Genomic DNA, 54998 nt, shown 5'->3' on the forward strand with positions numbered 1-54998 from the left:
GCGCTGGACAAGTTTGGCCACGACCCGCGTTATCCCGTCACCAGCAACTGGCCCCATCTGGTGCACCAACTGGCCGACTTCGCCGGCCCCGAGATTGAGAAGCACCGGGGCCCGGCGTTTCTTGTGGGTCATTCGCTGGGCGGGTTTGTGAGCGTGATGTGCGCTGCCCAACACCCGCAGCTGGGTGGCAAAGGTGTGCAAGGGGTATTGCTGCTTGACTCACCGCTGCTGGGCGGCTGGCGTGCGCGAACGCTGGCCTTGATCAAGGGCGCGCAGCTGGTGGGCTCGGTCTCACCCGGCAAAATCAGCCGCCGCCGCCGCCACCAGTGGCCCAGCCTGGACGATGCCCTGGCCCACTTTCAACACAAGCGAGCCTTTGCGCGCTGGCACCCGCAGGTGCTGCGCGACTACGTGACCCACTGCACCCACGACCAGCCCACCGCCGACGGCGTGCGCCGGGTGCTGGACTTCGACCGCGACATCGAAACGGCGATCTACAACACCCTGCCCCACCACCTCGACCGCCTGCTGCGCCGCCACCCCTTGCCATGCCCTGTGGCCTTCATTGGTGGCACGCACTCGCAAGAGATGCAACAGGTGGGCATGGCGATGACACACAAAGTGGTGGGCAAACAGCACCCCGAACGCTTCCGCATGCTGGAAGGCAGCCACCTGTTCCCCATGGAGCAACCGCAGGAAACCGCCGCCTTGATCGAAGACGTGCTCTCCGGCCTGAGCGCAACACCGGCCCAAGCGGCGTAACATATTGTGAACAAAAGGTAAATGTGAAATAGTTGGTCACAATTGCGCCTACCTCGCTGCTTCGAGCAAGAAGAGCTTTGCTGACACCATGACCCAAAACCGGCGCACCAGCGCCACGCCCCGGGCCACCCCACCGGTGGAGCCCACCGCAACGGATACCACCGCCGAACTGGCACGACTGAACAACGCGCTCGACTGCACGCAGGCCGGCCTGTGGGACTGGCATTCCAGCACCCAGCGTCTCGTGCTGGACACACGCTCGGGCACGCTGATTGGCCTGAAAGACACCGGCACCGCCGGCCACAGCAGCCTCGCGGCCACGGAGCTGCTTCTGCACCCTCAGGATCTCGACCCATGGCGCAGTGCCTGGCGGGATGCGCTAGCGGGCAAAAGTGATCACCTCGATTGCGAGGTGCGCTTCGCCCGGGGGCCTGCCAGCTGGAACTGGCTGTTGTGGCGCGGGCGCGTGTTGTCGCGCGACGCCCACGGCCAGGCCGACACCCTGGCCGGCGTGGTGATGGACATCCAGCCGCTCAAACAGGCGCAGTCGCAACTGGGGGTGATGGCCCAGCGCGATCCGCTGACCGATCTGCCCAACCGCGCGCTGCTGGCCGATCGGCTGTCGCATGCGCTGGCCTCAGCGCGACGCAACCGCAGCGCTTTTGTGCTCATGGAGGTGTTGCTCGAAGGTGTGGCGCCCATCAATGAGGCGCTGGGTGTCGAGATGGGCAACCACGTGATCCGCCAGGCCGCGCGCCGCATGGCCACCTGCACCCGGGCGTCGGACTCGGTGGCCCGCACCGGCAACGACGAATTTGTGCTGCTGCTGGAAAACGTCGAGGGCACCGAAGACGCCCTGGCCGTGGCCGACAAACTGCGCCACCACATCAACGAACCGCTGGTGGTGGACGGCCACTGGCTTCAGGTCTCGGCCAGCATCGGGATGGCCATGTACCCGGCCCACGGGGACGACCTGGCCGATCTGCAGGCACATGCCGCACAGGCCCGCCAGCAGGCCTCGCACAGCGGCGGCGACCGGGTGGCGGTGTTCACGCCGTCCAGCGAATCCAGCCTGCCCAAGCCGACAGCAGAATGAAGCCGCCAAACGCGATGCGGTACCAGGCAAACGGCACGAAGGTGTGGCTGGCCACAAATCGCAGCAGCCAGCGCACACAGGCCCAGGCCGACACATAAGACGTCAGCAGCCCCACGGCAAACAGCGGCAGGTCGGCGGTGCTCAGCAGCCCGGCGTGTTTGTACAGGTCGTACGCTGCTGCGCCAAACAACATGGGAATGGCGAGGAAAAAGCTGAATTCGGTGGCCGTCTTGCGCGACAAGCCGATCAGCATGCCCCCGATGATGGTGGCACCCGAGCGACTGACACCAGGCACCAGCGCAACACACTGGATTAGGCCCACCTTGAGGGCGTCGCGCCAGCGCAGTTCGTCCACGTTGTCCACCCGCGCCAACACGCCCACCTGGCGGCGCTCTGCCCAGAGAATAACCACACCGCCCACGATGAAGCCCAAGGCCACCACGATGGGGCTGAACAACACCTGCTTGATGAAGCCAATGAACATCACGCCGGCCACGGCCGCGGGCAAAAAGCCGATCAGCACATTGGCGGTGAAGCGCTGGGCCTCGCGTTCGGTGGCCAGGCCTTTGGCGGTTTGCCACAGCCGCTGAAAGTACAGCGAGACGATGGCCATGATGGCCCCGGTCTGGATGACGATTTCAAACAGCTTGATCTTGTCCCCGTGCAGATCGAGCAGCGCCGCCGCAAGAATCAGGTGGCCGGTGGATGAAATGGGCAAAAACTCGGTCAGCCCCTCGACCACCCCCATAACGGCGGCCTTGAGCAACAAAACTGGGTCCATGAATCAGTGGGAATGGGGAGTGAGTTCGAGTTGCAGCCCACCCGGCACCACCTTCAGCACACCGGGGCGCAAGCCCAGGCGTTGCGCGGACTGGAGGTCCTCGGGTTTGAAGCGGTGCAGGCTGAAATCGTTGAGCAGGTGCTCGGCCACCAGCGCACCCAAACGCTGCGCCTGGTTGGCCATGGGGCCGCTCAGGCGCGGCACGTCAAAGGCCTCCACGCGCACATCGGTCATGCGCACACTGGCATCGGAAGGTTCAAAGCGCAGCCCGTAGCTCAGGGACAGCGCCCCGTCAAAGCGTCGTGAGCCGCCCCAGAAGTCGCCCAGCGCAAAGTCCATGCGGGTGCCCACGCGGTTCTCGGCCGGAATGAGGCGAACACGCGGCGCCGACAGGGTGAGGTCAAACAGTTCCAGGTAACGGCGACGCACCGGAAACTGCTCGGCAATGCGCTGCGCAAGCTGCGCCTCCGACACCGAAACCACACGCGGCCCGGTGAGCGCGACACAGCCTCCCAACACCAGCACCAAGCCCGCCAGCAGCAGGGCAAGCAGCGCGTGCCAACGGGCCAATGGAGCGGCAGCAAAACGCAGGGGGAGGGGCAGAACGCGCATGGGTGGAGGAAACCGGAAGCCTGGAGTCTACTCGTGCCGCAGGGCCTCAATGGGCAACAAACGTGAAGCCTTGTGCGCCGGGTAGTAACCAAAAAACACGCCCACAAACGCGGCAAAACCGGCGGCAAGCAACACGGAGTCCAGGGTCATGCTCACCTTCCAGCCAGCAAACTCGCCCACAGCCCAGGTGGCTGCCGCCCCCAGCAGCACGCCCACGGCACCGCCCACCAGGCTCAGCGTCACCGCTTCGATGAGGAACTGAGAAAGGATGTCGCGCCCACGCGCGCCCACCGCCATGCGCAGGCCAATCTCGCGGGTGCGCTCGGTCACGCTCACCAGCATGATGTTCATGATGCCAATGCCACCAATCACCAGGCTGATGCCCGCCACGGCCGACAGCAGCATGGTCATGGTGCGGCTGGACGCCTCCTGCGTCTGCAGCATTTCGGTGAGGTTGCGGATGCGGAAGGGCTCGTCGGCCCCCGGTTGCACCCGAAAACGTTGGCGCAGCAATTCGGTGATGTTTTCTTCGGCCACCTTCATGTCGGCACCGTCGCGCACCTTGACGGAGATGGTGGCCACCCGCTTGATGCGCCCCGCCGTGCCGCCCTGCAGCCGGTTGCGGAAGGTGCTGATGGGCACGATCATGATGTCGTCCTGGTCCGATCCCCAGGAGTTCTGCCCTTTGGACGACAACACGCCCACGATGGTGACCGGCACCGAACGCAAGCGCACCACTTGGTCAATCGGGTCCTGGTCGCCAAACAGCTCACGCGCCACCGTCGAACCGATCAACGCCACCTTGGCCGCGCCCTGCTGCTCGGCGGCCTCGAACAGGCGACCGCTCTCCAGCGGCCAGTCGCGCGCTTCCAGGTAGTCGTTGGTGGCGCCAAACACGGGCGTGCTCCAGTTGCTGTTGCCATACACCGCCTGCACGGTGGCGCGCGAGCTGGGCGCGGCCACCTGCACCTCGGGCACCTCCAGCGCGATGGCGGTGGCGTCGTCTTCGGTCAGGCCCTGTGCGGTCTGCGCGCCCTGGCGCACACCGCCGGTGTTGGCGCCACCGGGCAAAACCAGCATGATGTTGGAGCCCAGCACCTTCATGTATTCCTGCACACGGTCGGTGGCGCCCTGCCCCACCGCAATCATGGTGATGACGGCGGCCACACCGATGATGATGCCCAGCATGGTGAGCAGGCTGCGCAGCAGGTTGGCGCGCAGGGCACGCCAGGCGCTTCGAACGGCGGCCAGCGTGTTCATGCGGTCTCCTGGGCTGAAGCAGCCGCAACGCGCCCGGGCTGGCGCGCGTCTTCCACCAGTTGGCCATCACGAAACACCAGCCGCCGCCGCGCCCAGGCCGCCACGTCGTGCTCATGGGTCACCAGCACCACCGTCATGCCCTGGGCGTTGAGCTGGGCCAGCAGTTGCATGATGTCGTCACTGGTGCGCGAGTCGAGCGCGCCGGTGGGTTCATCGGCCAGGATGAGCTGCGGCTGGTTGACCAGCGCGCGGGCAATCGCCACCCGCTGCTGCTGCCCGCCCGAGAGCTCGGCTGGCGTGTGGCCGGTGCGTTCGCCCAGGCCCACGCGCTGCAGCGCCGCCAGGGCGCGCTGGTGGCGGTCGCCAGCCTTCACGCCGGCATACACCATGGGCAACTCCACGTTTTCCAGTGCCGAGGTGCGGGGCAACAAATTGAACTGCTGGAACACAAAACCGATGCGCCGGTTGCGCACCGCCGCCAGCGCGTCTTTGCCCATGGCCTGCACCGGCTCGCCGGCCAAACGGTAGCTGCCGCTGTCGGGCCTGTCCAGGCAGCCCAGCATGTTCATCAGGGTGGACTTGCCAGACCCCGAAGCGCCCATGATGGCGACAAACTCGCCTTCGTCGATGGACAGGCTCACGTCGTCCAGCGCCCGGACCGTCTGCCCGCCCAACGTGTAGCTTTTGCGCAGGTGCTCGACCTCGATCAGTGCCATGGGTGTGCGCCGATCAGAACGAGAAACGCGGGCCCGACGCCGCGCGCGGTGCGGCGGACTGGGTGCCCACAATGACTTCGGCGCCCACCTTGAGCGTGTCGGCCAAGGGCGAGTTGGCGGGCATCATCAATTCGGTCATGCTGCCATCGCTGATGCCCAGGCGCACATCAAACGCTTGTGGCTTGCCATCGGCACCCAGCACAAACACACGCCCGCGTGTGCTCTGCCGCCCCGACTGTTCGGCCACCAAGGCCGCGTACAGCGGCTTTTGCTCGGGGCTCAACACATCGGTAATGCGCGCACGCACCTCGACCATGATGCGTTCGCGCGCCTTGGGGCGGTCTTTTTCAGGCAATTCGCGCAGCGCCGCAAACTGGGGGCGGGCACTGGCAAAAATCCCATCGACCTTGCCAATCTGGTCTTCCGTCAACTTGAGTTGCTGGACCAGGCGGTCGCGCAACTCGGTCATGGGGTTGCGTCCGCCAGCACCGCTGCCCGCTGCTGCAGCGACGGGCGCCGCTGCGTCAGCCGGCGCCGCACCGGCCGGCTCCACGCCCGGCAGGCGCACGCGCAGGGCGGCGTTGGGCACCTTGAGCACGTTTTCGCGCGCGTCGGTGAGGATGCGCACGTTGGCCGTCATGCCCGGCAACAAGCGCCCTGCCGCATTCGAAAAACGCACCACCGCGATGTAGGTGACCACGTTGGCCACGTTTTGCGCGGCCTTGCGCACCTGCAGCACCTCGCCGTCAAAGCTCTGCCCCGGAAACGCATCCACCGTGAACGTGGCTTTGAGGCCGGTGCGGATGCGCCCCACGTCGGCCTCGTCGATGCTGGCATCCACCTGCATGTCCGACAGGTTTTGCGCGATCACAAACAGCTCGGGCGACTGCAGGCTGGCAGCCACCGTCTGGCCACGCTCCACCGCGCGTTTGATGACGATGCCGTCCACCGGCGACTTGATGCGGGTGCGCCCCAGGTCCACACCGGCCTGGGCCAGCACCGCTTCACGCTGCGCCACCGTGGCCTGGGCCGATTTGATTTGCGCCTCGCTCACGCCCAGCTGCGCCTGGGCCGATTTGATGGTTTCACTGGCCGATGCCACCAGGGCGCGGGTGCGGTCGGCCTCGCTCTGGGTGATGAAACCCTGGGCCACGAGGTTGAGGTTGCGGTCGTGGCTGCGCTGCGCTTCGGCCAGATCGGTCTGCGCGCGCGACAGGTTGGCGCGGCTGGCGGCGGCGTTGGCCTGGGCGGTCAGCACGTTGGCGCGTGCGGCGTCCAAGTCGGCCTGGGCAGAGCGCACGCGGTACTCAAAGGTTTCGGGGTCGATCTGCGCGATCAACTGCCCGGCCTTGACCTCGGCGTTGTAGTCCACATACAGGTCGCGAATCTGACCGCTGACCTGGGTGCCCACCGACACCTGGGTGACCGGGTTGACCGCACCGCTGGCCGACACCGTGGCTTGCAGCCCCCCGCGCTCGATCTTGGCGGTGCGGTAGCTCACGGCGGGCGCGTCACCGCGCTGCATCCACCACCAGCCCGCGCCTGCCGCCGCCACCAACACCAGCGCCGTGGCGCTCCACTTCTTGAGGTTCATGCCCAAATTGTAGAAACCCCGGGTCGCTGTTCATGCCGCAGGGGTTTCAGCGGTGTGAAGGCGGCGCAAAGTGCGAGCGGAAACGAAAAAACCCGCTGCACTTGCGCACAGCGGGAGCCTTGGAAAACCAACGAGAAAAAATCAACGCCAACGACGGTGGTCGTCGTCACGCTCCCAGCGTTCGTTTCCATGGCGATGCCCATGGCGGTGCTTGTGTTTGTGACCGTGGCCGGGCGGGCCGTACACCACCACCGGCGGGTAAGGGTGCACCACCACCGGCTGCACATAGCCCGGCATGGGCCGCACCTGGTAGACAGGCTGCGGGTGCACGTAGACGGGCTGGCCATAGACTGGTTGGCCGTACACCGGCTGCGGGTACACCACCACCGGGCGGTGGTTGGACACACCCACCGACACGCCGGGCGAGGCGATGCCGATGGACCAGTTCACATCGCGAGCCTGCGCCACGCTGGCGGCTCCCAGGGCGCACAGGCCGGCCACCCAGGCCAGGCCACGGCCCAGCCATGGTCGGTATGCGGTTGAAGGTCGGTCAGAAGTCATGAGGGTCTCCGGTTGAAGCAGGGCTGTAGCCCGTTGCCGTATTGCACCTCAGCCCGGTCTTGACAATCCACCTCCAAGTGTCAAGACCGTGAGCAAACGTAACGGCTTCAGCCCAGGCGCCGCAGCCGGTGCTCCACCTGGTGGTGGAACAGCGCGCCCGCCAGATTGCAAGCCAGCCACGCCAGCAGCACCCCCACCGTTTGCACCACGGGGTCGGGTGGGGCAAAGCGGGTGAAGGCCGCGTTCACCACCAGCCCAATCGGGAAGTTGAGCAAAAACACCGAGTACGAGATTTGGCCCAGGTAAGCCAGCACCCGGCTGCGCGGGTAGCTGGCCAGCCAGCCGCCCCACTGCGCCACACCCAGCAGCAGGGCCACCACCAGGGCCAGCGCAATACGCTCGCGGAAGTCCACCGCCAGCGCCAGCACCGTGGCCAGCACCAGCACCGCCGCCAACCAGCGCCACGCCCGGTGCTGGCCTGGCAGGCTGGCCCAGCAGGTGATGGCGCCCAGGGTGTAGGCACCCATGAAGTACAAGGCCCAGTTGTCCCAATCCGAGTCGCGGTTGAAGACGAACAAGGAGGCCAGCGCCAGCGCCGCCATCAACAACATGACGGCCCATGCGGTGGCACGCGCCGCACCGTTGGCCAGGCTGCGTGCCAGCCACAACACGGCCACAAAGAGGGTGAAGAGCTGGAAGTCGATGGCCACGTACCACACGCCGGCCGAGAGCGCATCCATGCCCAGCACGCTGTGCAGCAGCAGCGCGTGCGCCAAAAACTGCAGCAGCTCCGGTGTGTCGGGGATGGAGTCGTGCGCCATCCAGCGCCGGGCCACCTCGGTGCAGACCATGGCCACCAGCAGCGCCGCCAGGTAGGGCAGGCTGATCTTGATGTAACGCGACATCACCAGCCGCAGTGGGTGCTGCCCACGCAACACGCCGTGCGGCGCCAAGGCGCGGGCCGACAAAAACCCGCTGATGACCAGAAACACCTGCACCGCCATGCGCGCGTCCTGGCTCAGCCAGGTGATGAGGCCGGGCCACAACTTGTGCGTGAAGTCGGACATGGGCCCATAAAACGCCAGGTGGTGCAGCACGATGAACTGCGAGGCCACGGCCTTGAGGGCGTCGATGAGGGCCAGGCGGGAAGGGGCGTTGGACATGGTGGGCGGCGTGACAGAGCGCGGCGGATGTTACACGCCACTTCTAGAATGCCGTGATGCTCTTTGTTGAACACGCTGCCATGACCACCTTACCCCCCGCCGCCGCCCAGGTTCTGCACTTCTGGCTGGGCGACGACCTGCTGACCGACTGGCCCCAACCCCACCGGGGCGACCTGTGGTTCAAAGGCGGCGCCGAAGTGGACGCCAACATCCGCGCCCAATTTGGCCCGCTGGTGGAAGAGGCCATGGCCGGCGGCTTGGCCGATTGGGAGGCCGACCCGATGGCCCGCCTGGCGCTCATCCTGCTGCTGGACCAATTCAGCCGCAACGTCTACCGAGGCCAGGCCCACGCCTTTGCCGGCGACGCCCGAGCCCAGGCGCTGAGCCAGCGCACGCTGGACGCGGGTGAAGACGCGGCCCTGCCCCGCGCCGGCCGCCTGTTTGTGTACATGCCACTGATGCACGCCGAAACACTGGCGCAGCAAAACGCCTGCGTGGCCTGTTTTGAGCGCCTGCACGCGGGCGCGCCCGAAGGTTTGAAAGACATCTTGGCCAACAACCTGCAGTACGCGATCCTGCACCGCGACATCGTGGCCCGCTTTGGCCGCTTTCCGCACCGCAACGCCGTGTTGGGCCGCAACAGCACGCCGGAAGAGCTTGAATTCTTGAAGGACGGGCCGCGCTTCGGTCAATAGGGCGAGCCCCAAGAGTAAGCAGGGCCGCCCCCTAGAATCTGGGGATGAGCTCCAATGCGCACCCCACTCCCGCCGACACCGAAACCAAGGCCAGCAACTTCCTGCGCCAGATCATTGAAAAAGACCTGACCCAGGGCACCTACGCCACCCGCCAATGGGGCGGCAGCCCTGGCGACGCCGCCCACCACCAGGCCGGCCAGCCCGACCCCGCCAAAATCCGCACCCGCTTTCCGCCCGAGCCCAACGGCTACCTGCACGTGGGCCACGCCAAAAGCATCTGCCTGAACTTTGGCCTGGCGCGCGACTACGGCGGCGTGTGCCACCTGCGCTTTGACGACACCAACCCCGAGAAAGAAGAGCAGGAGTACGTGGACGCCATCGTGGACGCCGTGCACTGGCTGGGCTTTGGCTGGGCGTCTGACTTTGGTGGCAAAAAGGAAGACCACCTCTACTATGCCAGCAACTACTTCGACTTCATGTACCGCGCGGCGGAGCACCTGATTGAAGCCGGCCACGCCTACGTGGACGAGCAAACCGCCGAAGAAATGCGCGTGAATCGGGGTGACTTTGGCAAGCCCGGCGTGGACAGCCCCTTCCGCACCCGCACGCCCGCCGAGAACCTGGCCCGCTTCCGCGAAATGCGCGACGGCAAGCTGGCCGACGGCGCCGCCGTGCTGCGCGCCAAGATCGACATGGCCTCGCCCAACATCAACCTGCGCGACCCGGCCATCTACCGCATCCGCCGCGCCACCCACCACAACACCGGCGACAAGTGGTGCATCTACCCGATGTACACCTTTGCCCACCCCATTGAAGACGCGCTGGAGCAGATCACCCACAGCATCTGCACGCTGGAGTTTGAAGACCAGCGCCCCTTCTACGATTGGCTGCTGGAAAGGTTGGCAGAAGGCGGCCTGCTCAAAGCCCCGCCGCCGCGCCAGTACGAATTCGCGCGCCTCAACCTCACCTACGTCATCACCAGCAAACGCAAGCTGGCCCAACTGGTGAACGAAGGCAAGGTGAGCGGCTGGGACGACCCCCGCATGCCCACCATCGTGGGCCTGCGCCGCCGGGGCTACACGCCCGAGAGCCTGCAACTGTTTGCCGAACGCATTGGCGTGACCAAGAGCGACAGCTGGATCGACTACAGCACGCTGGAAGGCTGCCTGCGCGAAGACCTGGAAAACAAGGCCCACCGCGGCATGGCCGTGCTGGACCCGGTGAAACTGGTGCTGACCAACTGGGCAGAGGCCTTCGGCTCTGACGACTACACCGAAGACTGCACCCAGCCCGCCCTGCCCCACAACGCGATTGCCGAAGGCCAGACCCCACCGCCCGACCGCGTGTTCAAGATCGGCAAAGCCGTGTGGATTGAGCGCGAAGACTTTGAAGAAGTGCCGCCCAAGGGCTACAAGCGCCTCTTCCCGGGCAACGTGGTGCGCCTCAAAGGCGGCTACGTCATCGAATGCACCGGCTGCGCCAAAGACGCTGACGGCCAAGTGACCGAAGTGCATGCCAAAGTGATTGCCGGCACCAAGAGCGGCACGCCCGGCGCCGACAGCGTGAAAGCCAAAGCCGCCATCACCTGGGTGAGCGTGGCCAGCGGCGTGAGCGCCGAAGTGCGCCTGTACGACCGCCTGTTCAGCGACCCGCACCCCGACGCGGGCGGCAAGAACTTTCTGGACGCCCTCAACCCCGACAGCCTGAAGGTGGTGACGGCCTACGTGGAGCCGTCACTGGCCGCTGCGAAGCCGGATCAGAAATTCCAGTTTGAACGGTTTGGATACTTTGTAGCGGACCGCAAAGACCACACTGCCAACAACCCGGTGTTCAACCGGGTGACAGGGTTGAAGGACTCTTGGGCAAAGTAGTGCTGCCTTAAATCGCTCAATTTTCAAGAACCCAGCGCAACTATCAGTTGCGCTGGGTTTTTTATTGATTGACGGCTTTAGTTAAGGCTTGTGTGACACCTGCCCAGTCGCACAGGCGGTCGAGCACCTGTACTGCTGTCGGGCAGGTGTTGCATAAGCCTCGAGGGAGGAAACCGCGGCGACCGCCACGGTAGATGTCGAGCGCGGTGACTATGGCGATTGCTCTACGCGCGGGTCGCGAGTTGGCAGCCTGTGACTGAGCATCGACACCTCATCGATGACCGCAGGCAACCATCCGTGTGCCGCTTCGATACGGCAGGCGCTCTTGGCCGAGCCTGCGCAGACGCTGACCAGGCGACACACGCAGCAGCCCACCGGACGCCATGTCCAGCGTCGAGTTGATCGGCGGTTTTCGAACGTAGTCATGGTGCAGGCGGCGCCCGAATCGAGCATTCGCGCAAGAAGACCTGCAGCACCGTCATCGCGTGGCCGCAGTGCGCGCAGACGAAGGTCGGACGTGGTGAGTCCGACCCATTGTCGGCCGCCGCTTCAGGCGGTGGCGGTGTCACCTGCAACAACTGGCGCGCCAGCGCCAGGTTGTCCCGCCGATTGCTGTTGGCCAGCAGGCCGTAGTGCCGGATCCGGTGGAAGCCGCCTGGGAGGACATGCAGCAGGAAACGGCGCATGAACTCCTGCGGGCTCAGCGTCATCACCTTGTGACGCGTCTTGCCCTTGGCGCCGCCCTTGGCTCGATAGTCCTTCCAGCGGAAGGTGACGCCGCGCTCATCCATCGCGAGCAGCCGGCTGTTGGAGATGGCCACGCGGTGTGTGTAGCGCGATAGGTACGCCAGCACAGCCTGCGGTCCGGCAAACGGCCGCTTGGCGTAGACCACCCACTCGCATCTGCGCAGCGGCGCAAGCCAGGCCTTGAATGCAGCGGCTTCGGCCAGTGCTGCGTGCTCGCCGAAGAAGCGAAGCCTGCTGCCAGCGTGCAAGCGCTGCAGTTCCTCCAGGAAGCGGCGCCTGAAGAGCCGGGACAGCACGCGCACAGGCAGGAAGAACCCCGGCCGGCAGGCGACCCAGCGGGTGCCGTCGGTCGCCAACCCGCCGCCTGGCACGATGCCGTGCACGTGTGGGTGATGAGTCAGGGCCGAGCCCCAGGTGTGAAGTACCAGCGTGGCGCCGATGTGGGCGCCCAGGTGCTTGGGATCGGCAGCGATCCGCAGCAGCGTCTCGGCGGCGATGTCGAACAGCAAGCCGTACAGCGCCGCCTTGTTCTGGTACGCGATGTCGGCAATGGGCGCCGGCAGCGTGAAGACCACGTGGTAGTACTCCACCGGCAGCAGATCGGCCTGACGCGCATCCAGCCACCGCTTGGCCGCGCTGCTCTGGCACTTCGGGCAGTGCCGGTTGCGGCACGAGTTGTAGGAGACCTCGTCTTGGCCGCACCCGTCGCAGCGCAGGACATGGCCGCCCAGTGCCGCCGTGCGGCACTGGGTGATGGCCGACATCACCTTGAGCTGCGCCAGGCTCAGGTGGCCGCGCTGGGCGTCACGCCAGGTGCTTCCATGGGCACGGAAGATGTCGGCGACCTCCAAGGCGGGTCGCGCCTGCACGATGGCGTACCACTACAGGGCTGGCGGCTGCGGTGCAGGTTCGGGCGCTGGTTCGCCTGCGGGCTTGGCGGACGTGTGATCCAGAGGGCTGATGACCCGGCGCAGCAGGTCGGTGGCCACGGCGGCGTACAGGGTCGTGGTGTCCAGCCGTTTGTGCCCGAGCAGCACCTGGATGACACGGATGTCGACCTTCTGCTCCAACAGGTGGGTGGCAAAGGCATGGCGCAGGCCGTGTGGCGTGATGCGCTTGTCGATGCCGGCCGTGGCGGCGGCCAGGTGCACGGCGCGGTTGAGCTGGCGCCCGGTCACGTGATCTGTGGGGTCCAGGCCCGGGAACAGCCAACCACCGTGGCGGATCTTGCCCTGGGCGTGACCCAGCCTCCACCAGGCACGCAGCCGCTCCAGCAGCACGGGGCTGAGCATGGCGTAGCGGTCCTTGCGGCCCTTGCCCTGCTCCACGCGCAGGGTCATGCGCTCACCGTCGATGTCGCCGACCTTGAGCGAGACGACCTCGCTGACGCGCAGGCCCGCGCCGTAGGCCACCGACATGGCGGCCTGGTGTTTGAGGTTGGGCGCGGCGGCGATCAGGCGGCCGACTTCCTCGGGGCTCAGGATCACGGGCAGCTTGCGAGGCACAGCCACATGCGTCATCTTGAGCATGAGCTCCGGCCGGCCCAGCGTGATGTCGAAGAAGAACTTCAGCCCGGTAATGGTGGCGTTGATGGTGACTGGGCCGGTGCCGGTGTCCACCAGATGCAGCTGGAAACGGCGCAGGTCCTCCGCGCTGGCGGTGTGCGGCGAGCGGCCGAGGAAGGTGGCGAGCTTGCGCACGGCGCGGATGTAGCCGTCCTGCGTGTGCTCGGCGAACTGGCGCATGCGCATGTCGTCGAGCATGCGTTGGCGCAGCGGCGAGACGGCCGCGGATGGGGTCGGGGTGGAAACGTCCATGATCCTGCTCCTGTCGGTGACCGAGGCGGATTGCCTCGACCGCCAACATCGCAGAATCACTGGCGCAACGAAACGCCACCAACGTAGCCGGAGCGTCTACCGCGCGAGCGGTTTAGTCCGTCGCTGCAAAACGGTCCTCCGCCATCGACCATACCGCCTGCGCCACTGCATCGATCAATTTCGCTGTTCCAGCAAGCGCAGGCTGGTAATCATGACCATTCACCACGGACACTGCCGATATGACTTGAAGCGCTGGTGATGTAGAGCGTTACTGCGACCCGTGCCGCTTTTGGCACGGGAGCACAAGATGAAACGCACACCACTCACTACCAAAACATCCAAGTCCACGGCGCAAGCCAAGCCTGCGGCGAAGTCAGCAGCCAAGCCCGCTGCCGCAGCAAAAAAATCCCTCGCAAAGAAACCTGTAGCCCCCAAGCTGCTGCCCCGCCCTCAGACAGTTTCTGTTGCTCCGGCCACGCCGCCTGCGAGCAAGCAATCCCAGCTGATCACCCTGCTGGGATCGTCTTCGGGTGCGACTCTGGCCCAGATGATGACGTTGACCGGCTGGCAAGCCCACACGGTGCGCGGCATGCTCAGCGGCTCCCTGCGCAAACGCCTGGGTCTGAATGTCCAGTCGCGGGTGGAGGAGAGCAACCGTGTCTACCGCATCGTGGCGGGTTCTGCCAAATGAAAACGTTGGCCGAGATCACCACTGCGGACCGCGATTCGCTGTCCAAACGCTGGGAATTGCTGTTCGAACACGAACCCCCACCCCAGATCCACACCGCGCTGATGCGCCGTGTCCTGGCCTGGAATGTTCAGATGCAACAGGCCGGTCTGGATCCCTTGAGTGTTTCAACTTCTGGCACGCCGATGACTTCCCGTCCCCCGGTCGCCCTTCGCCCGGGCACTCGCCTGCTACGCGAGTGGCAAGGCACCACCCACGAGGTCCGTGTGCTGGATGCGGGCTTTGACTACGCCGGCCAGACCTACAAGAGCCTGAGCGCCATTGCGCGAGCGATCACCGGCACCCCCTGGTCCGGCCCCTTGTTCTTCGGAATCAAACGCTGATGGCAACCAAGTCGTTCAATTTTTCGACCGCCGGAGCCGCTCAGGTACCGGCCATGTCCTGCGCCATCTACACCCGCAAGTCCTCCGAAGAAGGACTGGAGCAGGATTTCAATTCCCTGCACGCCCAGCGCGAAGCATGCGAGGCATTCGTCCTGAGCCAAAAGAGCCTGGGCTGGAGCCTGAACCCCACCACCTACGACGACGGCGGCTTCTCCGGGGGAAACACCGAGCGCCCAGCCCTCAAACGCCTGATCGCCGACATCGAGGCCGGCAAGATCAAGGTGATCGTGGTCTACAAGGTGGATCGCCTGACCCGTTCTCTTGCCGACTTCGCCAAGCTGGTCGAACTCTTCGACGCCAAGGGTGTTTCATTCGTCTCGGTCACCCAGCAGTTCAACACCACCACCTCCATGGGACGGCTGACCTTGAATGTGCTTCTGTCGTTCGCCCAGTTCGAGCGGGAAGTCACGGGCGAACGTATCCGAGACAAGATCGCCGCATCCAAGCGCAAGGGCCTGTGGATGGGCGGCGTGGCCCCCGTGGGCTATGTTCCCCATGGCCGCACCCTGATCCCGGAGGAAATCCATGCCGATCGGGTCCGGGAAATCTACGAGCTGTATTTGGAGAAAAACTGCGTGCGCAAGCTTAGCGAGGAACTGCAAAAGCGCCAGTGGCTCACCCCCGAACGCATAACGAAACGGGCAGGGGGCGGTGGCAACAAACCTTTCAGCCGTGGCCACCTGTATCGCATCCTGAGCAACCCGATCTACGTGGGACGAGTCCCCCACAAGGACGATGCCCACCCAGGCCAACACCCGGCCATCGTGAGCGAGGAACTCTGGCACCAAGTCCAGCAGCGCCTGGAGCAGAACAAACAAGGCACCAAGACCAAAGCCCACGCAGCCAACCCCAGTCTGCTGGCCGGGAAACTGCAAGATGAGCTGGGCAGGCGACTGATTCCGTCCCACGCCAGAAAGGGGCACAAACGCTACCGGTACTACATCACAGCAGCCGATGAGCCAGGGGACCCGATCCGCCTGCCGGCCAATGATCTGGAGGAGCTGGTGATCGCGGCAGTCACCCGGTGGGCCGGAGACAAGAAGCAGGTCGTCGACGCCATTGGCTGGAATGACGCCAAGAAAGCCAGCGATGCGATCGAATCAGGGAAGCATCTGGCCCAAAACCTGAAGCTCAGCGCCCGTGACCACATTGGCAACTGTGTGGAAGCGGTCGAGGTTGGGCCAAGCACTGTCCGTATCGCGATCGATCTGGTCGGATCCGGACTGGTCAAACGGGACAAGGGCACAGACAGCAGTTCATGGGAGCAGCCTGTGCTCGAAGTACCGGCTGAACGCAAGCGGACGGGTCTGGCAGTCAGGCTGATCATTGGAGAGCCCGGCCCTGGCCAAATCGATGCCCGTCAGCACAAAGGTGCGAAGGAACCCGATCCGACGATGTTGACCATGCTGGCCAAGGCGCGCGACTGGTACGAGAAACTCACCCTGCGTGGCCTCTCCCTGGCCCAAATCTCTCAGGCCGACCAGATCTCGGTCAAGTACGTGGGCCGCATCCTGCAATTGGCCCTGCTGGCACCCGACATCGTGCAGGCCTTGGAGCAGGGCGATTACCCCATGGAGCTGACCGCCACCAAGCTCAGCCGGATGGTGCCGTTGCCGATGGATTGGGATGAGCAGAGGCAGTTGTTGGGTATGACCTGATCGGGCAGCAGCTCAAGAAAAAACGGGGTGTTCAGCACCCCGTTTTGCATAGAGCCTTCAAGCGGCGAAAACCCACAATGTCACCGCCCCGGAGGGTCCACAGAGAAAGGGCCGAAAAAACCAGCGCGGAATTGGGCAGAGAGAGCCCGCAGAGAAACCCGAATCGGCCTGGAGCCCGCATGAACTGGGGCTGTGCCAAAAGAAAAGGCCCCCGCGCTGCGGGGGCCTTGACGTACTGGCGGAGAGGGTGGGATTCGAACCCACGGTGATGTTGCCACCACGCCTGATTTCGAGTCAGGTACATTCGACCACTCTGCCACCTCTCCTGGTGTGTGGTAAGCCCAAAATTATATCAGATCAACGTTTGGGGTTTTGGCATCAGCTGTTGGCTTGCAAAAAATAGCGCAGTGCCTGCAACGCTTCTTCTGTGCTCGCATCCTGCGCAACCAACACGTTGGGCGGCAAGGTGCTGGGGGCTTCTTGTAAGGCTTTGATGCAGACGCCTGCATCGCGTGGCGAGCCAAATCCGCTGCTCTGCAGCAGCAGTTTGCCGTGGGCATCCAGCAGCTTGAAGTAGAACTGGCCGTCTTGCTCGCGGTATTGCTTGAAGCTGGGTGCGCCCACTTTGTTGGCTTTGGTGGTTTTGCCGCTGTCGGTCACTTGCAAGGGTCGCAGGCCCACCGCGTGGCGCAAGCGCGCGGTGAAGGGGGTGGCGATGGCGCGGGCTTTTTCGGCACCGGCCAGCAGGGTCTTTTCAATGCGGGCGGGGTCGCGGATCAACTCGTCATAGACCTCGCGCATGGGGGTGATCTCACGGTCCAGGCGCTCGAACAGCAGTTGTTTGGCCTCGCCCCAGGCGATGCCGTCGGCGTAGGCCTTGGCAAATCCCTGGGTTTCTTCACTGCTGGCAAACGCTTGGTAGAGCTGGAACAGGGCCGAGCCTTCGGTGTCCTTGGGTTCGCCGGGCGCGCGCGAGTCGGTGAGGATGCCCATGATGAGCTTCTTGAGCTGTTCACGCGGCACGAACAGCGGGATCGTGTTGTCGTAGCTCTTGCTCATCTTGCGGCCGTCCAGCCCGGGCAGGGTGGCCACGTTTTCCTCGATGGCGGCTTCGGGCAGGGTGAAGTGTTCGCCGTAGAGGTGGTTGAAGCTGGACGCGATGTCGCGTGCCATTTCGATGTGCTGGATCTGGTCGCGGCCCACGGGCACTTGGTGGGCGTTGAACATCAGGATGTCGGCGGCCATCAGCACCGGGTACATGAAGAGGCCGGCGGTCACACCGTGGTCAGGCTCTTCACCGGCGGCGGTATTTTTGTCCACCGATGCCTTGTAGGCGTGGGCACGGTTGAGCAGGCCCTTGCCACACACGCAGGTGAGCAGCCAGGTCAGTTCGGGGATTTCGGGGATGTCGGACTGGCGGTAGAAGGTCACCTTCTCGGGATCCAGGCCACAGGCCAGCCATGTGGCGGCGACTTCCAGCGTGGAACGCTGCACGCGCGCGGGGTCGCCACTGGTTTTGATGAGCGCGTGGTAGTCGGCCAGGAAGTAGAAGTTCTCGGTGTTGGCCAGGCGGCTGGCGCGCACCGTGGGGCGCACGGCGCCCACGTAGTTGCCCAGGTGCGGCGTGCCGCTGGTGGTGATGCCGGTGAGAACGCGCGTGGTGGTCATGTGGGAAGCAGCAAAAAAAATCAGGTTCAGAACAGGAGGGCGCGCACGGGCGTGAGCAGCAGGTCGATGGCGCTGCCGGTGACAGCCATCAAGGGGCGCAGCCAAAGGCTGCCCACCACACCGCTGATGACCAACGCCATGACGATGAAGAAACCCCAGGGTTCGATGCGGGACACGAGGAGTGCTTGCCGCATGGGGAGCAGCCCAACGAGGATGCGCCCGCCGTCCAGCGGCGGCAGCGGGAACAGGTTAAAGGCAAACATCACCAGGTTGACCAGCACGCCGGCTCGGCACATGGCGAGGAAGAAGCGTTCCTCCGCGCCAGTGGCTGCAAGCAGGTAGATCAACAGTGTCCAAGCCACCGCCATGAACAGGTTTGCCCCCGGGCCGGCCAGGGCCACCCAGATCATGTCGCGCTTGGGGTGGCGCAGGTTGCCAAAACGAACGGGCACTGGCTTGGCATAACCAAATAAGAAAGGGCCTCCCGGAACTGCGTAGGTTGCAGCAAAAAGCAGCAGCGGCATGGCGATGGTGCCCACCGGGTCGATGTGGCGCACTGGGTTGAGCGAGATGCGCCCCATCATGGCGGCGGTGTTGTCACCGAAGTGGCGCGCCGCGTAGCCGTGTGCTGCCTCGTGCAGGGTGATGGCAAACAGGACGGGGATGGCGTAGATGGCCACCGTCTGGACGATCTGGGCAAAGTTCATGCGCTTATTGTCCCAGGCCCAGGGCGTCCAGCGGGCCTTGGCCCACCCGGATGACTTCCGGGTCACCGCCTGTGCCCATGGGCGTGAGGTCGATCACGGTGGTGGGTGCCAGCGCGCAAGCGCCCGCGTCGATGACGGCGGCCAGATCATGTTGAAAGCGCTCGCGGATCGCTTCGGCGTCGTTCATGGGTTCGGTCTCACCGGGTGGGATCAGCGTGGTGGCCAGCAGCGCGGTGCCGTGTTGCTCCAGCAAATCCAGCAGCACGCGGTGGTCGGGCACACGCAGGCCAATCGTTTTGCGCGAGGGGTGGCTCAGGCGGCGGGGGATGTCTTTGCCGGCATCCAGGATGAAGGTGTAAGGCCCGGGCGTGCCCAGCTTGAGCAGGCGGTACTGTTTGTTGTCCACCTTGGCGTAGTTGGACAGCTCGCTCAGGTCGCGGCACAACACGGTGAGGTGGTGCTTGTCGTCCACCTGGCGGATGCGGCGCAGGCGGTCGGCCGCGGCTTTGTCGTCGAGGTGGCAGACCAGCGCATAGCTCGAATCGGTGGGCACGGCCAGGATGCCCCCTTTGGCCAGCAGCTGCACCGCTTGCTTGAGCAGGCGCGGCTGCGGGTTCTCAGGATGGACTTCAAACAGCTGGGACATGGTGGTTCAGCCCGCGCAGGGCCTGGGTGCCGGGCGCGTTGCCAGCCAGGTGGCCGTGGCGCCACAGGCCATGATGAGGGCAATGCCGCCCAACTCGATGTGGCCGGGAATGTGGTCAAACACCCACCAGCCGGCCAACATGGCAAAGGCAATCTGGGCGTACAGAAACGGTGTCAGCGTGGCGGCGGGCGCGCGGGCAAACGCCAGGATGAGCAGGTAGTGGCCCACGGTGCCCATGAGGCCCAGCAGGAACAGCAGCCCCAGGGTTTCGCGGTCGGGAATGGCCTGCCAGATCAGGGGCAGGGCCAGGCTCATGGCCAGCGCACCCACCCAGCCGGTGTAGAGGTGCATGGTCATGGCGTCTTCGGTGCGGGCCATGCGGCTGGTGAGGATCTGGAAAGCGGCGTAGGCCACCACCATCACCAGCGGCAGCAGGGCGACCCAGCCCAGGCTGGTGTCGGCGCCCTCCCAGGGCTGAACGATGAGCAGGGCGCCGGCAAACCCGCCCGCCACCAGCAGCCAGCGCAGCGGGCTGACCCGCTCCTTCAGGAACACGGCTGCGAGCAGGGTCACCATCAATGGGGTGAGCATGAGGATGGCGGTGAATTCGCCCACCGGCATCAGGCTCACGCCGTAGTAGCCCAGCACGCTGACCACCAGCAACAGCAGGCCGCGCACGATTTGCAGGGGCAGGTGCCGGGTGTGCAGCAGTTGCCGCCCGCGCAGGGGCAGTAACACCGCGCTCATCACCACGGCCTGGAACATGTAGCGGAACCACACCGCGATCAGCACGGAAATGACGGCGCTGATGTGTTTGACGCTGCTGTCGAGCACGACAAAACAGGCCAGTGCGGTCAGCAGCAGGGCAATGCCCTGCAAAGGGCGCGACGTGGGGGCCGGGGCGCTCATTGGATGCGGTCGGCCAGCAGTTCCCATACCGGCGTGAGGCGTCCCTCCAGGTAGGGCAGTTTGCCCAGGTCGCAGTGGCTTTCGTCCGGGCTGTGAAAATCGCTGCCGCGCGAAGCCGCCAGGCCAAATTCGATGGCCATGTCGGCGTATTTCACGTATTCGGCGGCCGTGTGGCTGCCAGTCACCACCTCCACACCGCGCCCACCGTGGGCCTTGAATTCGGTGAACAGCGCGTACTCGCGGGTGGGGTTGTGGTCGTAGCGGGCCGGGTGGGCGATCACGGCCAGGCCACCGGCTTCGGTGATCCAGCGCACCGCATCGCCCAGCTGTGCCCAGCGGTGTGGCACAAAACCCGGCTTGCCTTCGGTGAGGAATTTGCGGAACACCTCGTTGGTGTCGCGGCACACGCCACTTTCCACCAGGTGGCGCGCAAAGTGTGTGCGCGAGATCAGATCGGGGTTGCCCACGTACTGCAGCGCGCCCTCGAACGCGCCCTGAATGCCCACCTTGGCCAGGCCGTCGGCCATTTCGCGGGCGCGTTCTTCGCGGCCGCCGCGCGTGCGCTTGAGGCCTTGCACCAGCGCCGGGTGGTCGGGGTCAAAGCCCAGGCCCACGATGTGCACCGTGATGTCGGCAAAGGTGACGGAAATTTCGGTGCCGGTCAGGTACTTCATGCCCACCGCCTTGGCCGCCGCTGCCGCGCGGTGTTGCCCGCCTACCTCGTCGTGGTCGGTCAGGGCCCACAGCTCCACGCCGTTGGCGCGGGCGCGCTCGGCCAGGGCCTCGGGCGTGAGGGTGCCGTCGGAGACGACGGAATGGCAATGCAGGTCGGCGTTGAGTAGGGCGTTCACCCCCTGATTTTACGAAGCTGCCCGTGAGTCTGCTGACGGGGGCCCGCAGACGCGGCCGGATACATGGCCTTACCAGCGCGCTCGCTACACTTCTTGCGTGTCACTGTTCAAAGCCGCCTCCCTCATTTCGCTGCTCACGCTGGCGTCCCGCATCACCGGCCTGATGCGCGAATTGCTCATGGCTTCCGCCTTCGGCGCCAGCGCCATGACAGACGCTTTCAACGTCGCCTTCCGCATTCCCAACATGTTGCGCCGCCTGTTTGCCGAGGGTGCGTTCAGCCAAGCCTTCGTGCCCGTGCTGGCCGCCGCCAAGGAAAAAGACGGCGAGGCCGCCACCAAGGTGATGATCGACCACATTGCCACCGTGATGGCCTGGGCGCTGACGGCCACCTGTGTGCTGGGTGTGGCAGGCGCGCCCATACTGGTGTGGGCCCTGGCCGCCGGTTTGCAGCAAGACCCCGCCGGCTTCGAAGCCGCCGTGTTCATGACGCGCTGGATGTTTCCCTACATCGCCTTCATGTCGCTGGTGGCCTTGTCGGCTGGCATCCTCAACACCTGGAAGCGTTTTGCCGTGCCAGCCGCCACGCCGGTGCTGCTCAACCTGGCCATGATTGCCGCCGCCTGGTGGGGCGCACCGTGGTTTGCGTCGCTGGGCATCAACCCGATTTACGCCATGGCGGGCGGCGTGATGCTGGGCGGTGCGCTGCAGCTGGGCGTGCAAATCCCCGCCTTGCGCGCCCTGGGGCTGTTGCCACGCATCCACTGGCGCTGGGCCGGCCTGCGGGACGCCTGGCGCCACCCGGGCACGCGCCGCGTCACCACCCTCATGCTACCGGCCTTGCTGGGCGTGAGCGTGGCGCAGGTGTCGCTGCTCATCAACACCCAGATCGCGTCGCACCTGCGCACCGGCAGCGTGAGCTGGCTGAGCTACGCCGATCGCTTGATGGAGTTTCCCACTGCCTTGCTGGGCGTGGCCCTGGGCGTGGTGCTGCTGCCGCAACTGGCCGCCGCCAAGGCACAGGACGATGCCGAGCGCTACAGCGGCCTGCTCGATTGGGGTCTGCGGCTGGTGGTTTTGTTGGCCGTGCCGTCGGCCGTGGCGCTGCTGACCTTTGCCCAGCCGCTGGTGGCCGTGCTGTACCACTACGGCGCTTTCACCGATGCCGACGTGCGCCAGACCGCCCTGGCCCTGATGGGCTACGGTTTGGGTTTGCTGGGCTTGGTGGCCATCAAGGTGCTGGCGCCGGGCTATTACGCCAGCCAGGACATCCGCACACCCGTCAAGATCGCCATCGTCGTGTTGGTGTTCACCCAACTGCTGAACCTCGCATTTGTGCCGTGGCTGGCCCACGCGGGCCTGGCATTGTCCATTGGGCTGGGCGCTTTGCTCAACGCTGGCTGGCTGCTGGTGGGCCTGCTGCGGCGCGGGGCTTACAGGCCGGGGCCAGGCTGGTGGCGTTTTGTGTTGCAGGTGGTGGCGGCCAGCGCCATGTTGGCCATCTACCTGCTGTGGGCGGGCACCGGCCTGGGCTGGCTCGCCGCACCCGGTGCGGCCTGGGCGCGTGTGCTGCAGTTGCTGCTGGTGCTGGGCGGAGCGGCCACGCTTTATTTTGTGGTGTTGCTGTTGGGAGGTGTGAAGTTGCGTGAGTTTGTGAGAAAGTAACAAGCGATGTTCTCCCTCGCTGCGCCCACACCGCTGGATTTTTTTGCCGCTCTGGTGGCCGACGACGACCAGCTGCCGCTGCTCGAGGCCGCCGCTTCGATTGCCCAGGACGAGTACCCCGACCTCGACGTGCAGCAGGTGCTGGGCGATGTGGACCAGCTGCTGGCCCGCCTGCGCCGCCGCCTGCCCGCCGATGCGCCGCCGCTGCAGCGCCTGCGCGCCCTCAACCAGTTCTTTTTCCGTGACCTGGGTTTTGGCGGCAACGTCAACCACTATTACGACCCCGACAACAGCCACCTCAACGTGGTCATGCGCACCCGGCGGGGCATCCCCATCACGTTGGCGGTGCTGTGGCTGGAGCTGGCGCAGGGCATGGGCCTGTCGGCGCGGGGGGTCAACTTTCCCGGCCATTTCATGGTCAAGGTCAACCTGCCCCGGGGCCAGGTGGTCATCGACCCCTTCACCGGCCAGTCGCTCAGCCGCGAAGACCTGGCCGAGCGGCTGGAGCCCTACAAACGCCGCAACGGCCTGGTGGACGACTTCGATGTGCCTGTGGGCCTGTACCTGCAGTCGGCCACACCGCGCGACATCCTGGCGCGCATGCTGCGCAACCTCAAGGACATCCACACCACCCACGAGGATTGGACACGCCTCATCCAGGTGCTCGACCGCCTCATCGTGCTGCTGCCCGAAGCCCACATCGAGTACCGCGACCGTGGCCTGGCCTGGGCCGAAACAGGCGAGCTGCGGCGTGCCGTGGGCGACCTGGAGCACTACCTGGCCCACGCCGACGACGCGTTGGACATCGACGCCGTGACCCAACGCGTGAGCGAGTTGCGGCGCGAGTTGAGTTGACCCATTGACCGGCAAAACGCTGCTGATCGCTGGCGCCACGGGTTTGGTGGGCTCGCACGCGCTGCGCCTGGCGCTGGCCGATGCACGGGTTGAGCGTGTGGTCGCACCCACCCGACGCCCGCTGCCTGCCCACCCCAAACTGCTCAACCCCATCGAAGACTTCGCTCACCTGCCACCCGTGGCACCGTGGTGGCGGGTGGACGGTGTGGTGTGCGCGCTGGGCACCACCATGGCCAAGGCCGGCTCAAAGACCGCGTTTGAGGCGGTGGACTACGACATGCCGCTGGCCGTGGCGCGGCTGGCACTGCGCCACGGCGCGCAGGCCTTTGCGCTCAATTCCGCATTGGGTGCCAACCCCGATGCGCGGGTGTTTTATTCGCGCGTCAAGGGCGAGCTGGAGCAGTCGCTGCGGAACATGAAAAACCCCGGCTACGCTTCGCTGACCTTTGTGCGCCCCGGCTTGATTGGTGGCGAGCGGCCTGAGCAGCGGCGCGGCGAAAGCCTGGCCATCGCCGCCACCCGCCTGCTGTCGCCTCTGTTGCCCCGGCGCTACCGGCTGGTGCCGGCCGAGCGCATCGCGCACCACCTGGTGGAAGCTGCCTTGGCGGCCACGCCGGGCGTGACGGTGCTGGCGTCAGAACAGCTTCATTGACCGGCCGTTGATGGCGTGCCGCGTTTGCCCTGCTGGCGCCACGCACGGCGCAGTTGGGTATCGGAAGCAAATCCCGCCAGGGCGGCCGATTGTGTGACGTTGCGGCCCGCGATCAAGGCCGCCTCAGCCACCGCCAGCCGGATGTCGCGCAGGTACTGCAAGGGCGTGATGCCGGTGTGGGCGGCAAACACCCGGCTCAGGTGGCGCGGTGATGTGTGGGCCACGTCCGCCATGTCGCTCAGCGTCCAGTCGTTTTGTGGCGCGCCGCTGATAGCGTCCTGCACCCGGTGCAACGCAGCGTGCAGGTGGTTGCGGTGGCGCAGAAAGGGCGAAAGCTCGGGGTCGCCCGGCCCGCGCCGCAAGGCCACCACCATGCTTTGCGCCACCTGGGCCGCGATGGCCGGCCCGCATACCCTGGCGATATGGTGCAAGAAGAGGTCGATGCCGGTGGTGACACCGGCGCTGCTGCTGACCGCGCCGTCCAGCACGAAGACCCGGTTGGACACCACCTCGCAGCGTGGCGCCACCCCCTGGAGTTCCTCCAGGTGGTGGTGGTGGGTGGTGGCACGGCGTCCGTCGAGCAGCCCCGCGTGGGCCGCCAGCACCGCGCCGGCGCACACGGTCAACAATTCCAGCTGACCGGTCTGCAGACGGTGGCCACGTAGCCAGTGCAACAGTTCGGGCACGCCGGGGCTGCACGGGTTTATGGTGGTGCCAGGCTGGCCCAGCAGCACCAGCCATGCTGGTTGGGGCAGGGCGGCGGGCAGGGGCTGTATGCAGCTGATGGTGGCGCCGACCGAACTCACGGCTTCCGCCACGGGACCGATGAAATGGGGCGCGAAGGCTTCGGGCTGGCCACTGGCTACCAGGCAGCGGTTGGCTATGCGCAGCGCCTCCGCCGGGCCGGCCCAGTCCAGTATCAGGCTGTCCGGGAGCAGCACAAAATACACCGGGATCGGCGTTGGTGTCACGCGCGCGTCCAGCTGAAATCCATTTGCCGAGCGGTGCGCTCGGCCAGTGCCATGCCAACGAGCCGGGCCACCAGATGCAAGCTCATGTCTATGCCGGCGCTGATGCCGCCCGAGGTAACAACGGGGCCCTGATCGACCCAGCGCACACCCGTGCGCACCTGCAGCATGGGGAAACGTCGGCCCAGGTCATCGGCGTCCTCCCAGTGGGTGGTAACAGGGCCATGTGTGAGCACGCCGCTGGTCGCCAGCACGAATGCACCTGTGCAAACCGAGGCGGTCATCATCGCGCCGCCGGCGGTCTGCCTCACCCAGTGCCGCGTATCGGGGCAAACCATCACCGCGTCCACCACGCCGCCGGGCACCACCAGCACGTCGGTGGAGGGTGCGTCGGCGAAGCTGTGGGTGGGCAGCAGCACCATGCCGGCGCGAGCGCGCACCGGCCGGTGTTCGTGTGCCACGCAGTGCACCGCGAAGGGCGGTGGCGCATCGGGAGTCTCTCGCAGTTGCATGCGGCTGGCGGTGGTGAAAACCTCGTAAGGCCCGGCCAGATCCAGGGCCTCGACCTCGTCAAACGCCAGTATCGCCACCTGCAGCGTGCGCGCGGGTGGGCTCATGACAAAACCTCGCAGGCCTGTTCGACGCTGGCAATGCGAGCGAAGCGGTCCTTGAGCACGGTGGCGGTGCGGCTGCGGATGTCGGCGGCCAGCAGTGGGCGCCCATCGGGCTGCTGCATGTCGAAGGTCAGGGTGGCATCCACCACAAAATCGACCGTGAAACCCAGGTCGGATGCGTGGCGGGTGGTGGTCTCGCAGCACTGTTCGGTGCGTATGCCACTCACCACCAGGCGCTGAATGCCCTGCTGGTGCAACCACACCTCCAGCCCGGTGCCCACCAGCGCGCTGTGACGCGACTTGTGAAAGGTCGCCGCCGCGTCAAACGGTGCCAGGCCGTCGAGCGGGCGCACCTCGCCGGATTCAAGTGCAAAGGCGTTGTCGGGGCTGCGTGGCCCGTCGACGTGGAAGATGCGCACGATGTGCGTGCGCGCGGTCTGGGCCGCAACGATCAAGGCGTTCTGCGCCGTCAGGTAGGCGGGCAGGTCGTGTTCGGTGAAGTAGGGTCGGCGGCGAAACGATTCTTGGACATCGATCACCAAAAGACAGGTTTTCATGGCAGCAACTCCGGTGTGAAGATGGCTGCATTGTTCGCCGTGGCAGCGGCCTTGTCCGGCCCTGGGGCGGACAAGTACCGATCAAATCAGGACATCAAGCCACGACCACGGCGGCGCCTTCGCCACGCGGGGCAATTTGGCCAATTTCATACACCGTCTCGCCCTGGGCGCGCAGGGTGGCCGCGCAGGCAGCGGCTTCTTCGGCGGCAATCACCACGGCCATGCCGATGCCGTTGTTGAAGGTGCGGTTCATCTCGATGTCGTCGATGCCGGCCACCTTCTGCAACCAGGCGAACAGCTCGGTCTGGGGCCAGCTGCCCTTTTTCAAATGGGCGGCGGTGCCTTCGGGCAACACGCGGGGGATGTTCTCCAGCAGGCCACCGCCGGTGATGTGTGCCAGGGCCTTGATGGGGTGCTGGGCCAGCGCTGCCAGCACCGGCTTGACGTACAGGCGGGTGGGGGCCATCACGGCGTCGCGGAAGGGTTGGCCGTCCAGCGTGGCGGGCAGGTTGGCACCAGCACGCTCAATGCATTTGCGCACCAGCGAAAAACCATTGGAGTGCACACCGTGCGAGGCCAGGCCCAGCACCACGTCGCCGGGCTTCACGTCTTTGCCGGTCAGGATTTTGGATTTTTCGACCGCACCGACGCAGAAGCCCGCCAGGTCGTATTCGCCGGCGGGGTACATGCCGGGCATCTCGGCGGTTTCACCGCCGATGAGGGCGCAGCCGCTCAGCTCGCAGCCCTTGGCGATGCCACCCACCACGGCGGCGGCGGTGTCCACGTCGAGCCTGCCGCAGGCGAAGTAGTCGAGGAAAAACAGCGGCTCGGCGCCTTGCACCAGCACGTCGTTGACGCTCATGCCCACCAGGTCAATTCCCACGGTGTCGTGTTTGTTCCATTCAAACGCCAGCTTGAGCTTGGTGCCCACGCCGTCGGTGCCGCTCACCAGCACCGGCTCTTGGTAGCGCTTGGGCACTTCAAACAGAGCGCCAAAACCGCCGATGCCGGCCAGCACGCCTTCGCGCATGGTTTTTTTGGCCAGGGGCTTGATGCGCTCGACCAGGGCATCGCCAGCGTCGATGTCCACGCCAGCGTCTTTGTAGGAGAGGGGGGTGTTGCTCATGGAAGTGCCAGTGGAATGGCTGTAAGGGCGGGAGCGCGCAGGAGCGCCAGCCAGGGCCGATAAAATTTGACTGATTTTACGGTCCCCCGTTTCACACCATGCAATTTTCCCCCGCCCAGATTCGTGCCGCCACCTGGCTGGGCATGGGATTGTTGGCCTGGCTGCTGCTGGCGGCCTTGTCGCCTGTGCTGATGCCTTTTGTGCTGGCCGCCGTGCTGGCTTATGCGCTGCATCCCTGGGTGGAGCGCATGGCTGCGCGCCGTGTGCCGCGCTGGTTGGGCGCAGGGCTGGCCATCACGGTGCTGATGCTGGTGATGCTGGCCGTGGCATTGCTCATTGTGCCGGTGGTGAGCAAGCAGGTGCCGCTGTTGCGCGAGCAGGTGCCGGCGCTGCTGGAACACCTCAACCTCTGGTTGACCCCGCTGGCCGCACGGTTTGGGCTGGATTTGCAGATCGACGTCAACCTGGTGCGCGACACCTTGCGCAAGCTGGTGTCGGGCCACGAAAGCGAGCTGATCGATGGCCTTTTGTCCTCGCTGCGCATTGGCGGCAGCGCCGTGCTGGCCATCGTCGGCAACTTCACCCTCATGCCCATCGTCGCCTATTACCTGCTGCTGGATTGGGATGGCATGGTTGGGCGCGTCAAGGCCCTGGTGCCACCGCGCTGGCTGGAGCCGACGCAGCGCTTTCTGGACGAGACCGACGCCGTGCTCGGCCAGTACCTGCGTGGCCAGTTGCTGGTCATGGGCATCCTGGCCGTCTTCTACACCGTGGCGCTGGCCCTGTGTGGCCTCAAGCTGGCGCTGCCCATCGGCGTCTTCACCGGCTTGGCGGTGTTTGTGCCCTACCTGGGTTTTGGCCTGGGCCTGGTGCTGGCCCTGCTGGCGGCACTCTTGCAGTTCCAGAGCCTCACCGCCGTGGCCCTTGTGGGCGCGGTCTACGCCATCGGCCAGGTGGTGGAAAGCATGTACCTCACCCCCCGCCTGTTGGGTGAGCGCATCGGCTTGCACCCCATCGCCGTGATTTTTGCCTTGTTGGCCTTTGGTCACCTGCTGGGTTTTGTGGGGGTGTTGATTGCTCTGCCCGCCAGCGCGGTTTTGCTGGTGGCGCTGCGCCGGCTGCAGACGCTGTACGTGGGCAGCGATTTGTACCAGGACGGCAAATGAAACAACTCGCCCTGGACATTGGCTTGGCGCCCCTGCCTTCGCTGGACAACTTTGCGTCGCACGGCAACGAGGCCGCGCTGGACCACCTGCACCTGTGGGTGCACAACCCGCTGCGTTCGCCCGTGCCCACGCTGCTCTGGGGCCCACCGGGCTGTGGCAAGACCCATTTGTTGCAGGCCGTTCGCCTGGCCTTGCTGGGGCAGGGCACCGCCGTCGGTTGGCTGGACGCCTCCATCGCCGACCCCCCTGCCTTCGATGAGCGCTGGGGCGCCGTGCTGATGGACGATTGCCACCTGTTCACCGCCGCGCAGCAGGCGGCGGCCTTCAACTGGTTCGTCAACGCCCAGACGCCCCATGCCGGCCAGGCCCGCTGGGTGCTGGCCACGTCTGACCGCCCGCCGGCCGACCTGCAACTGCGTGAGGATCTCCGTACACGGCTCGGCTGGGGCCATGTGTTCCAATTGCAGGGTTTGGCCGAGGCCGAGCGCCGCGCGGTGTTGCGCCGCGCCGCCGACGAACGGGGCGTTTTTCTGGGCGACGAGGTCATGGATTTCATGCTCAACCGCTTCTCGCGCGACCTGGGCAGCCTCATGGCCCTGCTCGACGAACTGGACGCCTACGCGCTGCGCACCCAACGCGCCATCACCATCCCGCTGATCAAGGCGATGCTTGAGAACGAATGAGACTTGCACTGTTTGACCTGGACCACACGCTGATCCCGCTGGATTCGGACCACGCGTGGGGCCAATTCACCGTGGCTCAGGGCTGGCGTGACGCCGAGGCCTTCGGTCGCACCAACGACGCCTTTTACGCCCAGTACAAGGCCGGCACGCTGGACATCGCCGAGTACATCCGCTTTGCCACCGAAGTCATCCGCGAGCTGGGGCCGGAGCGGGCCGCCGCCGCCCATGCCGACTTCATGCGCGAGATGGTGTTGCCCCACATCCAGCCCCAGGCCCTGCAACTGGTGCGCCACCACCAAGCCGCGGGCGACACGGTGGTCATCGTCACCGCGACCAACGAGTTCGTCACCCGTCCCATCGCCGATGCGTTTGGCGTGGCCGAGCTGATCGCCATCCGGCTGGTGCGCGATGCCGCCGGCAACCCCACCGGCGAGATTGTCGGCACACCATCCTTCCGCGAAGGCAAGGTGGTGCGCGTGGCCGAGTGGCTGGCACAACGCGGCCTGGGATGGGCCGACGTGAGCCACAGCACCTTTTACAGCGACTCTATCAACGACCTGGCCATGCTCGAACACGTGCACGCGCCGGTGGCTGCCAACCCCGACGAGCGCCTGCTGGCCATTGCGCAAGCGCGTGGCTGGCGCATACTGAACCTCTTCCATGATCAAGAAATTCATTGACAAGCTGCTGGGCAAGTCCAGCCCTGCCGCGTCCCGCTTTGGCAAACGCGAAGACGTGCCGGTGTCGGTGCATGGCATCGACCCCACGCTGGTGGACCAGCGCGCGCTCGACGTGGTGGAGACACTGCAACGCGGTGGCTACCAAGCCTACATCGTGGGTGGCGCGGTGCGCGACCTGCTGCTGGGCCTCAAGCCCAAGGACTTCGACGTCGCCACCGATGCCACGCCCGAGCAGGTCAAGGGGCTGTTCCGCCGCGCCTTCATCATCGGGCGGCGCTTTCGCATCGTGCACGTGGTGTTCGGTCGGGGCCGGCAAGACCGGGGCTTGAGCGAGGTGATCGAGGTCTCGACCTTTCGCGCCCACCTGGACAGCGCCGACGCTGAGCAGGTGAGCGGCAACGAACGCACCAGCAAAAACGCCCTGGCTGGTATGACCCACGCGGTCGATGCCAGCGGACGCGTGCTGCGCGACAACGTGTGGGGCCCGATCGAACACGACGCCGCGCGCCGCGACTTCAGCATCAACGCCATGTACTACGACCCGCAGACGCAGGTGGTGGTCGATTTCCACCACGGCATCCGCGACGCCAAGAAGCGCGTGCTGCGCATGATTGGCGATCCGGCCACCCGCTACCGCGAAGATCCGGTGCGCATCATCCGCGCCGTGCGTTTTGGCGCCAAGCTCTCGGCCTTGGGCTTCAAGTTCGACGCCAAAACGCGTGAGCCGCTGCAGTCCTCGCGCAGCCTGCTGGCCGACGTGCCGCAGAGCCGCCTGTTCGACGAGATGCTCAAGCTGCTGCAGACCGGCCACGCGCTCGCCAGCGTGGAACAGCTCAAGGCCACGGGCCTGGCCACCGGCATCTACCCGCTGCTGGACGTGGTGGTGCAACGCGCCGATGAGCCCTTCGTGAAGTTGGCCCTGCAGGACACCGACCGCCGCGTGGGTGAAAACAAACCCGTGGCGCCCAGCTTTTTGTTGGCCTGCGTGTTGTGGGCCGATGTGCGTGCCGGTTGGGACAAGCGCCAGGCCAATGGCGAGCAAGCCTTTGCCGCCTTGCAGGATGCGGTGGACGATGCCTTCAACGCCCGCATCGGCGACGTGTCGGGCCGGGGCAAACTGGGCACCGACATGCGCGAGATCTGGACCATGCAGCCGCGCTTTGACCGCCGCACGGGCTCCTCGGTGTTTTCGCTGGTGGAGCAGCCGCGTTTTCGCGCCGGTTTCGACTTTTTGCGCCTCCGTGCGCAGACCGGCGAGGTGGATGAAGAGTTGGCCCACTGGTGGGAAACCTTCAGCACCGCCAGCGACGCCGTGCGTCGCGACATGGTGGATGCTGTGCGCCAGGAGCAGCAGAAACAAAAAGGCGGCGCCAAGGCCACCAGGGTGCGCCGTGTGCCTGCCGCCGCGCCAGCATCTGCGCCAGAGCAAGATCCGCGCTTCCGGGAGGTCCAGGCTGACGACGAAGACACACCGGACGCTGCCACACCGCCGTTGGACGCTGCCGGCGGCGGCTCACCCGTGCGCAAACGCCGCCACCGTCGCCGCAAGCCCGGTGGTGGCGAAGGTGGGGCCGCCCCCACGCCAGAAGGCGGTGGCGACTGAGCCATGACGGTTGTGCCCGTGTCCGCCTTTGTGGCCCTGGGCGCCAACCTGGGCGATGCGGCCGCCACCGTGCGCCAGGCCATCACCGACCTGGGGACCTTGCCACAGACGCGCCTGGTGCGAGCCTCTCGCCTGTACCGCAGCGCTCCCTGGGAGGCGAGCGGGCCCGATTTCTTCAACGCCGTGACCGAAGTGGCGACCTTGCTGGACGCACATGCGTTGCTGGCGGCCTTGCACGGGCTGGAGCAGGCCGCCGGCCGCGAGCGGCCCTATCTGAATGCGCCCCGCACACTGGACCTGGACCTGCTGCTGTACGGCGATGACCACATCGCCACCCCCTCATTGACCGTGCCACATCCCCGCATGGATCAACGCGCATTTGTGTTGCGACCGCTGGCCGAAATTGCCCCCGACAAGGTGAGCGCCACCGCCTTGGCGGCCGTGGCCGCGCAAGACGCGAGGCCGCTATGAGTCCCGCCCGCCACCTGCGTTGTGTTGCGCTGGTGTGGGCGTGGATGTGGGCATGGGTGCTGGTGGGTTGTGCCGCCACGCCAGCGCCCAAGGGTGAGGTGACCTCCGCGCCCACCACGGCCGCCGAGTTGGGCCAGTCCGACGTCAACCGCATGGCCACCCTGGGCATGCGGGCCAACCTCGACAGCCTGATGAGCCTGGCCGACAAGCTCTACCGCCGCAACCCGCGTGAATGGCGCAAGGGCGGGGCCACGGGACGCGAGGAAGCGTTGCAGCGTTTGCGGGTGGCGATCGAACAGCGCCAGCCGTGGCCGGCCTTGCAAGGCCGGCGCGACATCGCCGCTTTGGCCTTGGCTTTGTCACCCGATTTCGCGGCCGACCGTGTGGCGGCCTTCATCGCCGCCACCGCCGACATGGTCATCGTGGCGCACGGTGGCAAGACCGAGTTCTACCTGATCGACAGCCTGGACGCCCAGAGCCTGTACAACGCCGCGCGCAATGTGGAAATTGCCGTGTGGATGCTGGCACAGCGCCGCGATGCCAGTGGCCAGCCCCTGTTGCTGGCCGACGAAATCGGAGCCCAGACGCGCAACCTGAGTTTTGAGCGCGAGTTTGGCAAGGTCGTGGCGCGTTTGGACCTGCTCGCCGCCGTGTCGGCCGAAAAGTACCGCCGCGCGGTGGTGAGTTACGTGCAAAACCTGTTGGGTGGCACGCTGTTGCAGTTTTTGCCTGTGCGTGCCGTGGTCGCGCCTTGATGTTCAGGGCGCCAGGCGCTCACGGTGCCAGCCTCCGCCTGCTTGGGGTGTGTAGCGCAGCCGGTCATGGAGGCGGCTTTTTCGGCCTTGCCAGAACTGCCACTGTTCGGGCTTGAGCCGGTAGCCGCCCCAATGTGGCGGGCGGGGCGGATGCAAAAGGAACTTGGCGCCGAACTTGGCCGCGTTGGCCACCAGCACGCCGCGGCCCTCAATCACCTCGCTCTGTGGGCTGGCCCAGGCGCCGATGCGGCTGTCCAGCGGGCGGCTGTGGAAGTAAGCGTCGCTTTCTTCGTCGCTGACCTTCTCCACCACCCCTTCAATACGCACCACCCGCTCCAGCTCCACCCAGTGGAACTGCAAGGCCGCAAAGGGGTTGCCGGCCAGTTCGCGGCCCTTGCGGCTCTCATAGTTGGTGTACCAGACGATGCCACGTTCGTCATAGCCCTTGATCAGCACCACGCGCGTGCTCGGGCGCAGGTCGCTGCCCACCGTGGCCAGTGTCATGGCGTTGGGTTCGGGTACCTGGCCCTGAATGGCCTGCTGCAGCCACAGGTCAAACTGTTTCAGCGGGTCGGCAAGGGAATCGGTTTCGCTGAGCTCGGCCTTTTCGTAGCTCTTGCGCAAATCGGCGATGTTCATGGGGTGTGGTGGTGTGAGGGATGGGGGGCCGCGAGTGCCACCACACGCTCCAGTTCGGCATCCTGGATGCCGATGGCGCGCAGGTGGTCGCAGGTCAGGCGGGCGTAGTCGAGTGTGCTGCCATAACGCCCACGCGAGCGGGCAAAAATCTCGCGGTAGCGGGCGTCAGTCAGGCGGCCGGTGTAGTTGGGGCTGTGGCGCGACAGCGTGAAGGACAGTGCACTGACCGGTCCTTGTGGCGTTAGGCAGGGCAGCCATTTTGGGTCGTACACCGGGTTGGGCATTTCGCGTTGCCACAGCTGGGGCAACATGTCCGGCACGTGGTCGGCCTGGATGCGCAAGGCCATGCCCCGGCAACTGCCGCCGCTGATGAGGGCGAGCACCAGGCCAGGCCGTTCGGGTGTGCCCCGGTTCACCCGGCTCCACATTTGCAACGCGCGGTGGTGGCCATGCACGCGGGCAGGGCGTTTTTCGGCCACCTCGAATTCGGTTTTCCAGATCAGTGAGCCGTAGGCAAACAGCCAGAGGTCGTCACCTTGCGCGCGCCATTCATCGAAGGTGCGTTGCAGCATGGTCGCGGCGCAGCGGATGGTGGTCATGGGGTGGCAACTAAAATGTCAGACAGTTCTTTCAAGCATACCCGCGAGCGCATGGCCACACGACCCCTTCCCGATAGCCTTGATTTGCGCCACCTGGCGCAGTCGGGGGACACCCTGGCGGGCGAAGACGCATTGGCCTTGTTCCCGCGCCTGGTGGCCGAAGCCGCCGACACCGAACCGCGCCTGGTGCGCTGGGCCGCGCAAGCCGAATGGCGGCGTGCCGTGGCCGCACCGGGTACGGTTGCGCAACAGGCGCCGGTGTTGTGGCTGCACGTGAGCGCTTCCACCGAGTTGCCGGTGGTGTGCCAGCGTTGCCTCACGCCCGTGGTTGAGGCGCTGGCGGTGGACCGCTGGTTCCGCTTTGTCGCCGACGAAGCGACCGCCGACGCCGAAGACGAGGACAGCGAAGAGGACGTGCTGGTGTTCCAGCCGGCGTTCAACCTGCGCGAACTGGTCGAGGACGAACTCATCATGGCCCAGCCGCTGGTGCCCATGCACGAGGTCTGCCCGACCGTGCTGCCGACCTCCGCAGGCCCTGCGTTGGAGGACGCACCCGCCAAGCCCAACCCCTTTGCGGTGCTACAGCAGATCAAGAAGGGCTGACCCTTGCTGGTCACTCGTCTCAGATGAGGCTATAATGCGTGATTTGGCGCCGGCCACGGCTTGAGTGGTATGTATGGTTTTGGCGCATTTCACTCACCTTATTTTTCCAGGAGCCAACCATGGCCGTTCAGCAAAACAAAAAGTCGCCCTCCAAGCGCGGTATGCACCGTTCGCACAACGCCCTGACCACCCCGGGCACGGCCGTTGAGCCCACCACCGGTGAAGTGCACCTGCGCCACCACATCAGCCCCAACGGTTTCTACCGTGGTCGCCAGGTGCTGAAAAACAAGTCCGAGGCCTGATCGCGCGTCCGCGCTTATCGGTTTCACGGCTTTTTCAGCCCAATCAAGGCCCGGCGCTACGCCATCAGTAGCCTCGGGCCTTTTTGTTTGCACGCATGATCACCCTTGCCGTTGACTGCATGGGCGGCGACCACGGTCCCGCCATCACCTTGCCGGCCTGTCGGCGCCTGTTGGAGCGCCATGCCGACGTGCACCTGCTGCTGGTGGGTTTGCCCGAGGCTTTGAAGGGCTTTGTGCACGAGCGTGCCACCGTGGTGCCCGCCAGCGAGGTGGTGGCGATGGACGACCCGGTCGAGGTGGCGCTGCGCCGCAAGAAGGACTCGTCGATGCGGGTGGCGATACAGCAGGTCAAAGATGGCCGCGCCCAGGCGGTGTTATCTGCCGGCAACACGGGGGCTTTGATGGCGATTGCGCGCTATCTGCTCAAAACCCTCGACGGTATCGACCGCCCCGCGATTGCCTATCCCATGCCCAATGCCTTGGGTGGCTCGACCACGGTGCTCGATTTGGGCGCCAATGTGGACTGCACCGAACAGCACCTGCTGGAGTTCGCTGTCATGGGCTCGGCCCTCGATTCGGTGCTCAAGAACAAACCGCAGCCCACCGTGGGCCTGCTCAACATCGGCTCCGAAGCCATCAAGGGCAACGAAGTCATCAAGAAGGCCGGCGAGCTGCTGCGCAGCGCCGCAGACGCGGGCGACCTGAACTTCATCGGCAACGTTGAGGGCAACGACATCTTCAAGGGCACGGCCGATATCGTGGTCTGCGACGGATTTGTGGGCAACGTCGCCCTCAAGGCCAGCGAAGGCCTGGCGTCGATGATCGCTGCCTTCCTCAAACAAGAGTTCTCTCGCAACATCTTCACCAAAATGGCAGCTGTTGTTGCTTATCCGGTGTTATCTGCTTTCAAAAAACGCGCCGACTACCGCCGTTACAACGGCGCGGCCTTGTTGGGCCTGCGCGGGCTGGTGTTCAAGAGCCATGGCTCGGCCGATCCCTTTGCTTTTGAACAGGCCTTGAACCGGGCGTATGATGCGGCCCGCAACCACCTGCTGGAACGTGTGCAGGCCCGCATTGCGCACGCCGCGCCTTTGTTGACCGGCGCCAGCGCTGTGCCCGTCTCCGCGGCCACCCCAGATTAAATGAGCGCTTTTTCTCGCATCACCGGCACCGGCAGCTACTTGCCGCCGCGCCGCGTCACCAATGCCGACCTCGCGGCCGAGTTGGCCACCCGGGGTCTGGAAACGTCAGACGAATGGATTGTGGAACGCACCGGCATCCGGGCGCGCCACTTTGCTGCGCCCGACGTGTGCAGCAGCGACCTGGGCGCCGAAGCGGCCCGTCGCGCGATCGATGCCGCCGGCTTGCAGCCGCAGGACATCGATCTCATCATCGTCGCCACGTCCACGCCGGACATGGTGTTCCCCTCCACGGCCGCCATCCTGCAGCACAAGCTGGGCATCGCAGGCTGCCCGGTGTTTGACGTGCAGGCGGTGTGCAGCGGTTTTGTCTACGCGCTGACCGTGGCCGACGCCATGATCCGCACCGGCACCGCCCACAAGGCGCTGGTGATCGGCGCCGAGGTGTTCAGCCGCATCCTCGATTTCAACGACCGCACCACCTGCGTGCTGTTTGGCGATGGTGCTGGCGCTGTGGTGCTGGAGGCCAGCGACACGCCGGGCATTCTTGCCACCGATTTGCACGCCGACGGCAAACACGTGGGCATTCTGTGTGTGCCGGGCACGGTGTCGGGTGGTCAGGTGTTGGGCGATCCGACCCTCAAGATGGACGGACAGGCGGTGTTCAAGCTGGCCGTGGGCGTGCTGGAAGACGCTGCCCGGGCCACGCTGGCCAAAGCGGGTTTGCAGGACACCGACATCGACTGGCTGATCCCGCACCAGGCCAACATCCGCATCATGACCAGCACCGCGCGCAAGCTCAAGCTGCCCATGAACAAGGTGGTGGTCACGGTCGATCAGCACGGCAACACGTCGGCTGCCTCCATTCCGCTGGCCCTGGACCACGCGGTGCGCGCCGGGCAGGTCCAGAAAGGCCAAAAACTCATGCTCGAAGGTGTGGGCGGTGGCTTCACCTGGGGTGCGGTGCTGCTCACGTTCTGAGCGCGAACCCCGGTTTTGATTCATTCAGTGTGTGGGCGTCTGCCCACCCGAGGTTGATGTCATGAAATCCTTTGCTTTTGTATTTCCCGGCCAGGGCTCCCAGTCCGTGGGCATGCTGGACGCCTGGGGCGACCACCCCGTGGTGCTCGAAACCCTGAAAGAGGCGTCTGATGCTTTGGGTGAGGACGTGGGCCGCCTGATCCACGAAGGCCCCAAAGAGGCCCTGGCCCTGACCACCAACACCCAGCCGGTGATGCTGGTGGCGGCCGTGGCCGCGTGGCGTGTCTGGCGTGCCGAGGGCGGGGCCTTGCCTGCGGCCGTGGCTGGTCACTCGTTGGGTGAGTATTCGGCGCTGGTGGCGTCTGGCGTGTTGACCCTCGCTCAGGCGGCGCCGCTGGTGCGCTTTCGCGCGGCCGCCATGCAAGAGGCCGTGCCGGTGGGCACCGGCGCCATGGCCGCCATCCTGGGCATGGATGCGGCCAAGGTCATCGCCGGCTGTGCCGAGGCGCAGGCCACGTTTGGCGCAGGCAGTGCCGAGGTGGTGGAGGCGGTGAACTTCAACGACGCCGCCCAGACCGTGATCGCCGGCAGCAAGGCCGCCGTTGAAAAGGCCTGCGAGGTGCTCAAGGCCAACGGGGCCAAACGGGCGTTGCCCTTGCCGGTGTCCGCGCCGTTCCACTCCAGCCTCATGAAGCCGGCAGCCGACAAGCTCAAAGTCAAGTTGGCCGATACCGTGTTTGCGGCCGCGCAGATCCCCTTGGTCAACAATATCGATGTGACGGTGGAAACCGACTCGGACCGCATCCGCGACGCCTTGTACCGCCAGGCTTTTGGTCCGGTGCGCTGGGTCGAGTGTGTTCAGGCCATCAAAGCACGTGGCATCAGCACGCTGGTGGAATGTGGCCCTGGCAAGGTGCTCGCGGGCATGACCAAGCGCATCGACGCCGAACTGACCGGCGCCGCGTTGTTCGATCCGGCCACGCTGGCCGACGTGAAGGAGTTGCTGGCATGAGCGAGATCAAGTTCGAAGGCCAGGTGGCCCTGGTCACGGGTGCCTCGCGTGGCATTGGCGCGGCGATTGCGCTGCAACTGGCCCAGCAAGGCCTCAAGGTCATTGGTACCGCCACCAGCGACGACGGTGCGGCCAAGATCAGCGCGGCCCTGTCGGCGCACGCCGGTTGCCGTGGCGCCAAGCTCGACGTCAACAACGCGGCCGATGGCGAAGCCCTGGTGGACGCCATCGTGAAAGAACATGGCGGCTTGCAGGTGCTGGTGAACAACGCCGGCATCACCCGGGACATGTTGGCCATGCGCCTGAAGGACGACGACTGGGACGCGGTGCTGGACACCAACCTCAAGGCCGTGTTCCGCATGAGCCGTGCCGTCATCCGACCCATGATGAAGCAGCGCTATGGCCGCATCATCGCGATCACCAGTGTGGTGGGTGCTTCGGGCAACCCGGGGCAGGCCAACTACGCGGCCGCCAAAGCCGGTGTGGCCGGCATGACCCGCGCCCTGGCGCGTGAGCTCGGCAGCCGCAACATCACCGTCAACTGCGTGGCGCCCGGTTTCATCGAGACCGACATGACCGCCAGCCTGGCCGAAGAACAGCAAAAGGCGCTGCTCGGCCAGATTCCCCTGGGCCACCTGGGCAAGCCGGCCGACATCGCACACGCGGTGTCCTTCCTGGCCTCGCCCCAGGCGGCCTACATCACGGGTCAAGAACTGCACGTCAACGGCGGCATGTTCATGGCCTGAAACCGTTCTCAAACGTCGTTTGAATCCGCCCGGCGGGTCGGCAGGGGCACTTTTAGGTGCGATACCCTAGCCCGGCTAAAATGGCGGCCTTCAATCCAACCACCCTTTGAGGGACTTATGAGCGATATCGAAGCACGTGTGAAGAAAATCATTGCCGAGCAACTCGGCGTGGAGGAAAGCCAGGTCACCAACGAAAAAGCCTTCGTGGCCGATCTGGGCGCTGACTCGCTCGATACCGTGGAACTGGTGATGGCGCTGGAAGACGAATTCGGCATCGAGATCCCCGACGAAGACGCGGAGAAGATCACCACGGTGCAAAACGCCATCGACTACGCAGTCAACCACCAGAAGGCTTGATTTGGCATGACCAGACGCCGTGTTGTCGTGACCGGTCTGGGCTGCGTGAGTCCCGTGGGCAACACGGTGGACGAAGCCTGGGCCAACCTGCTCGCCGGTCGCTCCGGCATTGACCTGGTCACCAAATTCGATGCCTCCAACTTCGCCTGCAAAATTGCGGGTGAGGTCAAGAATTTTCCGCTCGAGTCCTACATCGGCGCCAAAGAGGCGCGGAGCATGGACACCTTCATCCACTACGGCATCGCCGCTGCGGCCCAGGCCGTGGCCGACGCCGGGTTGAAGGTGGGCGACGCGCTCGATGGCGATGCCGCCGAGCGCATTGGCTGTGTGATCGGTTCGGGCATTGGCGGTTTGCCAATGATCGAAGAGACCCACGCCGAACTGACCAACCGGGGGCCCCGGCGCATTTCGCCGTTTTTTGTCCCAGCGTCCATCTCCAACATGATCGCCGGTCATGTGTCGATGCGCTTTGGTTTCAAAGGCCCCAACCTGGCCATCGTGACCGCCTGCACCACCGGCCTGCATTGCATCGGTGAAGCTGGCCGGCTGATCGAATACGGTGACGCCGACGTGGTGGTGGCGGGCGGCTCCGAAGCCACCGTGTCACCCCTGGGCATTGGCGGTTTTGCCGCCATGCGTGCGCTCTCCACCCGCAACGACGACCCCGCCACCGCATCCCGCCCTTGGGACAAGGACCGCGATGGTTTTGTGCTGGGCGAAGGTGCGGGTGTGTTGGTGCTCGAAGAGTACGAACACGCCAAGGCGCGTGGCGCCAAGATTTACGCCGAACTGGCGGGTTTTGGCATGAGCGCCGATGCGGGCCACATGACCGCACCCAACATGGACGGCCCACGCCGCGCCATGGTGCTGGCCTTGCGCAACGCCGGCATCAACGCCGATCAGATCGACTACCTGAACGCGCACGGCACGTCCACCCCGCTGGGGGACGTGAACGAAACCAATGCGATCAAGGCCGCGCTGGGTGAGCACGCCAAGAAGACGGTGGTCAACTCGACCAAGTCCATGACCGGCCACCTGCTGGGTGGCGCGGGTGGCATCGAATCGGTGTTCACCGTGTTGGCGCTGCACCACCAGAAGAGCCCGCCGACCATCAACATCTTCAACCAGGACCCCGAGTGCGACCTGGACTACTGCGCCAACACCGCGCGCGACCTGAAGATCGATGTGGCGATGAAAAACAACTTCGGTTTTGGCGGCACCAACGGCACGCTGATCTTCAAGCGCGTCTGAGCCACCTTTGCTGAATGCCGGGCACGCCCCGCTACCACGCCCCGCCGGTGTCTTACCCGGTGGGGCGTTGTTTTTGGGAGGGTGGCGTGCTGCTGGGTTTGTGTTTGTTGTTGCTGGGCACACTGCTCACCGCCGCGACCGTGGGGGCTGATCCACGCGAACACCCTGCCGCGGCACGTTTTCTGGTTTTGGGCTTGCTCGGCTGGTGTTTGGCAGCGGCTTTGGCTTTTCGGCATTGGCGACGGAGCCCCCAGGGACAGCTGCGCTGGGTCCGAGGCCAGTGGACGTGGTCGGCGGACGGCGCGAACGACGCCCACCTCCTGTCTGCGATTGAGCTGGCTTGGGATGGCCAGACACTGCTCTTGTTGCGACTGCATGCCCCTTCTGCGGTGCCGCGTTGGGTTTGGCTGGAACGCCAGCGCGATGTGGCGCGTTGGGATGACCTGCGCCGTGCGGTGTGGGCATGCCAACGGGAATCAAACGCAGGCACTTGATACCGCGCGTCCGGCTCGGTCTGACCCATGGGGTATATTTCGCGGCCACTCCAGCGACCATGAACCCCGACGACCACATCTCACCGCCTGCACCCGATAGCGACGTTTTGCTGGTCCAGCGTACCCTGGCGGGCGAGGAGCGGGCTTTCGAGATGCTGGTCATCAAATACCAACGACGCATCGAGCGCCTGATCGGGCGCATGGTGCGCGACGTGGACCTGGTGCCCGACATTGCCCAGGAAACCTTCATCCGTGCCTACCGGGCCCTGTCACAGTTCCGAGGTGACGCCCAGTTCTACACTTGGCTTTACCGCATCGCGGTCAACACCGCCAAGAAGCAACTGCTGGAACTGAAACGCGACCCGGTGATCCTGATGTCGTCCATGAAATCGGCGGACGACGATGAAACTTCCGGCGCCGATCTGGAACCAACGCAGCAGATTGCCGATGCCGAGACGCCCGAGGCCGTGTTGGCCAGCAAGGAAATTGCTGCCGCCGTGAATGCCGCCATGGAGGCCTTGCCCACGGAGCTGTGCCAAGCCATCACCTTGCGTGAGATCGATGGTTTGAGCTACGAGGAAATTGCCGTGGCGCTGGACTGTCCGATCGGAACCGTGCGCTCGCGGATTTTCCGTGCCCGCGAAGCGATTTCGGCCCGCATCAAGCCCTTGCTGGAAAACCAGTCCGGCAAGCGCTGGTGACGCATTGGCATCGACGACGTTTTTTTTGTGAGTGTGACCATGAACCGCCCAACGACTCCAGCCCACGTTCCTTTTGGCGCGGCGAACCCGCCGGTCGCCGATGGGTCTGTGCACGAACAGCTGTCGGCGCTCGTCGATGGTGAAGTCGATGCCGGTGCCGCAGCGGCGCTGTGGCGCGACGATGGCGGCGTGGTTTGCGCCACCTGGGCGCGTTACCAGGTGATTGGGGAGGCCTTGCGTGGCGCGCCCGCTCAGGCCGCCGACGCTGAGCGTGTGTCAGCCATCATGCAGCGGGTGCGTCAGGAGCGCGCCGCCACCACGCCAGCACCGGTGGCGGTATCGGTAGCGGTGGCCCCCACCCGCGCCGAAGCCGCCAACGACGCCGTGTTCCGCTGGAAGATGCTCGCGGGTTTCGCTTCTTTGGCCGCTGTGGTGGCCGTGGCCTGGAACATGTCGGGTGCCGGGGGTGCCGGGGGTGCCGGGGGTGCCAGTGATGCCGCCGGGCCTCAGCTGGCGCAGGCACCGGTGCTGACCGCGCCTGTGGCGGCAGCCCCTGCGGCGCCGGTGGTGGCACCGGTGATGGTGGCCGGTGAACAAGGCCCCGTGCTGCGCGATCCGCGCCTTGAAGAGTTGATGGCAGCCCACCGCCAGGCGGGTGGCATGTCTGCGTTGCAGATGCCGGCCGGCTTCCTGCGCAACGCCGCCTTTGACTTGCCGGAAGGGCAGCGATGAGCCGCGTGGGTGATTGCCGTGTGTTGGCGCGTGGCCTGGGCCGCCCGATGGCAGGCCTTGCCTTGTGGGTCGCGCTGGCGGCCTCGGGCGCCATGGCCCAGACACCCGGTGCCGCATCCGGCGGCACGGCCGCGCCGCCCAGCCTGAACCAGTGGTTGGACCGCCTGCAGGACGCATCCCGCCGCCGGGCCTACATTGGCACCTTTGTGGTCTCCGCCGGCACCACCATGTCGGCTTCGAAGATCTGGCATGTGTGCGATGGCACACAACAGATGGAGCGCATTGATTCGCTCACCGGCACCGCGCGCACGACCTTGCGCAAGAACGACGAGGTGCTCACCCTGGTGCCCGAATCGCGCGTGGCTTGGGCTGAAAAACGCGAGGCGCTGCGCCCCTTCCCCGACCAGATCAAAACGCCTGGCAATGCCATTGAGGAGCACTACACGCTGCGCCTGCTGGGTGTGGAGCGTGTGGCCGGTTTTGACGCCGACGTGTTGCACATCCAGCCACGCGATGCGCTGCGATTTGGCTACCGCGTGTGGTCTGAAAAGCAGACCGGCCTGACGGTCAAGATGCAGACGCTGGACGGACAGGGTCAAGTGATCGAGCAGATGGTGTTCTCCGAGTTGCAGCTGGACGCGCCGGTGAAGATGGACACCCTCAGCAAGCTGATGGCCAAAACGCAGGGCTACAAAATCCTGCGGCCTCAGCTCAACAAGACCACACCTGAGGCCCAGGGCTGGCGGCTGCGCCAGGATGTTCCGGGCTTTCAGGGCATGAGCAGTCACACGCGCGGCGACCCGGCAGCGCCCGCCGGCAGCCTGCCCATGCAATGGGTGTTTTCCGATGGCCTGAGTTCGGTGTCGTTGTTTGTGGAGCCCTTTGATGCGCAGCGGCACCGCCGTGAAGGCGCTTCGTCCATGGGTGCCACCCATTCACTCACGGTCCGACTGGGTCAGCATTGGTTGACCGCCATGGGTGAGGTGCCGCCGGCCACGCTGCGCGAATTTGCGCAGTCGCTGGAACGTCTGCGCTGAACCCGGATCACAACCGACACGCGGGGCTCGGTGCTCTGCGGGGTTGAAGAATCGGCCCCATTCCCCATTTTGTGGAAGCCGTTCGTTTAGGAAGGACAAGCATGCAAATTCACACCCACCGCCCCTGGGGGAAACGCCTCGCGGCGGTTGCCCTTGTGACCTCGTTGTCGGTTGCGGCCACGGTTGCGCTGATGCCACTCAAGCCGCTGGCGGCCCAGAGTGTGGGCGCCGTACCGTCTGTGCGGGGCTTGCCGGACTTCACCGATCTGGTGGATGCGGTCGGACCTTCTGTGGTCAATATCCGCACCGTCGAGAAGGTGCGTGGGGGTGCGCGGCCTAGCGGTCAGGAAGAGCAGATGCTCGAGTTCTTCCGCCGCTTTGGTATTCCGCTTCCGCCGGGCGTGACGCCGCGTGGCCCGCGTGCCGAGCGCGATGGCGAGGAGGCCGAACGTCCGCGTGGTGTGGGCTCCGGTTTTGCGCTTACCGCCGACGGGTTCATCATGACCAACGCCCACGTGGTGGACGGTGCCGATGAGGTCATCGTGACCTTGCCGGACAAGCGCGAGTTCAAGGCCCGCATCGTCGGGACCGACAAGCGCACCGACGTGGCCGTGGTCAAGATCGAGGCCACCGGACTCAACGCGGTGAAGATTGGCGATGTCTCCCGCTTGCGTGTGGGCGAGTGGGTGATGGCCATCGGCTCGCCGTTTGGGCTGGAGAACACCGTCACCGCCGGCATCGTGAGTGCCAAGCAGCGCGACACGGGTGACTACCTGCCTTTCATCCAGACCGATGTCGCCATCAACCCCGGCAACTCGGGCGGCCCGCTGATCAACATGCGTGGCGAAGTGGTGGGCATCAACAGCCAGATCTACTCGCGCTCGGGTGGGTTCCAGGGCATTTCCTTTGCCATCCCCATCGACGAGGCGGTGCGCGTGTCTGACCAGTTGCGCAGCAGTGGGCGTGTCACGCGTGGGCGCATTGGTGTGGGCATCGATCAGGTCAGCAAGGAAGTGGCCGAGTCCATCGGCCTGGGCAAGCCTGAGGGCGCCTTGGTGCGCAGCGTGGAGCCCGATTCGCCAGCGGCCAAGGCTGGTATCGAACCGGGTGACATCATCGTGCGCTTTGACGGCAAGGCGATCGAAAAGTCGGTGGATCTGCCGCGCCTGGTGGGCAACACCAAGCCGGGTGCGCGCAGCACCGTCACGGTCTTCCGCCGCGGCAGCACCAAAGATCTGACCATCACCATCGGTGAGGTCGAGCCAGAGCGTGTGGCCCAACGTCCCGAGAGCAAAGACACCAAACCGCCTGCCACCAGCCTGGTCAAGTCTTTGGGCCTGAGTCTGAGCGAGCTGACCGATGCAGCCAAGGCCGAGCTCAAACTCAGCGGCGGCGTGCGAATCGATGGCGCCGAGGGCGCCGCTGCGCGTGCCGGACTGCGCGAGGGCGACGTGATTCTGGCCGTGGCCAACACCGAGGTCAAAGGGCTCAAGGAGTTTGAAGCCGTGGTGGCCAAGGCCGACAAGTCGCGCCCCATCAACGTGTTGTTCCGCCGTGGCGAATGGGCGCAGTACGCGGTGATCCGCCCAGCCACCCGTTGATGCCCGTGTGACGCGGCGGTGAAAAGCCCACCTCGCTGGTGGGCTTTTTGCCCTCTGTTGGCTTTTCGCACGGCGCCGGGCACTCACTTGGGTTGCGGTCCCTTTGTGTGAGTAAACGCCCACTTTTTTCGATTGTGACCTGAACCGGTAAAATCCCGGTCAAACGCCATCGATTGCTGGCGTGTCGTGCGGGGACGGTTCGCGATGCGAAAGGGCTGACGAGTTGCTCACAGGTCTGACAGCGCGTGAGCGAATATCATGTGATTAACCTGTGGATAATTGGGCGTTGTCACCTGGCAACAGGCGCGCCTCTCGATGGTCCCGGCGGTGTGCCCCCCGCTTTTTGCCTAAAATAAAGCCCCAACTATCGCAGTTGCCATTGATTGTTGGTTCGGGGCGCGTCATCCAGTTGACGCGCCCCTTTTTCATGAGCTTTGCCCAGTGGCAGGGCCGTGCTGTCCCAGGCCTCGGCATTGTTGTCGACGCCCTTGTTTGAACCTTTCTCGTGATGAATCACATCAGGAATTTTTCCATCATCGCCCACATCGACCACGGTAAATCCACCCTGGCCGATCGCATCATTTCGCGTTGCGGTGGCTTGTCGGACCGTGAGATGAGCGAGCAGGTGCTCGACTCCATGGACATCGAGAAAGAGCGTGGCATCACCATCAAGGCGCAGACCGCCGCGCTGCAATACAAAGCGCGCGACGGGCAGGTCTACAACCTCAACCTGATCGACACACCCGGCCACGTGGACTTTTCCTATGAGGTGAGCCGTTCGCTGAGTGCCTGCGAAGGCGCGTTGCTGGTGGTGGATGCCAGCCAAGGGGTTGAGGCGCAGACCGTGGCCAACTGCTACACCGCGCTCGACCTCGGTGTGGAGGTGGTGCCCGTTCTCAACAAGATGGATTTGCCCAACGCCGATCCGGACAACGCCAAGGCCGAAATCGAGGACGTGATTGGCATCGATGCCACTGACGCCATCCCCTGTTCGGCCAAAACCGGCATGGGCGTGGAAGACATTCTGGAGGCCGTGGTCGCGCGCATTCCCGCGCCCAAAGGCAACCCGAACGCACCGCTGCGCGCCATGATCGTGGACAGCTGGTTCGACACCTATGTGGGTGTGGTGATGCTGGTGCGCGTGGTCGATGGTCGTCTGCAAAAGGGTGAGCGCTTCAAGATGATGGCCACCAACACGGTGTACAACGCCGACAACCTGGGCGTGTTCACGCCGGCCAACGAGCCGCGCAACTCGCTCGAAGCGGGCGAGGTGGGCTACATCATTGCCGGCATCAAGGAGCTGCAGGCCGCTAAGGTGGGCGACACCATCACCCTGGAAAAGAAGCTGCCCAACAACCTCGGCCCGGCCGAACAGGCACTGCCCGGTTTCAAGGAAGTGCAGCCGCAGGTGTTTGCTGGTCTGTACCCGACCGAGGCCAGCGAGTACGACGCCCTGCGCGATGCGCTGGAAAAACTCAAGCTGAACGACGCCGCGCTGCAATACGAACCCGAGGTCTCGCAGGCGCTGGGTTTTGGCTTCCGCTGCGGCTTCCTGGGCCTGCTGCACATGGAAATTGTGCAGGAGCGCCTCGAGCGCGAATTTGACCAAGACCTCATCACCACCGCGCCGAGCGTGGTCTACGAAGTGGTCAAAGGCGACGGCGAAGTCATCATGGTGGAGAACCCCTCCAAGATGCCCGACATCGGCCGCATCGAGGAGATCCGCGAGCCCATCGTGACCGTGCACCTGTACATGCCGCAGGAGTACGTGGGCGCCGTCATGACACTGGCCAACCAAAAGCGTGGCGCCCAGATCAACATGGCTTACCACGGCAAGCAGGTCATGCTGACCTACGACATGCCGCTGGGTGAAATCGTGCTGGACTTCTTCGACAAGCTCAAGTCCGTCAGCCGTGGTTACGCCTCCATGGACTACGAGTTCAAGGAGTACCGCGCCTCTGACGTGGTCAAGGTCGACATCCTGCTCAACGGCGAGAAGGTCGATGCCCTGTCCATCATCGTCCACCGTTCGCAGTCGCAGTACCGGGGGCGTGCGGTGGCTGCCAAGATGCGCGAGATCATCAGCCGCCAGCAATTTGACGTGGCGATCCAGGCCGCGATTGGCGGCAACATCATCGCGCGCGAAACCATCAAGGCCCTGCGCAAGAACGTGTTGGCCAAGTGTTATGGCGGCGACATCACCCGCAAGCGCAAGCTGCTGGAGAAGCAGAAGGCGGGCAAGAAGCGCATGAAACAGATCGGATCGGTGGAAGTGCCCCAAGAGGCGTTTCTGGCCATTTTGCAAGTGGAGGATTGATGCAGCAGTCGACGATGGGTGGCGTGACCGCCGTGGTGCTGGGCCTGTTTGTGGCCTATGCGGGTGCCTGGTATTTGGGCATGGTGGAGGGCAATTTCGCGCTGCTGCTGTTTTTGGCCACGGTGGTGACCGGGGTGTACTGGGTGGCAGAAAAGCTGCACTTCAAACCCCAACGCGAGCGTGCCGCACAACAACTGAGCGAACAGCATGCCCAGCGCCTGGCCGAACTTCAGCGCCAGGGCATCACCAAGTTCGACACCCAGGGCACGGAGCCGGCCCGCCAGAAATTGCTGGCCCAGCCGTGGTGGCTGGACTGGACCGCCGGATTGTTCCCCGTGATCCTGGTGGTGTTTGTGCTGCGCTCCTTCCTGTTCGAGCCCTTCAAGATCCCGTCGGGCTCCATGATTCCGACCTTGCTGGTGGGCGACCTCATCCTGGTCAACAAATTCCACTACGGCGTGCGCTTGCCGGTGATCAACAAAAAGATCATCGCGAACAACGAGCCGCAACGCGGCGACGTGATGGTGTTCCGCTACCCGCCGCAACCCAGCCTGGACTACATCAAACGCGTGGTGGGTGTGCCGGGCGACGAGGTGGCCTACCTGAACAAGCGCCTGACCGTCAACGGCCAGCCGGTGCCCACGCAGGCGCTGCCCGACTTTTTTGATGCCGACAGCATGCGCTACAGCAAGCAGTTCCAAGAGCAGCTTGACGGCAAAACCTATGGCACCTTGAACGATGAAGGTCGGCCGGCTTTTGTGCCCGGTGCCACCGAGTTCCCGTTCAACGACCAGTGCCGCTACAGCGCCGAAGGTGTGGTGTGCAAGGTGCCAGAAGGCCAGTACTTCATGATGGGCGACAACCGCGACAACTCGCTGGATTCGCGTTATTGGGGTTTTGTGCCAGAGGCCAACATCGTGGGCAAGGCGTTTTTTGTCTGGATGAACTTTGGCAATTTCAAGCGCATCGGGTCTTTCCAGTGAGTAAGATGTTCGGCATCGGAATGTCAACAACCCTCTGGAGATGGGCATGAAATCGACGCAGCGTGGGATGTCCCTGATCGGCTTGCTGTTTGTGGGGGGCGTGCTGGCCTTTTTGGGCGTGATCGTGGCCCAGGCCGTGCCGGTGATGCTGGAATACCAGGCCATCATCAAGGCCTCCAAGAAGGCGGCCCAAGAAACCACCGTGGCCACGGTGCGGGCCGCGTTCGACCGCGCCCAAGCCATCGACGATTTCAGCTCTGTGGCGGGCAAAGACCTGGAAATCACCAAAGAAGACGACAAAGTGGTGGTGTCTTTTGCCTACCAGCGCGAAATTCCCCTGGGCGGGCCGGTCTACCTGACCTTCAAGCTCCAGGGCAACTCCAAGTGATCACGTGAGCGACGACTTGCAGGCGCTGCAGCAGCGGCTGGCACACACCTTCAAACAGCCCAGACTGCTGTCGCGCGCACTGACCCACCGCAGTTTTGGCGCAGAGCACTATGAGCGGCTGGAGTTTTTGGGCGATTCGGTGCTCAACCTGGCCGTTTCGGACTGGCTGTACGGGCAACTGAGCCAGCAGGCCGAAGGGGACCTGTCCCGCATCCGCGCCAACCTGGTCAAACAAGACACCTTGCATGGCCTGGCCGTGGGGCTGGGGCTGCCACAACTGTTGCGCCTGGGCGATGGCGAGAAGCGCTCCGGTGGCAGCAAGCGCCCGTCTATTCTGGCCGACACCTTGGAAGCCATCATCGGTGCGGTCTATCTGGACGCCGGTTTTGACGCTGCGCAGGCGCTGGTGCGCCGGCTCTACCAGAAGGTGGACGTCAATCCCACGATGGTGGCCAGTGCCAAGGACGCGAAGACCGAGTTGCAGGAGTGGCTGCAGGGTCGCAAAATGAAGCTGCCGCAGTACCGTGTGGTGGCCACCCTGGGCGAGGCCCACAAACAAACCTTTGACGTCGAATGCGAGGTGGCCGAGTTGGGTCGAAGCGAACGTGGCATAGGCAATTCACGGCGCGCTGCCGAACAATCCGCAGCGGCTGCCATGCTGCAACACCTCAGAACCTTGCCCTGATGAGCCCCAAATCTCCGAAACCTGCCGACGCAACCAACACGGCGCCCACCGACCCCGACCTGGAGGCGATGCTGGCGCGCGCGCTGGGGCAACCGGGTGCCGAGCCCACCCTGGCCGATGACGCGCCTGTGGCCGAGGCCGAGGTGGTGCCGCCCGAAGCGCAGCACTGTGGCTTCATTGCCATCGTGGGCAAACCCAACGTCGGCAAATCGACCCTGATGAATGCCCTGGTGGGGCAGAAGGTCAGCATCACCTCACGCAAGGCGCAAACCACGCGCCACCGCATCACCGGCATGCGCACGGTGAACGCCACCCAGTTCGTGTTTGTGGACACACCGGGCTTTCAAACCCGCCATGGCAACGCCCTCAACAAGTCGCTCAACAAAACGGTGGTGGGTGCCGTCAACGACGTGGACCTGATCGTTTTTGTGGTGGAAGCCGGTCACTTCAACCTGGCCGACGCCAAGGTGTTGTCGCTGCTGCCGGCCAACGTGCCAGCCATCCTGGTGGCCAACAAGTTCGACCTGGTGCACCGCCGTGGTGAACTGGCCCCTTGGTTGCGCAGCATGCAGGAGCGCCACGCGTTTGCCGAGTACGTGCCCATGTCGGCCAAGAACCCGCGCGACGTGTCGCGCTTCTTCGGCATCTGCGAAAAGTACCTGCCGCAACAACCCTGGATGTTCGACGCCGAGGCCCTGACCGACCGCAGCGAGCGCTTCATGGCCGCCGAGATGGTGCGCGAAAAGCTGTTCCGCCTGACGGGTGACGAATTGCCCTACACCTCCACCGTCGTCATCGACAAGTTCGAGGAAGACGGCAACCTCAAGCGCGTGGCGGCCACCATTGTTGTTGAGCGCGATGGGCACAAGGGCATGGTGATTGGTGACCGGGGTGAAAAACTCAAGCGCATCGGCACCGAAGCGCGGATCGAGCTGGAAAAACTCTGGGGCTGCAAGGTGTTCCTGGAGTTGTGGGTCAAGGTGCGTTCGGGCTGGGCCGACGACGAGGCCCGTGTCCGCTCTTTTGGTTACGAGTGATGCCCCCGCGCTCCGCCGCTTCGCGGGTCGCTGCCCCCCGTGGGGGTGCGGCCTTGCTTGGGGCGGCCCGGCGCGGCGGCCCTGACGGTCGATGAGCCCCCGCGTCACCGACGAACCCTGCTTCATCCTCCACAGCTACCCGTGGAGCGAGTCCAGCCTCATCCTGGAAACCTGGAGCCGACACCACGGTCGTGTCGCCCTGGTGGCCAAGGGCGCAAAAAAGCCCACCTCGCAGTTTCGCCCCGTGCTGCTGCCCTTGCAGCCCTTGCGCCTGAACTGGGGCGGCGATGCCGAGGTGCGCACGCTCAAAGCCGCGCACTGGCCGGGTGGTCATGTCATGCCCACGGGCGAGGCCTTGCTGTCGGGGTACTACCTCAACGAACTGCTCATGCGCCTGCTGGTGCGCGACGATGCCCACGAGGCGCTGTTCGACCACTACACCAGTGCGGTGCGCCATCTGGCCGAAGGCGTGGTGGCGCAATCGGCGGTGCTGCGCACGTTTGAGTTGCTGCTGCTGCGCGAACTGGGCTGGTTGCCTGGTTTGGCCACCTTGGGCCACAGCCCGAACGCCGTGTCATCCACCACGCCCTATGTGCTGATGCCCGAAGGCGGTTTGCGCGAAGCGGTGGATGGTGAAGCCCAGGCCTTGCCTGGCAGCGTTTGGGCGGGCATCCAACGGGCCTTGGACGGTGATGCACCCTTCAGCGACACCTTGCTGGCCTGCCTGCCGGGCCTCAATGGATTGCGCCCGCAACTGCGCACCCTGCTGCACTACCATAGCGGCGTGCGTGTCTTCAAAACGCGCCAGATGGTGCTGGACGTGCAGGCACTCACCGTGCCAGCCGTTTCACCCGCCGCCGATCACCCACAGCTCCGTACCGAATGAGTCGCCAACACACCGCACTGTCCGTCAACGTCAACAAGGTGGCGCTGGTGCGCAACACCCGCCACCTGGGCATTCCCAGTGTCACGCGTGCCGCCACGCTGTGCCTGCAGGCAGGGGCACACGGCATCACGGTGCACCCGCGCCCCGACCAACGCCACGTGCGCACCGGTGACGTGTTCGAGCTGGGCGAGCTGCTGAAGGCCTGGCCCGACCGCGAATACAACATCGAAGGCAACCCCTTCCACAACCTGCTGGACGTTGCGCGTGACGTCAAGGCGCGTGGCCTGCCACTGCACCAGCTCACCTTTGTGCCCGACAGCGAAGGCCAGTTCACCAGCGACCACGGCTGGGCCTTCCCGGCCGACGCGGAACGCCTGAAGCCGGTCATTGCCCAGGCCCGCGCCCTGGGCGCCCGCGTGAGCCTGTTCATGGACCCTGAGCCGGCGCAAATGGCCGCTGCCAAGGCGGTGGGGGCGGACCGCGTGGAGCTCTACACCGAACCCTATGCCGCTGCCTGGCACGCCCCCGAGCGCACCGCGCAGTTGGAGCGCTACCGCGCGGCGGCCCAGGCCGCACTGGACGCGGGTCTGGGCGTCAACGCCGGCCACGACCTCAACCGCGACAACCTGGGTGCATTTGTGCGCGGGGTGCCGGGTGTGGCCGAGGTGTCCATCGGCCACGCGCTGATCGCTGATGCGTTGGAAATGGGCTACGCCGAGACCGTGCGCGCCTACCTGGCCTGCATGTGATGAACAGCCCCCACGCTCCTCACTTCGTGTATCCGCTGCCCCCCGAGGGGGAGCAGCCCCGCCTTGGGGCGGCCCGGCGGCGGGTCGTATGATTTTCGGCATCGGCACGGATGTTTGTGACGTCCGGCGCATCCGCGTCAGCATGGAACGCCACGGCGAGCGCTTCGCACGCAAGGTGCTCAGCGACGCCGAATTTGTCACCTGGCAAGCCCGCAGCGCGCGTTGGCCCGAACGTGGTCTGCGCTACCTGGCGACGCGCTTTTCCGCCAAGGAGGCCTTCAGCAAGGCCATTGGTCTGGGCATGCGCATGCCCATGACCTGGCGCAGCTGCGAAGTGGCCAAACTGCCCAGCGGCCAGCCGGTCATCGTGTTGCACGGCGAACTGAAAACCTGGTTCGAGGCCCGAGGCCTCAGCGCCCACGTCAGCGTCACCGACGAAACCGATTACGCCGCGAGTTTTGTCGTGGTCGAGACGACGGCGTCCAAACCCTCGTCATGAGCACAACGACATCCAGCGGTCGTCGTCCCCTTCGGCCTCAAGGGATCAATCACTTGACCTTTGCGGTGACGGATCTTGAGCGGTCCATTGGCTTCTACACCGGTGTGTTGGGCCTGGAGTTGGTCGCGCGTTGGACGCGCGGCGCGTATTTGCTGGCGGGCAACGATTGGGTATGTCTGTCGCGCGATGCACAGATGCCGGTTCCACCCCAAGCGGGGTACACCCATGCCGCATTCACAGTCGATCAGGCCGATATGGAGGCTTACCGGCAGCAGGTCGATGCCCATGGGGTGCGGGTCTGGCGGAGCAATCAAAGCGAGGGAGATTCGCTTTACTTGCTCGACCCCGACGGCCATCAGTTGGAACTGCATGTGGGCAGTTTGCAAACGCGCCTTCAGGCCGTAGCGGCCCAACCCTATGATGGTTGGGTTTGCTACCGTCGGTAAGTTCACGGCCACATCGGCCATGCTCTCCGTTGTCGCCCCTCGGACCGAATCCATGACACAACACGCACCCCTCATCATTGATGTCGCCGGCCTCGTCTTGACCGACACCGACCGCCAGCGCCTGGCCCACCCGTTGGTGGGCGGCATCATCCTGTTTGGCCGCAACTGGCAGAGCCGCACCCAGCTCACAGCCTTGTGTGCCGAGATCAAGGCCGTGCGAGCCGATCTGCTGATCGCGGTGGACCACGAAGGCGGGCGGGTGCAGCGCTTTCGTACCGATGGCTTCACGCATTTGCCGCCCATGCGCGCGTTTGGCGAGCTGTGGCTGCGCCCGGACAAGACCACACCCGGCGCCAACGCGTTGGCCGCTTGCAATGCCGCCGCTGCGGCAGGCTACGTGCTGGGCGCCGAGCTGCGGGCCTGCGGTGTGGACTTCAGCTTCACCCCGGTGCTGGACCTGGACCATGGCGGCAGCACGGTGATTGGCGACCGGGCGTTTGCCCGTGATGCACGCGTGGTCGCTGCCCTCGCGCAAAACCTCATGCATGGCCTGCGCCAGAGTGGCATGGGCAACTGCGGCAAACATTTTCCTGGGCATGGCTTCGTCAAGGCCGATTCCCACACCGACGTGCCGGTGGACAAACGCAGCCTCAAAGCCATCCTGGCCGACGACGCTGCCCCCTACGGCTGGCTGTCGGCCACGCTGGACGCCGTGATGCCTGCCCACGTCATCTACCCCAAGGTGGATAGCCGGCCGGCGGGTTTTTCGTCGGTGTGGCTGCAAGACGTCTTGCGCCATCGGCTGGGATTTCAGGGCGCGGTGTTCAGTGACGATCTCAGCATGGCCGGCGCGCGCGTGATCGACGGACGCCCGGTGAGCTTCACCGATGCGGTGTTGGCTGCACTGGATGCCGGCGGTGATTTGGCCTTGTTGTGCAACCAGTCGCTGGTGGCCGGTGGCGAGGCCATCGACGAGGTGATCGACGCGCTGGCACGTGCCCAGCTGACCGGCCGCTGGACGCCCAGCGAAGCCAGCGAGCAGCGCCGCCTGGCTTTGTTGCCCACCGCAGCCGCACCCGATTGGGACACGCTTATGGTGTCAGCGCGCTACATGCACGCGTTGTCGCTGTTGCCCTGATCAGGCCCGGGGCAGTTTGTCCACCAGATCGCCCACCAGCTCCAAACGCAGCAGCGGGTTGTCCAGCGCCAACAGGCGTTGTTTCACTTGGTTGGATTCGGGCAGGAAGTCGCACCAGCGGTTGGCCACCCAGCCCGCGTCTTGCCAGTGATCGCCTTCCAGCGCGTGTCGGAAGGCGTCCGGGTGTTGGGCATGCAGTTGGCGCCCCAGGTCCAGCAGCAGTTCGCGCAGGCTGTCCAGGTCATCGGGGATGCCCATGGCCGGGTCGGCCGGCAGCGGCTCAGCGTCGCCCATCCACAGGCCGTGTTTGAGCTTCTCGCGGCGGTGCAGTCGAATGCGCTGGCCACCTCGGCAGCCAATGACCAAAAGCCCAGGCTGGGGGCGTTCCAGCGTTTCGATGTGGGCCAGCGTACCGATGTCTGAAAAGGCTTCGGGTGCGAAGCCCGGCGAACCATCGCGCGCCGGTTGTTGCACCTCGTGGCCTTCGGACAGCGTGACGACGCCAAACGGCTCGCCGCGCTCGTGGCAGCGCTGCACCATGTCGAGGTAGCGCACCTCAAAAATCTGCAGCGGCAACCAGCCACCCGGGAACAGCACCGTGCCCAGAGGAAATAGGGGCAGGGCGGCGGGCAAGGTGG

General features: G+C 65.1%; 59 protein-coding genes and 1 tRNA gene (2 of these 60 only partly in view). 38 read left to right on the forward strand and 22 right to left on the reverse strand.

Annotated features, from left to right (window positions below):
* Together ACFQU0_RS05930 and ACFQU0_RS05935 are read left to right on the forward strand one after the other, a co-directional pair.
* Positions 1 to 762, forward strand: the 3' portion of a protein-coding gene (locus ACFQU0_RS05930) for an alpha/beta hydrolase (protein WP_382199226.1). It extends 111 nt beyond the left edge of the window; only the last 762 of its 873 coding nucleotides appear in the window; the start codon falls outside the window, past its left edge; it ends in the stop codon at positions 760 to 762.
* An 88-nt stretch (positions 763 to 850) separates the two neighbouring features.
* Positions 851 to 1858 carry a diguanylate cyclase domain-containing protein gene (locus ACFQU0_RS05935; RefSeq protein ID WP_382199228.1) on the forward strand — a complete coding sequence of 336 codons (1008 nt, stop codon included), beginning with the start codon at positions 851 to 853 and terminating at the stop codon, positions 1856 to 1858.
* On the opposite strand, the gene ACFQU0_RS05940 is transcribed toward ACFQU0_RS05935, so the two are convergent.
* From ACFQU0_RS05940 to ACFQU0_RS05970, 7 genes are all read right to left on the reverse strand, one after another.
* Positions 1812 to 2639: an undecaprenyl-diphosphate phosphatase gene (locus tag ACFQU0_RS05940; protein ID WP_382199230.1), complete on the reverse strand. Its 828-nt coding sequence runs from the start codon at positions 2637 to 2639 to the stop codon at positions 1812 to 1814. The genes ACFQU0_RS05935 and ACFQU0_RS05940 overlap by 47 nt on opposite strands.
* A gap of 3 nt (positions 2640 to 2642) precedes the next feature.
* Positions 2643 to 3251, reverse strand: a complete 609-nt coding sequence (locus ACFQU0_RS05945) for a YceB family lipoprotein (RefSeq protein ID WP_382199231.1) — start codon at positions 3249 to 3251, stop codon at positions 2643 to 2645.
* Between the two features lie 27 nt (positions 3252 to 3278).
* The gene (locus ACFQU0_RS05950) at positions 3279 to 4511 is read right to left on the reverse strand and encodes an ABC transporter permease (RefSeq protein ID WP_382199232.1); all 1233 of its coding nucleotides are present in this window, start codon (positions 4509 to 4511) and stop codon (positions 3279 to 3281) included.
* Complete coding sequence (locus tag ACFQU0_RS05955; protein ID WP_382199234.1) at positions 4508 to 5227, reverse strand: ABC transporter ATP-binding protein; 720 nt, start codon at positions 5225 to 5227, stop codon at positions 4508 to 4510. Before ACFQU0_RS05955 ends, ACFQU0_RS05950 begins: the two co-directional genes overlap by 4 nt.
* 13 nt (positions 5228 to 5240) lie before the next feature.
* On the reverse strand, positions 5241 to 6821 hold the full coding sequence (locus ACFQU0_RS05960; RefSeq protein ID WP_382199236.1) for an efflux RND transporter periplasmic adaptor subunit: 1581 nt from the start codon (positions 6819 to 6821) through the stop codon (positions 5241 to 5243).
* A 141-nt stretch (positions 6822 to 6962) separates the two neighbouring features.
* Complete coding sequence (locus ACFQU0_RS05965; RefSeq protein ID WP_382199238.1) at positions 6963 to 7382, reverse strand: hypothetical protein; 420 nt, start codon at positions 7380 to 7382, stop codon at positions 6963 to 6965.
* A gap of 107 nt (positions 7383 to 7489) precedes the next feature.
* Entirely contained in the window at positions 7490 to 8545 is a 1056-nt protein-coding gene (locus tag ACFQU0_RS05970) for an acyltransferase family protein (RefSeq protein WP_382199239.1), read from the reverse strand.
* Between the two features lie 80 nt (positions 8546 to 8625).
* Between ACFQU0_RS05970 and ACFQU0_RS05975 the strand changes: the two genes are divergently transcribed.
* Positions 8626 to 9240 carry a DUF924 family protein gene (locus ACFQU0_RS05975; protein WP_382199240.1) on the forward strand — a complete coding sequence of 205 codons (615 nt, stop codon included), beginning with the start codon at positions 8626 to 8628 and terminating at the stop codon, positions 9238 to 9240.
* Positions 9241 to 9284: 44 nt separating this feature from the next.
* On the forward strand, positions 9285 to 11111 hold the full coding sequence (locus tag ACFQU0_RS05980; protein WP_382199242.1) for a glutamine--tRNA ligase/YqeY domain fusion protein: 1827 nt from the start codon (positions 9285 to 9287) through the stop codon (positions 11109 to 11111).
* 422 nt (positions 11112 to 11533) lie between these two features.
* On the opposite strand, the gene ACFQU0_RS05985 is transcribed toward ACFQU0_RS05980, so the two are convergent.
* A complete protein-coding gene (locus ACFQU0_RS05985) occupies positions 11534 to 12727 on the reverse strand; it encodes an IS91 family transposase (RefSeq protein ID WP_382199244.1) in 1194 nt (397 codons plus the stop codon).
* A gap of 12 nt (positions 12728 to 12739) precedes the next feature.
* The gene (locus tag ACFQU0_RS05990; protein WP_382199246.1) at positions 12740 to 13675 is read right to left on the reverse strand and encodes a tyrosine-type recombinase/integrase; all 936 of its coding nucleotides are present in this window, start codon (positions 13673 to 13675) and stop codon (positions 12740 to 12742) included.
* 307 nt (positions 13676 to 13982) lie between these two features.
* Here ACFQU0_RS05990 and ACFQU0_RS05995 point away from each other — a divergent pair, with 307 nt between their 5' ends.
* The 3 genes from ACFQU0_RS05995 to ACFQU0_RS06005 are packed head-to-tail and all read left to right on the forward strand — an operon-like array spanning position 13983 to position 16464.
* Positions 13983 to 14366, forward strand: coding sequence for a DUF3489 domain-containing protein (locus tag ACFQU0_RS05995; protein ID WP_382199248.1), 384 nt, complete (start codon positions 13983 to 13985; stop codon positions 14364 to 14366).
* Positions 14367 to 14371: 5 nt separating this feature from the next.
* On the forward strand, positions 14372 to 14746 hold the full coding sequence (locus ACFQU0_RS06000) for a DUF2924 domain-containing protein (RefSeq protein ID WP_382199250.1): 375 nt from the start codon (positions 14372 to 14374) through the stop codon (positions 14744 to 14746).
* Positions 14746 to 16464: a recombinase family protein gene (locus tag ACFQU0_RS06005; RefSeq protein WP_382199252.1), complete on the forward strand. Its 1719-nt coding sequence runs from the start codon at positions 14746 to 14748 to the stop codon at positions 16462 to 16464. The genes ACFQU0_RS06000 and ACFQU0_RS06005 overlap by 1 nt, the downstream gene beginning before the upstream one ends.
* Positions 16465 to 16700: 236 nt before the next feature.
* Here the strand turns inward: ACFQU0_RS06005 and ACFQU0_RS06010 are convergent.
* The 6 genes from ACFQU0_RS06010 to ACFQU0_RS06035 form a co-directional block, all read right to left on the reverse strand.
* Positions 16701 to 16790: transfer RNA gene (locus ACFQU0_RS06010), tRNA-Ser, on the reverse strand.
* A 52-nt stretch (positions 16791 to 16842) separates the two neighbouring features.
* Positions 16843 to 18132: a tryptophan--tRNA ligase gene (locus ACFQU0_RS06015; RefSeq protein ID WP_382199254.1), complete on the reverse strand. Its 1290-nt coding sequence runs from the start codon at positions 18130 to 18132 to the stop codon at positions 16843 to 16845.
* Positions 18133 to 18158: 26 nt separating this feature from the next.
* On the reverse strand, positions 18159 to 18839 hold the full coding sequence (locus tag ACFQU0_RS06020) for a site-2 protease family protein (protein WP_382199256.1): 681 nt from the start codon (positions 18837 to 18839) through the stop codon (positions 18159 to 18161).
* A 4-nt stretch (positions 18840 to 18843) separates the two neighbouring features.
* Positions 18844 to 19485, reverse strand: coding sequence for an L-threonylcarbamoyladenylate synthase (locus ACFQU0_RS06025; RefSeq protein WP_382199258.1), 642 nt, complete (start codon positions 19483 to 19485; stop codon positions 18844 to 18846).
* A gap of 6 nt (positions 19486 to 19491) precedes the next feature.
* Positions 19492 to 20394 carry a DMT family transporter gene (locus ACFQU0_RS06030; RefSeq protein ID WP_382199260.1) on the reverse strand — a complete coding sequence of 301 codons (903 nt, stop codon included), beginning with the start codon at positions 20392 to 20394 and terminating at the stop codon, positions 19492 to 19494.
* A complete protein-coding gene (locus ACFQU0_RS06035) occupies positions 20391 to 21245 on the reverse strand; it encodes a 3',5'-nucleoside bisphosphate phosphatase (RefSeq protein ID WP_382199262.1) in 855 nt (284 codons plus the stop codon). Before ACFQU0_RS06035 ends, ACFQU0_RS06030 begins: the two co-directional genes overlap by 4 nt.
* Positions 21246 to 21342: 97 nt before the next feature.
* Here ACFQU0_RS06035 and murJ point away from each other — a divergent pair, with 97 nt between their 5' ends.
* The 3 genes from murJ to ACFQU0_RS06050 are packed head-to-tail and all read left to right on the forward strand — an operon-like array spanning position 21343 to position 24415.
* Positions 21343 to 22908, forward strand: coding sequence for a murein biosynthesis integral membrane protein MurJ (gene murJ / locus ACFQU0_RS06040; protein WP_382199263.1), 1566 nt, complete (start codon positions 21343 to 21345; stop codon positions 22906 to 22908).
* Positions 22909 to 22914: 6 nt separating this feature from the next.
* Positions 22915 to 23763, forward strand: a complete 849-nt coding sequence (locus ACFQU0_RS06045; protein ID WP_382199264.1) for a SirB1 family protein — start codon at positions 22915 to 22917, stop codon at positions 23761 to 23763.
* A gap of 4 nt (positions 23764 to 23767) precedes the next feature.
* Entirely contained in the window at positions 23768 to 24415 is a 648-nt protein-coding gene (locus ACFQU0_RS06050; protein ID WP_382199265.1) for a Rossmann-fold NAD(P)-binding domain-containing protein, read from the forward strand.
* On the opposite strand, the gene ACFQU0_RS06055 is transcribed toward ACFQU0_RS06050, so the two are convergent.
* The 4 genes from ACFQU0_RS06055 to purM all read right to left on the reverse strand — a co-directional run bounded on the left by ACFQU0_RS06055 (position 24409) and on the right by purM (position 27680).
* A complete protein-coding gene (locus ACFQU0_RS06055; RefSeq protein WP_382199266.1) occupies positions 24409 to 25386 on the reverse strand; it encodes a GlxA family transcriptional regulator in 978 nt (325 codons plus the stop codon). The genes ACFQU0_RS06050 and ACFQU0_RS06055 overlap by 7 nt on opposite strands.
* Positions 25383 to 26000 carry a DJ-1/PfpI family protein gene (locus ACFQU0_RS06060; protein WP_382199267.1) on the reverse strand — a complete coding sequence of 206 codons (618 nt, stop codon included), beginning with the start codon at positions 25998 to 26000 and terminating at the stop codon, positions 25383 to 25385. The genes ACFQU0_RS06055 and ACFQU0_RS06060 overlap by 4 nt, the downstream gene beginning before the upstream one ends.
* Positions 25997 to 26554, reverse strand: a complete 558-nt coding sequence (locus ACFQU0_RS06065; RefSeq protein WP_382199268.1) for a cysteine hydrolase family protein — start codon at positions 26552 to 26554, stop codon at positions 25997 to 25999. Before ACFQU0_RS06065 ends, ACFQU0_RS06060 begins: the two co-directional genes overlap by 4 nt.
* A 94-nt stretch (positions 26555 to 26648) precedes the next feature.
* Entirely contained in the window at positions 26649 to 27680 is a 1032-nt protein-coding gene (gene purM, locus ACFQU0_RS06070) for a phosphoribosylformylglycinamidine cyclo-ligase (protein ID WP_382199269.1), read from the reverse strand.
* A gap of 98 nt (positions 27681 to 27778) precedes the next feature.
* Here purM and ACFQU0_RS06075 point away from each other — a divergent pair, with 98 nt between their 5' ends.
* The 6 genes from ACFQU0_RS06075 to ACFQU0_RS06100 are packed head-to-tail and all read left to right on the forward strand — an operon-like array spanning position 27779 to position 33038.
* On the forward strand, positions 27779 to 28846 hold the full coding sequence (locus tag ACFQU0_RS06075) for an AI-2E family transporter (protein WP_382199270.1): 1068 nt from the start codon (positions 27779 to 27781) through the stop codon (positions 28844 to 28846).
* Positions 28843 to 29529 (forward strand): DnaA regulatory inactivator Hda, encoded by a 687-nt coding sequence (hda, locus tag ACFQU0_RS06080; protein ID WP_382199271.1) that lies wholly within the window; start codon positions 28843 to 28845, stop codon positions 29527 to 29529. Before ACFQU0_RS06075 ends, hda begins: the two co-directional genes overlap by 4 nt.
* Positions 29526 to 30209 (forward strand): histidinol-phosphatase, encoded by a 684-nt coding sequence (locus tag ACFQU0_RS06085; protein WP_382199272.1) that lies wholly within the window; start codon positions 29526 to 29528, stop codon positions 30207 to 30209. The genes hda and ACFQU0_RS06085 overlap by 4 nt, the downstream gene beginning before the upstream one ends.
* Positions 30190 to 31812: a polynucleotide adenylyltransferase PcnB gene (gene pcnB, locus ACFQU0_RS06090; protein ID WP_382199273.1), complete on the forward strand. Its 1623-nt coding sequence runs from the start codon at positions 30190 to 30192 to the stop codon at positions 31810 to 31812. Before ACFQU0_RS06085 ends, pcnB begins: the two co-directional genes overlap by 20 nt.
* A 3-nt stretch (positions 31813 to 31815) precedes the next feature.
* The gene (gene folK / locus ACFQU0_RS06095; protein ID WP_382199274.1) at positions 31816 to 32283 is read left to right on the forward strand and encodes a 2-amino-4-hydroxy-6-hydroxymethyldihydropteridine diphosphokinase; all 468 of its coding nucleotides are present in this window, start codon (positions 31816 to 31818) and stop codon (positions 32281 to 32283) included.
* Positions 32280 to 33038 carry a hypothetical protein gene (locus tag ACFQU0_RS06100; protein WP_382199275.1) on the forward strand — a complete coding sequence of 253 codons (759 nt, stop codon included), beginning with the start codon at positions 32280 to 32282 and terminating at the stop codon, positions 33036 to 33038. Before folK ends, ACFQU0_RS06100 begins: the two co-directional genes overlap by 4 nt.
* A 3-nt stretch (positions 33039 to 33041) precedes the next feature.
* Here ACFQU0_RS06100 and pdxH read toward each other — a convergent pair whose 3' ends face one another.
* Both pdxH and ACFQU0_RS06110 read right to left on the reverse strand, forming a co-directional pair.
* Positions 33042 to 33677 (reverse strand): pyridoxamine 5'-phosphate oxidase, encoded by a 636-nt coding sequence (gene pdxH / locus ACFQU0_RS06105; protein ID WP_382199276.1) that lies wholly within the window; start codon positions 33675 to 33677, stop codon positions 33042 to 33044.
* Positions 33674 to 34276 (reverse strand): gamma-glutamylcyclotransferase, encoded by a 603-nt coding sequence (locus ACFQU0_RS06110; protein ID WP_382199277.1) that lies wholly within the window; start codon positions 34274 to 34276, stop codon positions 33674 to 33676. Before ACFQU0_RS06110 ends, pdxH begins: the two co-directional genes overlap by 4 nt.
* A 51-nt stretch (positions 34277 to 34327) precedes the next feature.
* Between ACFQU0_RS06110 and ACFQU0_RS06115 the strand changes: the two genes are divergently transcribed.
* From ACFQU0_RS06115 to nagZ, 22 genes are all read left to right on the forward strand, one after another.
* On the forward strand, positions 34328 to 34879 hold the full coding sequence (locus ACFQU0_RS06115) for a YceD family protein (protein ID WP_382199278.1): 552 nt from the start codon (positions 34328 to 34330) through the stop codon (positions 34877 to 34879).
* A 119-nt stretch (positions 34880 to 34998) separates the two neighbouring features.
* Positions 34999 to 35181, forward strand: a complete 183-nt coding sequence (rpmF, locus tag ACFQU0_RS06120) for a 50S ribosomal protein L32 (protein WP_009518787.1) — start codon at positions 34999 to 35001, stop codon at positions 35179 to 35181.
* 95 nt (positions 35182 to 35276) lie between these two features.
* Positions 35277 to 36323 carry a phosphate acyltransferase PlsX gene (plsX, locus tag ACFQU0_RS06125; protein ID WP_382199279.1) on the forward strand — a complete coding sequence of 349 codons (1047 nt, stop codon included), beginning with the start codon at positions 35277 to 35279 and terminating at the stop codon, positions 36321 to 36323.
* Complete coding sequence (locus ACFQU0_RS06130) at positions 36324 to 37301, forward strand: beta-ketoacyl-ACP synthase III (RefSeq protein ID WP_382199280.1); 978 nt, start codon at positions 36324 to 36326, stop codon at positions 37299 to 37301.
* Between the two features lie 61 nt (positions 37302 to 37362).
* Positions 37363 to 38313: an ACP S-malonyltransferase gene (gene fabD / locus ACFQU0_RS06135; protein ID WP_382199281.1), complete on the forward strand. Its 951-nt coding sequence runs from the start codon at positions 37363 to 37365 to the stop codon at positions 38311 to 38313.
* A complete protein-coding gene (gene fabG, locus ACFQU0_RS06140) occupies positions 38310 to 39059 on the forward strand; it encodes a 3-oxoacyl-ACP reductase FabG (protein WP_382199282.1) in 750 nt (249 codons plus the stop codon). The genes fabD and fabG overlap by 4 nt, the downstream gene beginning before the upstream one ends.
* A gap of 117 nt (positions 39060 to 39176) precedes the next feature.
* Positions 39177 to 39416 carry an acyl carrier protein gene (gene acpP / locus ACFQU0_RS06145; RefSeq protein WP_382199283.1) on the forward strand — a complete coding sequence of 80 codons (240 nt, stop codon included), beginning with the start codon at positions 39177 to 39179 and terminating at the stop codon, positions 39414 to 39416.
* Between the two features lie 6 nt (positions 39417 to 39422).
* Positions 39423 to 40667, forward strand: a complete 1245-nt coding sequence (gene fabF / locus ACFQU0_RS06150) for a beta-ketoacyl-ACP synthase II (protein WP_382199284.1) — start codon at positions 39423 to 39425, stop codon at positions 40665 to 40667.
* Positions 40668 to 41220: 553 nt separating this feature from the next.
* A complete protein-coding gene (gene rpoE / locus ACFQU0_RS06155; protein WP_382199285.1) occupies positions 41221 to 41862 on the forward strand; it encodes an RNA polymerase sigma factor RpoE in 642 nt (213 codons plus the stop codon).
* 39 nt (positions 41863 to 41901) lie between these two features.
* Positions 41902 to 42594 (forward strand): sigma-E factor negative regulatory protein, encoded by a 693-nt coding sequence (locus ACFQU0_RS06160; protein WP_382199286.1) that lies wholly within the window; start codon positions 41902 to 41904, stop codon positions 42592 to 42594.
* Entirely contained in the window at positions 42591 to 43631 is a 1041-nt protein-coding gene (locus tag ACFQU0_RS06165; RefSeq protein ID WP_382199287.1) for a MucB/RseB C-terminal domain-containing protein, read from the forward strand. Before ACFQU0_RS06160 ends, ACFQU0_RS06165 begins: the two co-directional genes overlap by 4 nt.
* 101 nt (positions 43632 to 43732) lie before the next feature.
* Positions 43733 to 45232, forward strand: coding sequence for a Do family serine endopeptidase (locus tag ACFQU0_RS06170; protein WP_382199288.1), 1500 nt, complete (start codon positions 43733 to 43735; stop codon positions 45230 to 45232).
* Positions 45233 to 45740: 508 nt separating this feature from the next.
* On the forward strand, positions 45741 to 47549 hold the full coding sequence (gene lepA, locus ACFQU0_RS06175) for a translation elongation factor 4 (RefSeq protein ID WP_382199289.1): 1809 nt from the start codon (positions 45741 to 45743) through the stop codon (positions 47547 to 47549).
* A 14-nt stretch (positions 47550 to 47563) separates the two neighbouring features.
* Positions 47564 to 48532, forward strand: coding sequence for a signal peptidase I (gene lepB, locus ACFQU0_RS06180; RefSeq protein WP_382199336.1), 969 nt, complete (start codon positions 47564 to 47566; stop codon positions 48530 to 48532).
* 46 nt (positions 48533 to 48578) lie between these two features.
* Positions 48579 to 48920, forward strand: coding sequence for a DUF4845 domain-containing protein (locus ACFQU0_RS06185; RefSeq protein WP_382199290.1), 342 nt, complete (start codon positions 48579 to 48581; stop codon positions 48918 to 48920).
* A gap of 4 nt (positions 48921 to 48924) precedes the next feature.
* Positions 48925 to 49605 (forward strand): ribonuclease III, encoded by a 681-nt coding sequence (gene rnc, locus ACFQU0_RS06190; RefSeq protein WP_382199291.1) that lies wholly within the window; start codon positions 48925 to 48927, stop codon positions 49603 to 49605.
* A complete protein-coding gene (gene era / locus ACFQU0_RS06195) occupies positions 49605 to 50642 on the forward strand; it encodes a GTPase Era (RefSeq protein WP_382199292.1) in 1038 nt (345 codons plus the stop codon). Before rnc ends, era begins: the two co-directional genes overlap by 1 nt.
* Positions 50643 to 50733: 91 nt before the next feature.
* Positions 50734 to 51528 carry a DNA repair protein RecO gene (gene recO, locus ACFQU0_RS06200; RefSeq protein WP_382199293.1) on the forward strand — a complete coding sequence of 265 codons (795 nt, stop codon included), beginning with the start codon at positions 50734 to 50736 and terminating at the stop codon, positions 51526 to 51528.
* Positions 51525 to 52277 (forward strand): pyridoxine 5'-phosphate synthase, encoded by a 753-nt coding sequence (locus ACFQU0_RS06205; protein WP_382199294.1) that lies wholly within the window; start codon positions 51525 to 51527, stop codon positions 52275 to 52277. Before recO ends, ACFQU0_RS06205 begins: the two co-directional genes overlap by 4 nt.
* Before the next feature lie 88 nt (positions 52278 to 52365).
* Positions 52366 to 52776, forward strand: coding sequence for a holo-ACP synthase (gene acpS / locus ACFQU0_RS06210; protein ID WP_382199295.1), 411 nt, complete (start codon positions 52366 to 52368; stop codon positions 52774 to 52776).
* On the forward strand, positions 52773 to 53222 hold the full coding sequence (locus tag ACFQU0_RS06215; RefSeq protein ID WP_382199296.1) for a fosfomycin resistance glutathione transferase: 450 nt from the start codon (positions 52773 to 52775) through the stop codon (positions 53220 to 53222). The genes acpS and ACFQU0_RS06215 overlap by 4 nt, the downstream gene beginning before the upstream one ends.
* A 52-nt stretch (positions 53223 to 53274) precedes the next feature.
* Positions 53275 to 54360 carry a beta-N-acetylhexosaminidase gene (gene nagZ, locus ACFQU0_RS06220; protein WP_382199297.1) on the forward strand — a complete coding sequence of 362 codons (1086 nt, stop codon included), beginning with the start codon at positions 53275 to 53277 and terminating at the stop codon, positions 54358 to 54360.
* Here nagZ and ACFQU0_RS06225 read toward each other — a convergent pair whose 3' ends face one another.
* Positions 54361 to 54998, reverse strand: the 3' portion of a protein-coding gene (locus tag ACFQU0_RS06225; RefSeq protein ID WP_382199298.1) for an LON peptidase substrate-binding domain-containing protein. It continues 58 nt past the right edge of the window; only the last 638 of its 696 coding nucleotides appear in the window; its start codon lies off the right edge, out of view; its stop codon occupies positions 54361 to 54363.

Origin of the sequence: Hydrogenophaga defluvii (genome assembly GCF_042665235.1) — a bacterium.
In the GTDB taxonomy this organism is placed as follows: Bacteria; Pseudomonadota; Gammaproteobacteria; order Burkholderiales; family Burkholderiaceae_C; genus Hydrogenophaga; species Hydrogenophaga defluvii_A.

Coding starts and splice junctions, on each gene's coding strand:
- ACFQU0_RS05935 (WP_382199228.1), top strand. CDS start 851: ATGACCCAAAACCGGCGCACCAGCGCCACGCCCCGGGCCACCCCACCG.
- ACFQU0_RS05940 (WP_382199230.1), bottom strand. CDS start 2,639: ATGGACCCAGTTTTGTTGCTCAAGGCCGCCGTTATGGGGGTGGTCGAG.
- ACFQU0_RS05945 (WP_382199231.1), bottom strand. CDS start 3,251: ATGCGCGTTCTGCCCCTCCCCCTGCGTTTTGCTGCCGCTCCATTGGCC.
- ACFQU0_RS05950 (WP_382199232.1), bottom strand. CDS start 4,511: ATGAACACGCTGGCCGCCGTTCGAAGCGCCTGGCGTGCCCTGCGCGCC.
- ACFQU0_RS05955 (WP_382199234.1), bottom strand. CDS start 5,227: ATGGCACTGATCGAGGTCGAGCACCTGCGCAAAAGCTACACGTTGGGC.
- ACFQU0_RS05960 (WP_382199236.1), bottom strand. CDS start 6,821: ATGAACCTCAAGAAGTGGAGCGCCACGGCGCTGGTGTTGGTGGCGGCG.
- ACFQU0_RS05965 (WP_382199238.1), bottom strand. CDS start 7,382: ATGACTTCTGACCGACCTTCAACCGCATACCGACCATGGCTGGGCCGT.
- ACFQU0_RS05970 (WP_382199239.1), bottom strand. CDS start 8,545: ATGTCCAACGCCCCTTCCCGCCTGGCCCTCATCGACGCCCTCAAGGCC.
- ACFQU0_RS05975 (WP_382199240.1), top strand. CDS start 8,626: ATGACCACCTTACCCCCCGCCGCCGCCCAGGTTCTGCACTTCTGGCTG.
- ACFQU0_RS05980 (WP_382199242.1), top strand. CDS start 9,285: ATGAGCTCCAATGCGCACCCCACTCCCGCCGACACCGAAACCAAGGCC.
- ACFQU0_RS05990 (WP_382199246.1), bottom strand. CDS start 13,675: ATGGACGTTTCCACCCCGACCCCATCCGCGGCCGTCTCGCCGCTGCGC.
- ACFQU0_RS05995 (WP_382199248.1), top strand. CDS start 13,983: ATGAAACGCACACCACTCACTACCAAAACATCCAAGTCCACGGCGCAA.
- ACFQU0_RS06005 (WP_382199252.1), top strand. CDS start 14,746: ATGGCAACCAAGTCGTTCAATTTTTCGACCGCCGGAGCCGCTCAGGTA.
- ACFQU0_RS06015 (WP_382199254.1), bottom strand. CDS start 18,132: ATGACCACCACGCGCGTTCTCACCGGCATCACCACCAGCGGCACGCCG.
- ACFQU0_RS06020 (WP_382199256.1), bottom strand. CDS start 18,839: ATGAACTTTGCCCAGATCGTCCAGACGGTGGCCATCTACGCCATCCCC.
- ACFQU0_RS06025 (WP_382199258.1), bottom strand. CDS start 19,485: ATGTCCCAGCTGTTTGAAGTCCATCCTGAGAACCCGCAGCCGCGCCTG.
- ACFQU0_RS06030 (WP_382199260.1), bottom strand. CDS start 20,394: ATGAGCGCCCCGGCCCCCACGTCGCGCCCTTTGCAGGGCATTGCCCTG.
- ACFQU0_RS06045 (WP_382199264.1), top strand. CDS start 22,915: ATGTTCTCCCTCGCTGCGCCCACACCGCTGGATTTTTTTGCCGCTCTG.
- ACFQU0_RS06060 (WP_382199267.1), bottom strand. CDS start 26,000: ATGAGCCCACCCGCGCGCACGCTGCAGGTGGCGATACTGGCGTTTGAC.
- ACFQU0_RS06065 (WP_382199268.1), bottom strand. CDS start 26,554: ATGAAAACCTGTCTTTTGGTGATCGATGTCCAAGAATCGTTTCGCCGC.
- purM (WP_382199269.1), bottom strand. CDS start 27,680: ATGAGCAACACCCCCCTCTCCTACAAAGACGCTGGCGTGGACATCGAC.
- ACFQU0_RS06075 (WP_382199270.1), top strand. CDS start 27,779: ATGCAATTTTCCCCCGCCCAGATTCGTGCCGCCACCTGGCTGGGCATG.
- hda (WP_382199271.1), top strand. CDS start 28,843: ATGAAACAACTCGCCCTGGACATTGGCTTGGCGCCCCTGCCTTCGCTG.
- ACFQU0_RS06085 (WP_382199272.1), top strand. CDS start 29,526: ATGAGACTTGCACTGTTTGACCTGGACCACACGCTGATCCCGCTGGAT.
- pcnB (WP_382199273.1), top strand. CDS start 30,190: ATGATCAAGAAATTCATTGACAAGCTGCTGGGCAAGTCCAGCCCTGCC.
- folK (WP_382199274.1), top strand. CDS start 31,816: ATGACGGTTGTGCCCGTGTCCGCCTTTGTGGCCCTGGGCGCCAACCTG.
- ACFQU0_RS06100 (WP_382199275.1), top strand. CDS start 32,280: ATGAGTCCCGCCCGCCACCTGCGTTGTGTTGCGCTGGTGTGGGCGTGG.
- pdxH (WP_382199276.1), bottom strand. CDS start 33,677: ATGAACATCGCCGATTTGCGCAAGAGCTACGAAAAGGCCGAGCTCAGC.
- ACFQU0_RS06110 (WP_382199277.1), bottom strand. CDS start 34,276: ATGACCACCATCCGCTGCGCCGCGACCATGCTGCAACGCACCTTCGAT.
- ACFQU0_RS06115 (WP_382199278.1), top strand. CDS start 34,328: ATGGCCACACGACCCCTTCCCGATAGCCTTGATTTGCGCCACCTGGCG.
- rpmF (WP_009518787.1), top strand. CDS start 34,999: ATGGCCGTTCAGCAAAACAAAAAGTCGCCCTCCAAGCGCGGTATGCAC.
- plsX (WP_382199279.1), top strand. CDS start 35,277: ATGATCACCCTTGCCGTTGACTGCATGGGCGGCGACCACGGTCCCGCC.
- ACFQU0_RS06130 (WP_382199280.1), top strand. CDS start 36,324: ATGAGCGCTTTTTCTCGCATCACCGGCACCGGCAGCTACTTGCCGCCG.
- fabD (WP_382199281.1), top strand. CDS start 37,363: ATGAAATCCTTTGCTTTTGTATTTCCCGGCCAGGGCTCCCAGTCCGTG.
- fabG (WP_382199282.1), top strand. CDS start 38,310: ATGAGCGAGATCAAGTTCGAAGGCCAGGTGGCCCTGGTCACGGGTGCC.
- acpP (WP_382199283.1), top strand. CDS start 39,177: ATGAGCGATATCGAAGCACGTGTGAAGAAAATCATTGCCGAGCAACTC.
- fabF (WP_382199284.1), top strand. CDS start 39,423: ATGACCAGACGCCGTGTTGTCGTGACCGGTCTGGGCTGCGTGAGTCCC.
- rpoE (WP_382199285.1), top strand. CDS start 41,221: ATGAACCCCGACGACCACATCTCACCGCCTGCACCCGATAGCGACGTT.
- ACFQU0_RS06160 (WP_382199286.1), top strand. CDS start 41,902: ATGAACCGCCCAACGACTCCAGCCCACGTTCCTTTTGGCGCGGCGAAC.
- ACFQU0_RS06165 (WP_382199287.1), top strand. CDS start 42,591: ATGAGCCGCGTGGGTGATTGCCGTGTGTTGGCGCGTGGCCTGGGCCGC.
- ACFQU0_RS06170 (WP_382199288.1), top strand. CDS start 43,733: ATGCAAATTCACACCCACCGCCCCTGGGGGAAACGCCTCGCGGCGGTT.
- lepA (WP_382199289.1), top strand. CDS start 45,741: ATGAATCACATCAGGAATTTTTCCATCATCGCCCACATCGACCACGGT.
- lepB (WP_382199336.1), top strand. CDS start 47,564: ATGGGTGGCGTGACCGCCGTGGTGCTGGGCCTGTTTGTGGCCTATGCG.
- ACFQU0_RS06185 (WP_382199290.1), top strand. CDS start 48,579: ATGAAATCGACGCAGCGTGGGATGTCCCTGATCGGCTTGCTGTTTGTG.
- era (WP_382199292.1), top strand. CDS start 49,605: ATGAGCCCCAAATCTCCGAAACCTGCCGACGCAACCAACACGGCGCCC.
- recO (WP_382199293.1), top strand. CDS start 50,734: ATGAGCCCCCGCGTCACCGACGAACCCTGCTTCATCCTCCACAGCTAC.
- ACFQU0_RS06205 (WP_382199294.1), top strand. CDS start 51,525: ATGAGTCGCCAACACACCGCACTGTCCGTCAACGTCAACAAGGTGGCG.
- acpS (WP_382199295.1), top strand. CDS start 52,366: ATGATTTTCGGCATCGGCACGGATGTTTGTGACGTCCGGCGCATCCGC.
- ACFQU0_RS06215 (WP_382199296.1), top strand. CDS start 52,773: ATGAGCACAACGACATCCAGCGGTCGTCGTCCCCTTCGGCCTCAAGGG.
- nagZ (WP_382199297.1), top strand. CDS start 53,275: ATGACACAACACGCACCCCTCATCATTGATGTCGCCGGCCTCGTCTTG.